The sequence below is a fragment of the Oculatella sp. FACHB-28 genome, from assembly GCF_014696015.1.
In the GTDB taxonomy this organism is placed as follows: Bacteria; Cyanobacteriota; Cyanobacteriia; order Elainellales; family Elainellaceae; genus JAAUTN01.
In genome coordinates this window covers 57,672-115,342 of sequence record NZ_JACJPJ010000088.1, presented here as the reverse complement: position 1 = coordinate 115,342, position 57,671 = coordinate 57,672, and the positions used below count along the sequence as shown (strand labels likewise).

Annotated in this window: 54 protein-coding genes and 2 tRNA genes (2 of these 56 cut by a window edge); 33 read left to right on the top strand and 23 right to left on the bottom strand. The window is 48.7% G+C overall.

The window, feature by feature from the left end; all coding sequences use genetic code 11:
* From H6F88_RS22440 to H6F88_RS22415, 6 genes are all read right to left on the bottom strand, one after another.
* Positions 1-70, bottom strand: partial view of an NAD(P)/FAD-dependent oxidoreductase gene (locus H6F88_RS22440; protein ID WP_190644948.1) — the beginning only. 923 nt of this gene lie to the left of the window's left edge; 70 of the gene's 993 nt are visible here — the first part of the coding sequence; its start codon is at positions 68-70; the stop codon falls past the left edge of the window.
* 55 nt (positions 71-125) lie between these two features.
* The gene (locus tag H6F88_RS22435; protein ID WP_190644947.1) at positions 126-386 is read right to left on the bottom strand and encodes a hypothetical protein; all 261 of its coding nucleotides are present in this window, start codon (positions 384-386) and stop codon (positions 126-128) included.
* Positions 373-1,344: an LLM class oxidoreductase gene (locus H6F88_RS22430; protein WP_190644946.1), complete on the bottom strand. Its 972-nt coding sequence runs from the start codon at positions 1,342-1,344 to the stop codon at positions 373-375. The genes H6F88_RS22435 and H6F88_RS22430 overlap by 14 nt, the downstream gene beginning before the upstream one ends.
* 42 nt (positions 1,345-1,386) lie before the next feature.
* Entirely contained in the window at positions 1,387-2,169 is a 783-nt protein-coding gene (locus H6F88_RS22425; protein ID WP_190644945.1) for an SDR family oxidoreductase, read from the bottom strand.
* Positions 2,170-2,232: 63 nt separating this feature from the next.
* On the bottom strand, positions 2,233-2,811 hold the full coding sequence (locus tag H6F88_RS22420; RefSeq protein ID WP_190644944.1) for a TetR/AcrR family transcriptional regulator: 579 nt from the start codon (positions 2,809-2,811) through the stop codon (positions 2,233-2,235).
* A gap of 278 nt (positions 2,812-3,089) precedes the next feature.
* Positions 3,090-5,060: a pre-peptidase C-terminal domain-containing protein gene (locus H6F88_RS22415; RefSeq protein WP_190644943.1), complete on the bottom strand. Its 1,971-nt coding sequence runs from the start codon at positions 5,058-5,060 to the stop codon at positions 3,090-3,092.
* 482 nt (positions 5,061-5,542) lie between these two features.
* Here H6F88_RS22415 and H6F88_RS22410 point away from each other — a divergent pair, with 482 nt between their 5' ends.
* Together H6F88_RS22410 and H6F88_RS22405 are read left to right on the top strand one after the other, a co-directional pair.
* Positions 5,543-7,072 carry an amidohydrolase family protein gene (locus H6F88_RS22410; protein ID WP_242050660.1) on the top strand — a complete coding sequence of 510 codons (1,530 nt, stop codon included), beginning with the start codon at positions 5,543-5,545 and terminating at the stop codon, positions 7,070-7,072.
* A gap of 506 nt (positions 7,073-7,578) precedes the next feature.
* A complete protein-coding gene (locus tag H6F88_RS22405; protein ID WP_190644942.1) occupies positions 7,579-8,373 on the top strand; it encodes an RNA polymerase sigma factor SigF in 795 nt (264 codons plus the stop codon).
* Between the two features lie 13 nt (positions 8,374-8,386).
* Here the strand turns inward: H6F88_RS22405 and H6F88_RS22400 are convergent, their stop codons facing one another.
* Complete coding sequence (locus H6F88_RS22400) at positions 8,387-8,665, bottom strand: hypothetical protein (protein ID WP_190644941.1); 279 nt, start codon at positions 8,663-8,665, stop codon at positions 8,387-8,389.
* 162 nt (positions 8,666-8,827) lie between these two features.
* Between H6F88_RS22400 and xylB the strand changes: the two genes are divergently transcribed.
* Positions 8,828-10,285 carry a xylulokinase gene (gene xylB, locus H6F88_RS22395; protein WP_190644940.1) on the top strand — a complete coding sequence of 486 codons (1,458 nt, stop codon included), beginning with the start codon at positions 8,828-8,830 and terminating at the stop codon, positions 10,283-10,285.
* A gap of 270 nt (positions 10,286-10,555) precedes the next feature.
* Positions 10,556-13,453 carry a hypothetical protein gene (locus H6F88_RS22390; protein WP_190644939.1) on the top strand — a complete coding sequence of 966 codons (2,898 nt, stop codon included), beginning with the start codon at positions 10,556-10,558 and terminating at the stop codon, positions 13,451-13,453.
* A 35-nt stretch (positions 13,454-13,488) separates the two neighbouring features.
* Here H6F88_RS22390 and H6F88_RS22385 read toward each other — a convergent pair whose 3' ends face one another.
* A complete protein-coding gene (locus H6F88_RS22385) occupies positions 13,489-14,088 on the bottom strand; it encodes a ParA family protein (RefSeq protein ID WP_190644938.1) in 600 nt (199 codons plus the stop codon).
* A gap of 180 nt (positions 14,089-14,268) precedes the next feature.
* On the opposite strand from H6F88_RS22385, the gene H6F88_RS22380 reads away from it, so the two are divergent.
* The 3 genes from H6F88_RS22380 to lepB all read left to right on the top strand — a co-directional run bounded on the left by H6F88_RS22380 (position 14,269) and on the right by lepB (position 17,110).
* Positions 14,269-15,162, top strand: coding sequence for a 4-hydroxybenzoate solanesyltransferase (locus tag H6F88_RS22380; RefSeq protein ID WP_190644937.1), 894 nt, complete (start codon positions 14,269-14,271; stop codon positions 15,160-15,162).
* A gap of 208 nt (positions 15,163-15,370) precedes the next feature.
* Positions 15,371-16,381, top strand: coding sequence for a hypothetical protein (locus H6F88_RS22375; RefSeq protein WP_190644936.1), 1,011 nt, complete (start codon positions 15,371-15,373; stop codon positions 16,379-16,381).
* A gap of 78 nt (positions 16,382-16,459) precedes the next feature.
* Complete coding sequence (gene lepB, locus H6F88_RS22370) at positions 16,460-17,110, top strand: signal peptidase I (protein ID WP_190644964.1); 651 nt, start codon at positions 16,460-16,462, stop codon at positions 17,108-17,110.
* Here the strand turns inward: lepB and H6F88_RS22365 are convergent.
* Positions 17,076-17,624: a ComEA family DNA-binding protein gene (locus H6F88_RS22365; protein WP_190644935.1), complete on the bottom strand. Its 549-nt coding sequence runs from the start codon at positions 17,622-17,624 to the stop codon at positions 17,076-17,078. The two genes, lepB and H6F88_RS22365, sit on opposite strands and share 35 nt — an antisense overlap.
* Positions 17,625-17,669: 45 nt before the next feature.
* A complete protein-coding gene (locus H6F88_RS22360; RefSeq protein WP_190644934.1) occupies positions 17,670-18,059 on the bottom strand; it encodes an NINE protein in 390 nt (129 codons plus the stop codon).
* 721 nt (positions 18,060-18,780) lie between these two features.
* On the opposite strand from H6F88_RS22360, the gene H6F88_RS22355 reads away from it, so the two are divergent.
* The gene (locus tag H6F88_RS22355; RefSeq protein ID WP_190644933.1) at positions 18,781-19,668 is read left to right on the top strand and encodes a J domain-containing protein; all 888 of its coding nucleotides are present in this window, start codon (positions 18,781-18,783) and stop codon (positions 19,666-19,668) included.
* A 146-nt stretch (positions 19,669-19,814) separates the two neighbouring features.
* Positions 19,815-20,138, top strand: a complete 324-nt coding sequence (locus tag H6F88_RS22350) for a DUF1825 family protein (RefSeq protein ID WP_190644932.1) — start codon at positions 19,815-19,817, stop codon at positions 20,136-20,138.
* Here the strand turns inward: H6F88_RS22350 and H6F88_RS22345 are convergent.
* Positions 20,135-22,057, bottom strand: a complete 1,923-nt coding sequence (locus tag H6F88_RS22345; RefSeq protein WP_347277346.1) for a penicillin-binding protein 1A — start codon at positions 22,055-22,057, stop codon at positions 20,135-20,137. The genes H6F88_RS22350 and H6F88_RS22345 overlap by 4 nt on opposite strands.
* Before the next feature lie 409 nt (positions 22,058-22,466).
* On the opposite strand from H6F88_RS22345, the gene tyrS reads away from it, so the two are divergent.
* The 3 genes from tyrS to H6F88_RS22330 are packed head-to-tail and all read left to right on the top strand — an operon-like array spanning position 22,467 to position 25,062.
* On the top strand, positions 22,467-23,714 hold the full coding sequence (tyrS, locus tag H6F88_RS22340) for a tyrosine--tRNA ligase (RefSeq protein WP_190644931.1): 1,248 nt from the start codon (positions 22,467-22,469) through the stop codon (positions 23,712-23,714).
* A 1-nt stretch (position 23,715) separates the two neighbouring features.
* Positions 23,716-24,435, top strand: a complete 720-nt coding sequence (gene pyrF, locus H6F88_RS22335; RefSeq protein WP_190644930.1) for an orotidine-5'-phosphate decarboxylase — start codon at positions 23,716-23,718, stop codon at positions 24,433-24,435.
* Positions 24,436-24,453: 18 nt separating this feature from the next.
* Positions 24,454-25,062 (top strand): hypothetical protein, encoded by a 609-nt coding sequence (locus tag H6F88_RS22330; RefSeq protein WP_199333745.1) that lies wholly within the window; start codon positions 24,454-24,456, stop codon positions 25,060-25,062.
* Between the two features lies 1 nt (position 25,063).
* On the opposite strand, the gene H6F88_RS22325 is transcribed toward H6F88_RS22330, so the two are convergent.
* Positions 25,064-25,765, bottom strand: a complete 702-nt coding sequence (locus H6F88_RS22325) for a uracil-DNA glycosylase (protein ID WP_190644929.1) — start codon at positions 25,763-25,765, stop codon at positions 25,064-25,066.
* Between the two features lie 246 nt (positions 25,766-26,011).
* On the opposite strand from H6F88_RS22325, the gene H6F88_RS22320 reads away from it, so the two are divergent.
* Entirely contained in the window at positions 26,012-26,680 is a 669-nt protein-coding gene (locus tag H6F88_RS22320; RefSeq protein WP_190644928.1) for a phosphoribosyltransferase family protein, read from the top strand.
* A 3-nt stretch (positions 26,681-26,683) separates the two neighbouring features.
* Here H6F88_RS22320 and hpsP read toward each other — a convergent pair whose 3' ends face one another.
* The 4 genes from hpsP to hpsL all read right to left on the bottom strand — a co-directional run bounded on the left by hpsP (position 26,684) and on the right by hpsL (position 32,109).
* A complete protein-coding gene (hpsP, locus tag H6F88_RS22315) occupies positions 26,684-27,880 on the bottom strand; it encodes a hormogonium polysaccharide biosynthesis glycosyltransferase HpsP (protein ID WP_190644961.1) in 1,197 nt (398 codons plus the stop codon).
* A 23-nt stretch (positions 27,881-27,903) separates the two neighbouring features.
* On the bottom strand, positions 27,904-29,082 hold the full coding sequence (gene hpsO / locus H6F88_RS22310; protein WP_190644927.1) for a hormogonium polysaccharide biosynthesis glycosyltransferase HpsO: 1,179 nt from the start codon (positions 29,080-29,082) through the stop codon (positions 27,904-27,906).
* Between the two features lie 145 nt (positions 29,083-29,227).
* Positions 29,228-30,271 carry a hormogonium polysaccharide biosynthesis glycosyltransferase HpsN gene (gene hpsN, locus H6F88_RS22305; RefSeq protein WP_190644926.1) on the bottom strand — a complete coding sequence of 348 codons (1,044 nt, stop codon included), beginning with the start codon at positions 30,269-30,271 and terminating at the stop codon, positions 29,228-29,230.
* Positions 30,272-30,393: 122 nt separating this feature from the next.
* Positions 30,394-32,109 (bottom strand): hormogonium polysaccharide biosynthesis protein HpsL, encoded by a 1,716-nt coding sequence (gene hpsL, locus H6F88_RS22300; RefSeq protein WP_190644925.1) that lies wholly within the window; start codon positions 32,107-32,109, stop codon positions 30,394-30,396.
* 129 nt (positions 32,110-32,238) lie between these two features.
* On the opposite strand from hpsL, the gene H6F88_RS22295 reads away from it, so the two are divergent.
* The 3 genes from H6F88_RS22295 to H6F88_RS33540 all read left to right on the top strand — a co-directional run bounded on the left by H6F88_RS22295 (position 32,239) and on the right by H6F88_RS33540 (position 33,993).
* Positions 32,239-33,069, top strand: a complete 831-nt coding sequence (locus H6F88_RS22295) for a sugar phosphate nucleotidyltransferase (RefSeq protein ID WP_242050658.1) — start codon at positions 32,239-32,241, stop codon at positions 33,067-33,069.
* Positions 33,070-33,205: 136 nt separating this feature from the next.
* Positions 33,206-33,370: a hypothetical protein gene (locus tag H6F88_RS33545; RefSeq protein WP_242050657.1), complete on the top strand. Its 165-nt coding sequence runs from the start codon at positions 33,206-33,208 to the stop codon at positions 33,368-33,370.
* Positions 33,337-33,993, top strand: a complete 657-nt coding sequence (locus H6F88_RS33540) for a sulfite exporter TauE/SafE family protein (protein ID WP_347277728.1) — start codon at positions 33,337-33,339, stop codon at positions 33,991-33,993. Before H6F88_RS33545 ends, H6F88_RS33540 begins: the two co-directional genes overlap by 34 nt.
* 24 nt (positions 33,994-34,017) lie before the next feature.
* On the opposite strand, the gene H6F88_RS22285 is transcribed toward H6F88_RS33540, so the two are convergent.
* Positions 34,018-34,377: a hypothetical protein gene (locus tag H6F88_RS22285; RefSeq protein WP_190644924.1), complete on the bottom strand. Its 360-nt coding sequence runs from the start codon at positions 34,375-34,377 to the stop codon at positions 34,018-34,020.
* 314 nt (positions 34,378-34,691) lie between these two features.
* Between H6F88_RS22285 and H6F88_RS32925 the strand changes: the two genes are divergently transcribed.
* Both H6F88_RS32925 and H6F88_RS22275 read left to right on the top strand, forming a co-directional pair.
* Positions 34,692-36,173, top strand: coding sequence for a diguanylate cyclase (locus H6F88_RS32925; protein ID WP_206756462.1), 1,482 nt, complete (start codon positions 34,692-34,694; stop codon positions 36,171-36,173).
* Positions 36,174-36,269: 96 nt separating this feature from the next.
* The gene (locus H6F88_RS22275; protein WP_190644923.1) at positions 36,270-39,461 is read left to right on the top strand and encodes a PAS domain-containing sensor histidine kinase; all 3,192 of its coding nucleotides are present in this window, start codon (positions 36,270-36,272) and stop codon (positions 39,459-39,461) included.
* A gap of 192 nt (positions 39,462-39,653) precedes the next feature.
* Here H6F88_RS22275 and H6F88_RS22270 read toward each other — a convergent pair whose 3' ends face one another.
* On the bottom strand, positions 39,654-40,829 hold the full coding sequence (locus H6F88_RS22270; protein WP_190644922.1) for a bifunctional sterol desaturase/short chain dehydrogenase: 1,176 nt from the start codon (positions 40,827-40,829) through the stop codon (positions 39,654-39,656).
* A gap of 412 nt (positions 40,830-41,241) precedes the next feature.
* Positions 41,242-41,811: a type 1 glutamine amidotransferase domain-containing protein gene (locus H6F88_RS22265; RefSeq protein ID WP_190644921.1), complete on the bottom strand. Its 570-nt coding sequence runs from the start codon at positions 41,809-41,811 to the stop codon at positions 41,242-41,244.
* Between the two features lie 1,051 nt (positions 41,812-42,862).
* Here H6F88_RS22265 and H6F88_RS22260 point away from each other — a divergent pair.
* The 6 genes from H6F88_RS22260 to H6F88_RS22235 all read left to right on the top strand — a co-directional run bounded on the left by H6F88_RS22260 (position 42,863) and on the right by H6F88_RS22235 (position 47,460).
* On the top strand, positions 42,863-43,210 hold the full coding sequence (locus H6F88_RS22260) for a resolvase (RefSeq protein WP_190644920.1): 348 nt from the start codon (positions 42,863-42,865) through the stop codon (positions 43,208-43,210).
* Between the two features lie 163 nt (positions 43,211-43,373).
* The gene (locus H6F88_RS22255) at positions 43,374-43,730 is read left to right on the top strand and encodes a hypothetical protein (protein WP_190644919.1); all 357 of its coding nucleotides are present in this window, start codon (positions 43,374-43,376) and stop codon (positions 43,728-43,730) included.
* A 66-nt stretch (positions 43,731-43,796) separates the two neighbouring features.
* Positions 43,797-44,819, top strand: a complete 1,023-nt coding sequence (locus H6F88_RS22250; RefSeq protein WP_190644958.1) for a spore photoproduct lyase family protein — start codon at positions 43,797-43,799, stop codon at positions 44,817-44,819.
* A 315-nt stretch (positions 44,820-45,134) separates the two neighbouring features.
* Positions 45,135-45,911 (top strand): hypothetical protein, encoded by a 777-nt coding sequence (locus tag H6F88_RS22245; protein WP_190644918.1) that lies wholly within the window; start codon positions 45,135-45,137, stop codon positions 45,909-45,911.
* A 129-nt stretch (positions 45,912-46,040) separates the two neighbouring features.
* Entirely contained in the window at positions 46,041-46,973 is a 933-nt protein-coding gene (locus H6F88_RS22240; RefSeq protein WP_190644917.1) for a helix-turn-helix domain-containing protein, read from the top strand.
* 226 nt (positions 46,974-47,199) lie between these two features.
* Positions 47,200-47,460 (top strand): hypothetical protein, encoded by a 261-nt coding sequence (locus tag H6F88_RS22235; RefSeq protein WP_190644916.1) that lies wholly within the window; start codon positions 47,200-47,202, stop codon positions 47,458-47,460.
* Positions 47,461-47,489: 29 nt separating this feature from the next.
* On the opposite strand, the gene H6F88_RS22230 is transcribed toward H6F88_RS22235, so the two are convergent.
* Both H6F88_RS22230 and H6F88_RS22225 read right to left on the bottom strand, forming a co-directional pair.
* A complete protein-coding gene (locus H6F88_RS22230) occupies positions 47,490-48,287 on the bottom strand; it encodes an RNA methyltransferase (protein WP_190644915.1) in 798 nt (265 codons plus the stop codon).
* 163 nt (positions 48,288-48,450) lie between these two features.
* A tRNA-Leu gene (locus H6F88_RS22225) sits at positions 48,451-48,534 on the bottom strand.
* A gap of 198 nt (positions 48,535-48,732) precedes the next feature.
* On the opposite strand from H6F88_RS22225, the gene murA reads away from it, so the two are divergent.
* The 6 genes from murA (at position 48,733) to H6F88_RS22195 (ending at position 55,133) form a co-directional block, all read left to right on the top strand.
* On the top strand, positions 48,733-50,139 hold the full coding sequence (gene murA / locus H6F88_RS22220; RefSeq protein WP_190644957.1) for a UDP-N-acetylglucosamine 1-carboxyvinyltransferase: 1,407 nt from the start codon (positions 48,733-48,735) through the stop codon (positions 50,137-50,139).
* A 124-nt stretch (positions 50,140-50,263) separates the two neighbouring features.
* Positions 50,264-51,139, top strand: a complete 876-nt coding sequence (locus H6F88_RS22215) for a M48 family metallopeptidase (protein WP_190644914.1) — start codon at positions 50,264-50,266, stop codon at positions 51,137-51,139.
* Positions 51,118-51,199 (top strand) — tRNA-Leu (locus H6F88_RS22210). The genes H6F88_RS22215 and H6F88_RS22210 overlap by 22 nt, the downstream gene beginning before the upstream one ends.
* A 97-nt stretch (positions 51,200-51,296) precedes the next feature.
* Positions 51,297-51,539: a hypothetical protein gene (locus H6F88_RS22205; protein ID WP_190644913.1), complete on the top strand. Its 243-nt coding sequence runs from the start codon at positions 51,297-51,299 to the stop codon at positions 51,537-51,539.
* 279 nt (positions 51,540-51,818) lie between these two features.
* Complete coding sequence (locus H6F88_RS22200; RefSeq protein WP_206756461.1) at positions 51,819-53,978, top strand: GAF domain-containing protein; 2,160 nt, start codon at positions 51,819-51,821, stop codon at positions 53,976-53,978.
* Positions 53,979-54,158: 180 nt separating this feature from the next.
* The gene (locus H6F88_RS22195) at positions 54,159-55,133 is read left to right on the top strand and encodes a YihY/virulence factor BrkB family protein (RefSeq protein ID WP_190644911.1); all 975 of its coding nucleotides are present in this window, start codon (positions 54,159-54,161) and stop codon (positions 55,131-55,133) included.
* A 21-nt stretch (positions 55,134-55,154) separates the two neighbouring features.
* Here the strand turns inward: H6F88_RS22195 and H6F88_RS22190 are convergent, their stop codons facing one another.
* Entirely contained in the window at positions 55,155-55,337 is a 183-nt protein-coding gene (locus H6F88_RS22190; protein WP_190644910.1) for a hypothetical protein, read from the bottom strand.
* A gap of 42 nt (positions 55,338-55,379) precedes the next feature.
* Positions 55,380-55,571 (bottom strand): hypothetical protein, encoded by a 192-nt coding sequence (locus H6F88_RS22185; RefSeq protein WP_190644909.1) that lies wholly within the window; start codon positions 55,569-55,571, stop codon positions 55,380-55,382.
* Positions 55,572-55,864: 293 nt separating this feature from the next.
* Here H6F88_RS22185 and H6F88_RS22180 point away from each other — a divergent pair, with 293 nt between their 5' ends.
* The 3 genes in view from H6F88_RS22180 to surE are tightly spaced (at most 26 nt apart) and all read left to right on the top strand, a layout consistent with a single transcriptional unit that may run on beyond the window.
* Positions 55,865-56,443: an SRPBCC family protein gene (locus H6F88_RS22180; RefSeq protein ID WP_190644908.1), complete on the top strand. Its 579-nt coding sequence runs from the start codon at positions 55,865-55,867 to the stop codon at positions 56,441-56,443.
* Between the two features lie 26 nt (positions 56,444-56,469).
* Positions 56,470-57,219, top strand: a complete 750-nt coding sequence (locus H6F88_RS22175; RefSeq protein WP_190644907.1) for a hypothetical protein — start codon at positions 56,470-56,472, stop codon at positions 57,217-57,219.
* Between the two features lie 4 nt (positions 57,220-57,223).
* Positions 57,224-57,671, top strand: partial view of a 5'/3'-nucleotidase SurE gene (gene surE, locus H6F88_RS22170; protein WP_190644906.1) — the 5' portion only. The gene runs 230 nt beyond the window's last position; 448 of the gene's 678 nt are visible here — the first part of the coding sequence; the start codon lies at positions 57,224-57,226; its stop codon lies beyond the right edge, outside the window.

The following is a 57,671-nucleotide window of genomic DNA, read 5'->3' as shown; positions in this document are numbered from 1 at the left end:
CACCACCAATGACCAGGACATCGTAAACTTGATCTGCTCGTTGATCGAGCATTTGTTTGGTGAGTTGCATAATTCCCTCCAAGGGTGAGTTTCACCAGCTAAAGCAGTAGGTTGAGCGATTTACTCTAAATCTGACAGGTGCCGTCATCAGCCAATTGCATTGGCTTGCCGTCTACTGAAATCAGGCGATCGAGCCGAATCTCCGTGGCGTCTTTCAACTTCATAAATTCGACTTTGTTGACAGAGTAGAGGTCAATGATTTGTCCTTCTAAGCTGATCTCTTCGTCGGTTTCGGTGCGGTAAAGGATCGTGCAAACCCGACGCAAGGTTGCTAGTGCTTCTAACTCATCGTAAAAACTACAGCTAACTAATTCATACGGATTCATAAGTGGGTACCGAGGAATGAATGTGAGGCAAAACGTTTTGTCCAATCTCGTCTAACACTTCGGCGGCAGGGCGTTCTCCATATTTGAGGTTCAGCCCAACGTGGTTCACGCCGATTGATTGCAAATGTAATAGCAGATCCACTAGGCGATCGCGCCCTAGTCGATAACCCAAATGAATTGGATTAGGAGCGAGAGTTGGATCATCTACCAGGTCCACATAAAGAGATTGAGCGTAGGGTTTAAAAACTCCCGGTGCAAATCGTTCTGTAAGGTCACGCCAATCCTGAATCATCCGAGACTGCATTTGTGGATGGCGTGGGTAATACAGCCACCCATCGGCGTGTTCAGCAATCCATTCAGGCGATTGACGACTGTGCCCAGTTACTAGAAGCGGAATGTGTCCGTTCACTGGCTTTGGCAATACACCGGCTGCTTCTAAGTAAGTCAGGGGCGATCGAATGACTGGAAATTCTGATGCCAACGCTTGCTTGAAGTCGAAAAAGGTTTGGCGGAAGCGATCGCCCCTCGATTCAAAGTCAACACCAAAGGCCGGAAACTCTACGGGGCGATCGCCTGATGCAATGCCCATCACTAATCGTCCATTAGATAATTGATCTACGGATGCTGCCGCTTTTGCCAAATGTAGCGGGTGTCGCTGGGAAAAGATAATGCTACCTGTGGCAAGTGCAACACGTTGCGTGTGCGCGGCAATGTAGCCCAGATACACCCAGGGATCATAAATCTGTCCCACATCGCCAAAGCTTGGATCATAGAGTGGCACATCCCGAAACCACAGTGCAGCGAAGCCCAAAGCCTCTGCCCGTTGAGCCAACACCACCTGATGCTGCATGGTTGGAATGCTGCCCTTGTAAGCTTCAATTGGGAAATACACGCCAACAGTCAGATGGTTCTCTTTGAACAGTTGCTTAAAGCCAGTTGAATCTAGTACAGATACCATTTAACACCTCCTGATTAACACCCCACTCACGCCTTATTCACATTAGCTATACTGATTTCGCCCTGCCATCACGCCACCGTCTACATCCCAAACGGCTCCTGTCACCCAGGCAGCTTGCTCAGATAGCAAGAAGGAAACAACCTCAGCGACATCCTCTACACGACCTACGCGTCCGATTGGATGAAATGAGTTAAATCCTTGTAGCACTGAATGAACTTGGTCTGCTGGAATAAACCCTTCGTAAATGGGAGTTTCCACGACAGCAGGAGAAACTGCATTAACTCGAATTTTGTGACTTGCCAATTCCATCGCCAAATGTTGAGTTAGAGAGTGTAGCCCTGCTTTTGCCATCGAATAGGCGGAGGAAGGAGTTGCCTGGACTGCTTGTTTTGCCCACATGGAGCCTATATTGACGATCGCCCCTCCCTGAGCGCGATCAACCATGTTTTTGGCGATCGCTTGAGTGATAAAGAAAGTTGCTTTATTGAGGTTCAAATACAGGTCATAATCCGCTTCAGTATGCTCTAAAAAGGACTTGGGCAAAAATACCCCAGCCGCATTCACCAAGAGTGTCGCATCCGCGTGATTGGCGTTAATTCGAGCAATTAAGTCATTCCGTTCGCCTGGATTGGTGATGTCGGCTTGCTCTGCAAAAACCTTTCCCAATGGGCTGAGATCATTAGTTGCTGAATGTAGGCGATCGCCCCGTTTGCCAATTAGCACCACTGCCCCACCTCGGCTGAGAATTACCTGAGCAACTGCCTTGCCAATGCCGCTTGTACCGCCAACCACAACTAACTTCTGACCTGCAAGATCCTGGCTCATAGCTCTCTTTCCTCAAAATGAAGCTTGCTTCCTACTAGTTGGATGTTTTAGGAATAAAAAAATTTATCCTTTGACCAACTGAATTAACTGCTCGATCATCTGGTGAAACTTATCTGCTCCTCCATGAACTCGGACGACCAAAATTCCTCCCTCCAACACAGTAAAAACTAGCGAAGCCATAGCTTGAGTTTCCCCAAGAAAGCGAAAACTGCCAGCTTGCCGACCCATATCTAAAAGGTCGGTGAGTCGCTCCTCATTTGCCTGGTAGAAACTGCGAACCCGCTCGGTCAGTTGCTCACTCAAGGTTACGGTTTCTGCCCCAAGCATGGCACAGAGACAAGTTTTGTCCTGATCACCACTTCTAAGTGTTGTCTCAAACAGTCCGCAATAGCGGCGTAGCTTTACTTCTGGCGCATCATTGGAGGCTAAAATCCCGTCTACTATTCTGAAGAAGCGATCGCTATAGCGGTCAAGTAGCGCTATCACCAAATCATCCTTCTTAGGAAAGTGAGTGTGAACACTTGCCTTGCGAATGCCGACACTCTCGCTAATGTCCTGGTAGCTCATGCCATTCACGCCAAAGCGCTGAATCAGGTCTTGAGCGACATCTAGAATTTGAGTTTTGGTATCGGTTTGCTTCATGAGTTTATCCTACTAGTAGGTAGGCAAGTTTGTCAAGCCTTGAACCATTTATGGTTTTACCAGTCATTTTCACTTGAATAAATCACAAACGGTTCTACGAAGAGTAGTCAGATGAAGGGTTGTGTCGCAAAAAATTGCTGAAGCACGATTAGTAGAGTTGTAATGCGTACGATTCAGCTCCACACATAGGTTTCTAAATTTTTTGCGACACAACCGCACAAAGCGTCACACCTCCTCTGATAGTTCTTGGTCGAACTTAATGGGGCTATGCGCCTTGATTAAACAAATACGAAGGAAGGTTCACTGATACTTAGATTGGATGAAACATTCTGGATCACACTGACCAATTCTCCTCTTGCTTCGACTCCTGGATCGTAGATAATAGCCGCATCAATTGTCCCCAAGCTTGAGGTAAAGAAGTCCAGGCTGTAAAAATCAGCTGAGCCAGAAAGCTGAATGACATCTTGGCTTAGTTCAAAATCCGTGATTAAGGCGTAGTCATTGTCGCCCCCAGATGCGGGATCGCCATCATTGTAATAGATACTGCCGCTATCTCCCAGGACGAAAGTATCGCTGCCCAGTCCACCTGTTAAGAAATCGATTTCAAATAAACCTAATCCAAAACCGGGATTGAAGGGATCAACGCCGATCAGCGTGTCATTACCGTCACCTCCGTTTAGAGAGTCACTATCAACACCACCTATGAGAACGTCTGCACCGTCTCCACCATCGAGCAAATCAAACCCAAAGCTGCCAAAAAGCTGGTCATCTCCAATACCTCCAAAGGCTGAGTCATCGTCTCCACCACCATCAACAAAATCATTACCTGCACCACCTTCGAGGAAGTCAAACCCAAAGTTCCCAAACAGGCGATCGCCACCTGCATCGCCAAAGACTGAATCACTTCCCTCTCCAGCGTTGATGATGTCGTCGCCCTGTTCTCCTCTAAGAACATCATCACCAAAATCACCAAAAATTCGGTCTTTACCACGACCGCCTGAAATCACATCGTTGCCATCTCCACCCAAAATCACATCAAATCCGTTGCCACCCGCAATGATGTCATTCCCTAGGTCACCATAGATCTCATCAGCTCCGCTGCCCCCCTCAATGGTGTCATTTCCATCTCCTGCGATGATTACGTCATCGCCATCTCCACCAAAGATTTGATCGCTGCCCGCAAGACCCAGTAAGTTATCGTTACCCTCCAAGCCTGAGATTAGATCAAACCCGTTTGTACCCACAATCAGATCATCATCTGGAGTACCAATGAATTCGATCGGAGCAGCGAGAGAAATCTCAATGTTGTAATCGCCCGTTGTCCCGGAGACAGAACCCGTACCCGCTACAAATGGATCATAGAGATTGTTGGGAAAACTACTGACTCCAACATAGTAAGTATCAGAAAAAGTAGCTGTAAATTCTAAGAATGAATCCAGCGATAGAAGTTCGTCAGGCGCTGCGGCGTCATCGCTGATGCTGATCTCATTTCCCGCAGAATCAAACACTCGCAAAAGCGTATCTACGGAAGAACCAAACTCACTTGCATCAATATCAATGGTGATCTGATCGCCTGCATCAAGCTGAAATTGGAAGAAGTCTACATCTAAATTAGGATCAGCAGAGAGACTGTCACCAATAAAGCCTGCAAAAGTGAAAGTGCCTAGATTCTCAGAGCTAAGTTCCGTAGCAATTGCCTCAAAAATGGTGTCATTCGGCTCGCCAATTCCACCACCGTTAGTTAAATCAACGACTCCAACTTCGGTATTTGGAGCGGCATCTGTTGGCTCCACAACTGTTCCAACCACAGTGCTGTAGTTGAGTGCTCCATCATCTCCTAGCAACTCCAGAGGCACTTGTATTTCAAGAGAGTTGGTTTGATAGACAATAGGTGCTTGTCCAAGGATAGTGAAATCAGCCGTATTAATTAGATCCACAAAGCCAGTGGTCAGTTGCTCACTAAAGAGAGCAATTGAGATCTCGGCTCCTAATGAACCTCCTTGTTGTCCAAGGGGAGCAAAGAAGCTTTGATTAGAGGAGATGCCTGTTAAGGGATCTTGATCAAGGTCTAAATCAATAAAACCAACGACAGCTTCAGCCAAGCCTGTAGATGGAGCTGCAATGGAATTAGCAAAATTCACTGTTAGGAGCAAATTGTCGTTGCTCACTCTGCCATTAACGCTTTCGATGTCAAGCTGAATCGGTTCAAAACCAAAAGTATCACCTAACACATCGTTACTAATAGTCATGTTTTGCTCTCTACATTTTTTGGAGATGACAACTACTAACAGTTGTTGTCTGTTGTTGATGGAAAAGTGCTTTGCTTGCAGTGCTCCAGCCCTTTTATTTCGCCAAACCGTGCTAAGACCTAAGCACAAACTTTTTTAGCTTGAAGGATAATCTGAATAAGGCTCAAGGCTTAGGGTGAAACAGGATACTGAATTTTGGTTTGCCTGATTTGAGAGAACAACTGCTAGCTACTTGCAGCAGAATTGTTAGAAGTAGCTCAAAGTTGAAGATAAGGCGATCGCATTAAGTATCGTAAGCGGAGCTTTTGAGTTGTAAGTAGCCTTTCAACTTAAAAGCTCCGCTTATCATTGTTAGAAATTTAATTCAGAATCGGAAGTACCCACAAGGGTACCCCCAGTATCTGAAAACGCCGCGCGGTCAGCACGGTTGTGTTACAAGAGGTTGCTGAAGCAACTAACAGATTTCCTTGATTGAGGTTCTTATGAAAACATCACCGATGACTGCTGTTCAACTTGTGCGAGGTCGCTGGATTTTTACAGGAGACGAAACTCTATCTGATGGAGCGATCGCATTTCAGGACGACACCATTCTAGAAGTGGGTTCCTGGGAGGCTCTACGTGCCAAATATCCTGACGCAAATGTACATGGCTCCAGTCAGTTTGCTATCCTACCGGGTTTCATTAATGCCCATCACCACAGTAACGGAGTTCCCAACTCTTTACAGGGTGTGGATGATGACTTCCTAGAACCTTGGCTATTTGCTAATACTGCACTGCGATCGCAAGATCCCACGCTGAAAACCTTATTCAGTGCAGCTCTTCTCTTACAAAGTGGTATCACAACCGTACTGGATGTTGCCAGTATTTCAGGAACCCCGGAAGCCAGCACAAACAACCTCAAAGGGCGGCTTCGTGCCTACGAGCAAGCAGGGCTACGAGTGGCTTTGGCTCCCGGTGCAAACTATTCTAGTTTCCTGGTTCATTATGAAGACGATGCATTTTTAGCAAGTTTGCCTGACTCCCTTCGCCAACAGGTAAACACTCTTGTTCCCCTTCAGCAAACCTTGTCTCCAGAAGATTATTTGTCGATCATTAGTGATCTGGTGGTCAGCTATCAGTCACATCCTCACATTGATGTCTGGTTTGGGCCACCGGGACCACAGTGGGTGAGTGATGATTTAATGATCAAAATTGCTGAAACGGCAAGGTCATTGAATACAGGCATTCAAACTCATGTTGTGGAATCATTCTATGAAAAACTCATGGGACCACGTTTCTATGACAAATCTGTGATAGCTCATTTACACGAGTTGGGGGTTCTCAGTCCTCGATTCTCGATCGCCCACGGCGTGTGGCTAACCGAAAGTGATATCGAGATCTTGGCAGAAACAGGAGCCTCGGTCAGCCATAATCCCAGTTCTAATCTGCGACTCCGGGCGGGTATTGCTCCCTTAAATTCGTTGCTTGAGGCAGGTGTCACCGTTGGGCTGGGAATGGACGGAACGACTCTGGGAGATGATGAGGATATGTTCGCCGAGATACGGTTAGCAGCACGTTTGCATCGTACTCCTCAGATTAATATGCCTGCTCCGAGCTTTACAGACGTTTTTCACATGGCAACGACGGGAGGAGCAAAACTGTTGATGCAGCAAAAGATTGGTAAGCTTGCTCCAGGTTACAAGGCAGATCTGGTATTGGTGAAGTGCGATCGCATCACCTATCCCTGGATTGCACCGGAAGCAAGTCCTGTACACGTCGTATTAATGCGTGCCCGTGCAGCAGATGTAGAAACCGTTTTCGTCAACGGCAAGATCGTCCTGCAAAACGGTCAACCTACTGGATTTGACCTGCAAGCCGTGGGGCAAGAAATTGCTAATCAAATGGACGCTGCTGCAAACCAACAGAAGAACGGGGCATTGGTAGCCGAACTGCTCCCCTACCTCAAACAGTGGTACGCCAATTGGACCATGCCAAAACTTAACCCTTATGCAACTTTTAACTCTCGCATTTGAAATAATAACGTTTCTCAAAAAGGGCTACAGATGGAAGGGCACCCTGCTCCACGAGGTGCCCTTCCATCTGTAGCCTTAACTTTTGGAATTGGTATAACGAGGTAAAGCAGGTGAGCAGAGACGATTTACGAGTGTCATCGGCTTGTAAATCGTCTCTGCCCAAAGCAATTCTGGCTGACGTGCAAGACAGTAACCTGCACGCTCTTGCAATATGCAAAAGTTTTGTAAAGCTGCTCAATAGCGCCAAAAGAATCTAGGGCAGTTCTACAGACAAACGGTCATTTTCTTGAAGAAATCAGCGATTCAGTCCAACCACAGCGCGAGTGAATCCGCTTACGCACAGAGGAGAGGATTCATCCCTGGACTGGCTCAAATCATAAGGGCTTACGTATTTATGCTGGCATTTCTCAAGAGCCTTCCCAATAAACCCGTAGAATAACGATCGTCTCAAACGGGCTTCTCTACGGACAATAGGCACAACTTCAAACGCAAGGTGTCCTAAAGAGATGACGACTCAATCTTCCCCCCGCTCCACCGCGATAGAACTACTGGTTGCCTACCACCAAAATCCGACTGTTTCTGTCCGCAATAAATTGGTCCGGTTGAATGCAGGTTTGGTTCGGAAGATTGCTCATCGCATCAGCCGTCAGTGCTGCGAACCGTTTGAAGATCTTGAGCAAATTGGCTATCTCGGTTTAATTCGAGCAATCGAGCGGTTTGATCCTGGTCATGGCTATGCTTTTAGCTCGTTTGCAGTGCCTTACATTCGGGGCGAAATGCTGCACTTCTTGCGCGATCGCAGCAGTGCTGTAAAAATCCCTCGCCGCTGGCAAGAGATGCAAAAGGAAGGACAAAGAGTCAGAGAAGCGCTCACCAAAGAACTAGGTCGTAATCCCAAAGATAGCGAAATCGCCGAACGCCTCAATGTCAGCATCAACGAATGGCAAGAAATTAAGCTATCCGGCAAGAACCGCTTGCTGCTCAGCCTGGATGCCACTGTGAGTCAGCAGGTTGACTCTGCTGTTACCCTGGGCGACACCCTTACCGATGCCCATGCCCAAACGCTGCAAATTTGGGAAGAAGACCGTCAACAGATTCAAAGAGCAATGGCACAGCTTGAGGAAAAAACTCGCACTGCAATTGAGCTCGTTTACTACAGTGACCTATCTCGCAAAGAGGTCGCTGAAAAAATTGGGGTTAGCCCCATGACCGTTACCCGTCGGATTCAACGCGGTGTAGAGCAGATGATCGCAATCCTCCAGCCCCAACCTCAGTCTGAGTCTGTCCCTTCGGAGCTATAAAGAGAATGCTAGCTTAAGCAAAATCAGTGAGATTCCAGTATTCGTCCTCGCTGATCTTGCCAGTTCGCATCCAGGTTTCAACCACTTCTAACAAAGCCTGGATTGCAACTTCTCGATCAATGAAATGACGCGCCGCTGCAAATGCTGTCTCAGCGGTGGAATGGGCAGAGCCATCGTTGCAGAAGTCGGGTAGGTCAGGATGATAGCACTGAAAGAAAAACTCCTCTGCTTCGCGCACCACCTCAATTTTCCAACCGTGATGCGAAATTGTCTGGGATTCAATTCTCAACATGCTACTGCTCCTATACAAAACTCAACAGGTTAAAGCTCGTGGAGGAAGAAATCCTGCCTGCTTTATGTTTTGATTGTGCCCATGAGATTGTCGCGTAGCTCACTCGGTTTCAAATTTTGAACATCAGGTGAACTACACGGCAGAACACTTAGGGCTACCGCTATGCTGTTGGGGATCGATCTAGGTACGGGTTCGGTAAAAGTGCTGCTGCTATCGACAGATGGCGCAGTCATTCGGGAAGCTTCCAGCCCTTATTCTGTAAAATCACCACATCCGGGCTGGGCGGAGACTGATCCGAATGAGTGGTGGGCAGCGGTGGCGATCGGCACCCGCGCTACGGTTCAAGACCAGGCAAACCAGATTCAAGCCATTGGACTATCCGGGCAAATGCATGGTATTGTCCTGACCGACCTGGCAGGAACGGCATTACGTCCTGCTATTCTCTGGGCAGATACTCGTTCCAGTGCGGTGCTGGATGCTTACCGGGCGCTAGATTCCACGCTGCTCAATCAGCTTGCTAACCCAATTACAGCGGGAATGGCAGGAGCGAGTTTGCTATGGCTGCGGCAATTTGAGCCAGAAATTTACGCCACAGCCCGATGGATGCTTCAGCCTAAAGACTGGTTGCGATTTCGCTTAACGAACGAAGTGGCGACGGAACCTTCGGACGCGTCAGCAACGTTACTTTATAACGTGCTGAAGGATAGCTGGGCAAACGATGTGCTGGAGGTGCTAAAGCTGCGCTCGGACGGGTTAGCTCGGCTAATTCCTTCTAGCAGCATTGCGGGCTATTTGACGGATGATGCCGCAGCCCATTTAGGTTTACCAGCCGGGTTGCCCGTGGTTGCAGGGGCGGGGGATACGGCAGCCGCAGCGCTAGGTAGTGGACTGCTTGAGCCAGGTTTGGTGCAGCTTACGGTCGGTTCAGGCGCTCAAATTGTGACGCTGCGATCGCATCCCACTCCTGATCCTCACCGGCAAACTCACCTTTACCGATCGGCACTTCCTCACCAGTGGTACACGCTTGCTGCTATGCAAAATGCGGGACTGGCGTTGGAATGGGTGCGTGGCATTCTAGGCTTAAGCTGGGCAGAGGTTTATCAAGCAGCGTTTGCCGTTGCTTCAGGTTGCGAAGGGCTAACATTCTTGCCTTACCTGACGGGAGAAAGAACGCCTTTGCTTGATCCGCAGGCACGAGGGGCTTGGGTTGGGCTGGGGCTACACCACACTCAGACTCATTTAATGCGGGCGGCATTGGAAGGGGTAGCATTTTCGCTGCGTCAGGGCTTGGAGGCGATCGCCGCTACGGGTATCGAGGTGAGGGAGTTACGGCTGGCTGGCGGCGGCACCCTTGAACCCCAGTGGCAGCAGCTATTAGCGGATGTCCTACAAGTACCGCTGCGTCCTGTTACAGTTGCGTCAGCTTCAGCACGAGGTGCGGCAATTTTGGCAGGGATAGGAATTGAAGTGGTGAATGAGGCGATCGCCCTTCCCAAAAACTCAACCCCGCCGGATGCCGTAATCCGTCCAAATTCTCCAGAACATGCTTTAGAAGAAGCATGGCAGCGATATTGTTCACTCTATCCAGCATTACGGCAGGCAGTCGTAGGTAGAGAATAAAAATTATTTTTTGACTTCAATTCTCAACCCTTAATCCCCTAGGTTAAATCCATAGGCTTTCTGCACAAATGCTGTTTTAGGAGCGTGAATTGTTGCACGGTGGAATCGCGCAACAATTCACACAGGAAATCCAATGCAATGTGCTTAAATAGCGAAGATAAAGCCATTCCCAGAAGTCATTTATGATAAGTAACGAGTGTCAGATGTAGAGCACTACACACTGCCTCTATTGTCTGGTTTAGACTGGGAAGCTCCTTGCGGAGGTTCGAGATGGAGTATTGGGAATTTCTGCTACAGAAAGAGGGCGATCGCTCTTGGTTGCCATTGGAATCTCCAAGCGTTGAGATTCTGGAAGGGCGATATCGAGTTGTGGCGCGATCGAGTCGAGTCAGAACTCCAGTAGAGATTCGGGTGATCCACGATGCGACGGTTGAGATGCCGCCTAAGCTTCGAGTGCAGAAGCGATCGGGGCAGACCAATCGAGAGGGGCTGCTCGTGGTCATTCCCTTTACGCGGCTACAGCCGGGGCGGTGGGAGTTGCGCTGCACCAGCGACCTAATGGCTGACATGATCGGGGAAAGCTGGGAATATGCGGTTCAGCTTCAGGTTCTCTATAACGATCCTGAAGTAGATGATTGGGAGCCAGACTGGGAAGGCTCCGGATCAGAATCGCTGGCTGAAGCGACTGGAGCAAGTGCAGCTCAGGCATTCCACTCGCAGGTGCAACCAGCCCAACCAGCGCAAAATGGGGCGATCGCTCCTTCTACTCCTTTACCCCAAGCTGAACCGACCCAGCCATCAGCACCCGCTCTGGAACCCGTTGTTGCGACCTCAGATACAGCTTCTCAGGTTGCCCCTGATGAGATTGTGGCTGAAACTGCCGAGTCAGGAATAGCTGCATCGGAGCCAACCTTCATTCAAGCTGAAACTCAAGCCGACGAACCTCTTTCATTTGAACCGGAACAATCTGTGGAAGAGGTGACAGAGGCGACCGAGATTACCGCAGTCCAACTGGAGCAAGTAGAACAAGTTCCACTAGAAGTAGAAACACAGATTTCGGAAACGCTGTCCGATGAATCTGCTGATGGATTGCTATCTGACGACGCAACAAGTGAGTCAGAGGAAACCGAAATGGCGATCGCTCAAGAGGGAGCGATCGCTGCCATCAACGCCGCAGCAGCAGAACTCGCAGATTCGTTGGCAGAGTCAATGGATGTGGCTAATGCGGCTCCTGATGTAGAGGTGACTCAGCCCACCGAGGCACTGCCCGAATCGCTCGATGCTTCTTCTCTGCGGCAAGCGGCTGAACAAATGTCAGAGAAAGTGGTTGAGGCGATATTTGAAGAATATGACCCAGAAAAATTTGACCAAACCCTTAACCAGACTATTGACGAGGCAGTGGAATCCATTCTCAAGGAATTTGAGGCTGGGTCAGCACCCGTTTATCCAGCCATTGAGCAGGCTGGTGAAAGTGTGGATGAGACTACTAACTTGTCTACATTCACCGCACCTTTGTTAGAAAATGCCACAGCGGTTGCGTCTCCTCAACTTCAGATAACTTTGGAGCGAGAATCCTATGTGGTGCGGCGCGGGCGGTCTTTTAACCTGGTGGGACAGGTTGAACTGCTGTCAGAAAGTAAGGTTAATCCAACGGTGCGCGTCAGCAAGATGCAAATTCGCCTGCATGATCCGAAAACCAGTCACGTTGTGGCAGAAGTGCATCAGCCGTTAGCAGATAAGGCAGTTCCTTTCTCATTTAGCTGTCCGATCGCAACACCTGCTCAGGGTCAAACTCATTTGTTTTTGGGCGAGGTTCTGCTCTATGCCGTGCCGAAGGTGGGCGTTCCGACTAAGGTGCTGGCAACTCAGTCGTTTACTGTGGCGGCTGACATGGAGGAGTTGTTGGAGGCGATCGCCACTGAGCCAACTCCACTAGACCTTCAAACACCGCTGGCATTTGCGAACGACACAGACATTCTCAACCTGGAATTTTTGGATCTCCTAAACTCTCCCGGTTCAGTGGTGCAGTTTCAGCCCTCCAATGCTTCTTCTTTGCCCCCTCAACTGTATCCTGCTAAACCAGGAGAAGTGCCCGCCAAGCCGCTAGAGCTACCACTAGCCAACGATCCAAACTTTACGCTGTCCGGCAATGCGGAAGCGGTTAAGCAATTTTTGCTTACCAAAACGCAAACCCCTGAAGCTTCTGAAACTCCGTTTGAACTACCGGAAGAGTTGATCGATGAATCGCCAGAAGAATTGGCACAGACAATTGCGAATTTGGAATTAGTAGAAGTGTTTGAAGCTGATTCAGAAGTTTCTCCTGAATCAGCTTCAATGAATGAATCACCCGCTGAGGAAGTTGATTCATTCACAGAAACCATTGCAGAAAATATCTCAAATGCTGTAGAAACTCCAGAAATAGATGCTCCAGAAATTTTGAGTGAGGGGGAAGAGGGCGATCGCCCAGAAATCCCAGTAACAAATCATTCCTCTATCCCAGAGCGGCAACCTGAACCTGCAACAGAGCCTTTGAAAACACAGGACAGAGCTTTTCCAACTGCGAAGCTGAAAAATCGCTTTTGGTCGCGGCTCAACTCTCTAGCAACGGACGCTGACCCAGCAGATTCCCTCAATGCGCCCTCAGATCAGTCACCCTTTGTGGACGGCATCACCTTGGGAGTCGATGCGGATCTGGTGGCTCAAGAAGTGGTTGTAGACGATGACCTTCCTCCTGCCAGATTTCGTAACGGCAGATGGGAGAGACAAAGCGATACAACGCTTGCTTTACCTGATGAGGAACCCGTCCCCACGCCGCAAATTGAGCTACCTACAGGCGAATTGACTGCTGGCAAGTCAGTCTGTGTCATCGTCAAGTTGCCCGCCTTAACTCCTCGCATCTACGTCAAGCTATGGCTTCACGATCGCCAAACTCGCTCTTTGTTAGACGGTCCACACTGGCTAATGAATTTCTTGCCCAACGGCTCAGGTGAGATGGAAGTGAGAACCCAACTGACTGTCCCCTTTGGCTGTTTTGAGATACAGTTTGAGGCGATCGCCATAGAAATGGCGACCCAACGAGAAAGCCACAAGATCATTGTCGATCGCATGGTCATGCCCCCCGACCTACCCACTCTCTCACTCGACGAACTCGACGTTTATAAAGATTAAGGGTAAATAGTGGCGCGGCTGAGCCGCGCCACTATTTACCCTTTTCCTAAAAGTTCTTCTCCAACTCGCTGGTAATCTTGCCAGGCATCGGCTGCTTTAGGATCTTTCACGGCATAGACGGGAATTCCTGTCTGTGCTGCCTTTTGGTATGCTGCATAGCGACGAATCCAGGATTTGAAGACAGGCAAACCGGCATCAACCAGCATTCCTCTCACCATCTCCCCATCTTTGCTGGGCTTAGGTGGAACAATGGTCAGGAGAATGCGATAGCGGTTTGCGCCAATCGACTGAAGGTATTCCAGGGTCAACACCAGTGCATCCAGAGACAGCACATCGGGCGTGGTGGGAAGGACAATCAGATCGCAGCTATCTGCCAAAATTGCTAAATCTTCCTTGATCGGTCGAGCTTGAGTATCAATCACCACATGGCTAAAGGTGCGGGTTTGGCTGGGCGAATTCCATTCATCGACAACTTCAAACGGCAACTCTCCCCGCTCAGCCCAACTGGTGGCAGAGCGGTTTGGGTCAGCGTCAATCAACAGAGTATCCGCCTGGGTCTGCAAATAAGCCGCCAGGTGAATTGCTGTGGTTGTTTTACCCACGCCTCCTTTGTAGCTAGCAACCGTAATGATCATGTTTAACGAAATTCTGATCCCTTAGCGTAAGGGAGAATTGTAAGTTTAGGGGAGTTTTGAGTTTTGAATTGCTCATGGGTCTCGACCCCGTGTCAAAGCGATATCCTAGAGAGCGAAACTGCTGATCGAGTCTAAATCTTCAGCTTCAGTTGTTTTTCTCATCGCTTTGCTGATATCAATATGCTGACGCAGCCTCAACGAAAACCTGAACCCACCTGGCTCACTGTCGTGCGCCTGCTGCGCTGGGACAAACCCTCTGGACGGCTGATCTTGATGCTTCCGGCACTCTGGGCGGTGTTTCTGGCAGCAAATGGGACTCCGCCGATTCCACTTGTGAGCGTGATCGTGTTGGGAAGTTTGGCAACCAGCGCTGCCGGATGCGTGATCAATGATCTCTGGGATCGGGACATTGACCCAAGGGTAGCGCGAACTCGCGATCGCCCCCTTGCCGCTCGTGCCCTCTCTATCAAGACAGGAATCGTCGTTGCACTGGTTGCACTCATTTGTGCCCTGGGGTTAGCAATTTACCTGAACCCCGTGACCAATCCGTTGAGCTTCGGGCTGTGTGTGGCGGCGGTTCCTTTCATTGTCTTCTATCCATTGTCAAAACGGGTGTTTCCCGTGCCGCAATTAGTCATGGCTCTGGCGTGGGGTTTTGCTGTGCTGATCAGCTGGACGGCCGTAACCGAAACCCTGGAACTATCGACCTGGCTACTCTGGGGAGCAACAGTATTGTGGTCCTTAGGATTTGATACGGTCTATGCGATGGCTGATCGGGAAGACGATCGCCGCATTGGGGTTCGCTCCAGCGCTTTATTTTTTGGCTCAGCGGCGGCTCATGTGGTCGGGCTTTGTTTTGCGGGCACAGCGTTGCTATTAGCAGTTTTGGGAATCGGCATGGGGCTAGGAATTGCTTTCTGGCTAGTGCTAGGAATTGCGGGTCTAGCCTGGGTCTGGCATTACATTCAGTTACGCCCCAAAAAGCCGCATCCTTCGCTCTACGGTCAAATCTTTCGCCAAAATGTCTGGATTGGTTTTGTACTGCTGTTTGGTATGGTGCTAGGGACACTGTAGGGTGGGCGAGCGCCCCTACACGGGAAATTCTTAGGGGAAATCCTTCTTTAAAATCTTCTTGGAGATCTTTAAGAAAAACTAGGAATTTCTCACCCACCCCAAACAGAACCGATAAAACCCTATTACAATTCAGTATCCCTGTTACAACTAAATAGCCATTTCAGATTGATCGCTGCCTGCTGCCTCCTCACGCATCTCCACACTGCTCATGTATCTTTCTGTTAACTGCCCTCGTTGCGACCGGGCATTGGGGCAGATTAGTCCCGATGGGCTTTTACAAATTCAGTGCTCCTCCTGTCGGCAAAACTATGGGGCAGTCTACGGTAAGCTTTCAGGCTGGTCTTCTCAGCCGGAAGCAATGCTGTATTTGTCTGATCAGTTGCCTAGCTTTTACAAGCGTCGCTACCAGTTTCGGATTACGACTCCGGGGCGCAGCTTAAGGCTGCTGAAGTTTTCTACACCCGGTTTGCAGGATCAGATTCCGGTGCGTCCTGGCGACAAGATTTTGATTTTGTATTCGACCTGCGGCAGCGGTATCAAGAAACTGCTAACCATCAATAATCATTCGACCGGGCAAAAGTACCATCTGCCCTCTCCGATTCCTGGCTTGGGTTACCTACTGGCTACGCGTGGGAGCGCTTCTTTAGCGATCGCCCTGGGCGTGGCAACAGGTGCCGGAGTCGTGGCAACAACCGGACTGGGGGCGATCGCCCTCTTGATGTACAGTCGTCTGGTTGACACCGCAGAACTCACCAGCCCTGACCTTAAGCCTGACGTTCCAGGGGATGCGCGGTTAATGAGCGAACTTGAGCTTGCCGATCAAAAAGTGATTTTGACCCGTCGCATTGAGCAGTTGCGGCATGAAGGCTATGCCCACCGTGATTTTATCAAACGGCTAACCGCACTCAAAGAAAAAATGCTGAGCGTTGGCGCAGCTCTCTACACGACCCGCATTGCTAGAATCGACCGAGCGATTAAGCTGCTAAAACAGCGAATTAATCAAGATCGCCATCTGATCAACCAGTACGCTCAAACAATTCGGATGATTGAGATTGAGCTAGAAGCCTCGTACCTGGCAGAGCAGCTACCCGAAGCAGATGACTTTACTAGTACCATCATGGGCAAGCTCGATGAACTAAAGGCGATCGAAGCTCGCAACCGCAACCTGTGGCTGGAGCTAGAAGCGAATGAAGAAGTCCGGCGGCTGAGCTTTGGTTAAGGGGTGTAGGCTCAGCGTTGTAAAATTTGCTAGCACTTCACAACCAGTGACGAATAACGAATGACCGATGAAAAGCCGATGACTGCTGAAGCAAAACCTGCTGAAGCGAAAACCGAATCTCAGCCGCAAAATTTACAGAATTCTGCAAAACCTGGGTTTTGGCAATCTCAGCGTGAAAACTTACAAATTTTAGCGATCGCTCTCTTTCTGGCACTTCTAATCCGAGTGTTTATTGCGGAGCCGCGCTATATTCCCTCAGACTCGATGGTGCCGACTTTAGATGTGGGCGATCGCCTGGTGGTGGAAAAAGTCGCCTACCGCTTTCATCCACCCCACCGAGGCGACATCATTGTCTTTGACCCACCTGTGCAGCTGCAATTTCAGGGGTATACCGCCGATCAGGCATTCATCAAGCGCATCATTGGCGAACCAGGGCAAGTTGTGGAGGTGCAGGGAGGCACAGTTTACGTTGATGGAGAGCCTTTGGCAGAAGATTACATTGCTGAACCGCCTGAATATGAAATGCCTCCAGTTTTGGTACCAGCGGGACAATTTTTTGTCATGGGAGACAATCGCAATAACAGCAACGACTCCCATGTTTGGGGCTTCTTGCCTGAAGAAAATATTATTGGCCGGGCAGTATTCCGCTTTTTTCCATTAGAGCGAGTCGGCAAAATTTCTGACAAGTCAAACGCTAGAAGCGCAAGTAGTGGAGCAGTTCAGCAGTAAGCTGACCAGGAAGTGACAGCCGCTTTTGCAGGTCTGCCAGGTTGCGATAAGCGCCATAGGTTTGGCGGTTTTGTACGATCGCCCGAGCCAAAAACAAATCTACAGCGGGGATTTGACTCAGTGTCTCAACTGAATCCGTATTGGGATTGATCTGCCGAATCGTGCAGATGCTTTCAGCATCGTAGTAGCAAAACTTCAGTACAGGCTCTAGCGGGCGCAAACGCTGTACGGGCAGTCCTAGCGCGGCGGCTAAATCTTCTAGGCAGTGAAGCTGAACTCCAGACTGAGTCAGAGCAGTAAGCGATCGCGCCTGATGAATCGACAGTCCTGGCAGCCGCAACCAATCATCTACCCCTGCCTGATTCACGTCAATGTAGATGCCTAGCTCCGCCGCAAGCCGTACTTCTTCGTTAGACTGCAAGCGGTAGTAGGGATCATTCAGCAGCTTCACTCGCAAGGGAGCTTTTGCAACAGCACTCAGTCGCCCAGGTGAAAACCAGTCAGAAATGCCCATTCCTTTGACTCCTCCGGACTGCTTGCCCCCATCAAAATACCTGCCCTAAGCAATCCGATCAAGCAACTGGCGGCGCTTTTGCTCAAACTCGTACTCAGAGATCAGTCCGTCCTGGCGCAGCGTGTCAAGCTGACGGAGAGCATCGGCGATCGCGCCCACCTGGGCCGGATCTACCCCAGGCGACTGAACTGCAACTGTTCCCAATGCTAAAGCAGAATTAAAGTTTTGGTCAAAGTCGTCCTGGTTTTGGGCTAAATACCAGACCCCTTCAATCACACTGGCAACTTTGGGAATGGGTGTCCACGACAGTAACAAATACAACACACCCCAAATTGGCTGCCCCAGATAGAACTTATGCAACCCCGACACGGGCATTACCATTCCAGCAAATGCTAGAGCGACGGCGACTTTACGGTTTTTGAACTTGCTCAACATGCTAGGGACGCTAAGGTCTTTTAAGTTTACGAATATGGGGGTTAGCAGCGCCATTATGCTACAGAACCTACTTCCACATCATATCGATTCTGCTGCCAAGCTGGAATGAAGAAAGGAATTCGAAGGAATTCGACCCAGCTTCAGCCTTCTCAAGGCGTTTTGTCTCAACTGAACAGCCTATTTCAGGCATTAACCGCACGACCCCTCCATTGGCCGACCAAAGATTAGGTACTCAAAGAACAGGGATGCACCCGCGTCGTGAGAATGCATCCCTATTCTTTTAGCGGAAAAAGAGTAAACAGGTATTGAAATCTACCCCTTCGTTCTCCAAGCTCAGTCGCACAACATCTACCTTAAGAGATACATTAGAGTGGAGTTGCTCAGTTATCAAACAGAGTTTGTTGGTAAGAGCGCAGCTCTGCCATGCTGACAACAACCTATATCGGTAGGTTAACTTACCTGATAGATTAAGGCAGTATCATTTTGAGACAGGGTCATAAGCTGCATTCTAAAGGTGCTGAAGGGTGTGAGCCATGAAAACAAGGCGCTACCTTACCTAGCTAAATTTGTCTTGCTGGGAAAAAAGCAAAGCGTTTCTACACATCGGCACCTTTTTAATCGGGCATACCAAAATTTGCTCAAGCAAGGGTCATCTTCATCAATGCTAAAGACCAGTTCGTATTTGATTAACACTGACCCACTTTTAAGAGCAGCCTAATCAATGTCACAGATCCCTTTTTCCACAGATTGGCTGAAAAAATTTTCAGATCCCTATGCTGTGTTGGGACTGTCTGTCTCGGCTGACGATCGCCGAGTATTGAAGCGCTATCGTGCTGTGGCTAAGCTTTTACATCCTGATGGATACACCACCGCAGACCCAGCAGACCGGAATCTCGCCAGTCAGCTCTTTGCTCATTTGATCAGTCCTGCTTACCAAAAACTCAAGCAAGACAAAGGTCGAGCTGAAAGCTTGGCTCTGCTTAGAATTCATGTGCGGCGAATGAATCATGAAGCGCCTTTATTGCCCCAAAGCGACCCTGCTCGGCAGTTGATTAAAACACCCATGCACTCCGTGGATGTGTTTTATGAGCAGGCGATCGCCCAGTTAGCTGACTCTCAATATCAACCGCTTCGTCAGTTTGAGCCGATCACCCAGCAACTTACCGAACTCAACTTGGTTTACCTCCAGTTGAAAATGGGTGAGCCTGTTCGCCCAAAGCCGACTGGATTGGTTCCGGCTGAGCAGATCAAACGGGAAACCGCTGCTTCAGCCGATCCAAAACAACAGTCCAATGGCAATTACGCCCAGCGCCACTATGTTCGTGCGCAAGAGTACATGAAAAAAGAAAGCTGGTCAATGGCAGTACAAGAGTTGCGAGACGCAATTCGGTTGGAGCCAACCAAAAGTGAGTTTCATTCTTTGTTGGCAAAAGCCTATTTCATGCAAAATCTGACTGGCATGGCAACAGTCCACTTTCGGCAAGCGCTTAAACTAAATCCCCAAGACTCACTGGCTCTGGAGTATGCCAAGAAACTAAAAATCAAGCTAGATCCACCCAGTACTGCTAAAAAAGGAGGGCTTTTTGGTTTGTTCGCCAAAAAGCAATAGTAGCTCTGTTGGAAAACTTCAACTGTAGGGATTACCGACCCTCTAGCCTACTCGAGGTTGGATTAAGATAGGTTTAAATAAAAAGCATAGTTAACTCTCTATCACCTAGAGAGCATAGGCAAGAGCATCAGTGGATGTGAATAGAAATGGGATTCTTTGACTCTGAAATTGTTCAGCAAGAGGCTAGACAGTTGTTTGAGGACTACCAGAACCTCATGCAGCTAGGCGGTGACTACGGCAAGTTTGACCGTGAGGGCAAGAAGCTTTTCATCGAAAAAATGGAAGAAATGATGGAACGCTACCGCATCTTCATGAAGCGGTTTGAGCTATCCGAAGACTTCATGGCGCAAATGACTGTTGAGCAGCTAAAAACCCAGCTAGGTCAATTTGGTGTAACGCCTCAGCAGATGTTTGACCAGATGCATTACACCCTCGAACGCATGAAGTCTGAATTAGAGAAACAGGTCTAGTCGGGGCGCGGAAAGTTTGAGGCAGGCGGGAAGTTTTCTACAGGTACGCCCTGTAATGCCTGTTGCATAAAGTCACGCCAAATTGGAGCGACATAACCGCCGCCAGTCGCTCCAATACCGATGGGGCGATAGTCGTCGTTGCCAATCCAAACGGCAACCGAAAGCTGTGGCACATAGCCGACGAACCAGATATCTCGCTCAGATGAAGTAGTTCCAGTTTTTCCTGCGGCTGGGCGATCTAAACGCGCGGATGTGGCTGTACCGCGAGTCACCACTCCTTGCAATACATCGTTGAGAGAGGCAACTGCCCAAGGATCTAGGACTAATTGAGGCTGGGGGGTATTGTCTAGCAGTGTTTTACCTGTGCTATCAGTCACCTGAACGATAAAAGTTGTTTGGGATTGCCAACCACCACTTGCAAAGGTCGCATAAGCAGCCGCCATCTCCAGGGGAGTCAGGTCAACAGAGCCGAGTGGTAGTGATGTGACTGGTTCAATTGGGCTAGTAATGCCTAAGGTTCGCACCACTTCAATAACGCGATTGAGTCCGACTGATTGTCCTAAACGTACAGCAGGAACGTTTCGGGATTGCTCCAGGGCAGATCTTAAGGTAATTGGGCCGCTAAAGCCACCACCGTAATTTTGCGGACTGTAGGTTTCGTAACCGTCGGGATAACTGACGGGAGTGTCATTAATGATTGAGTCGGGGCGATATTTGCCAGAGGCAAACGCAACGTAGTAAACAAATGGCTTAAAGGCTGAACCAGGCTGACGAATTGCCTGAATTGCTCGGTTGTACTGGCTGTTGTTGTAGTCTACTCCGCCAACCATTGCTTTCACGAAATGCGTCCGAGGATCAACGGCGACTAGCGCCATCTGGTCTGCATTCAAGCCTCGCCGTCGGATAGTTTGATAGCCGCGTGTGACCGTTTCCTCGGCGATTCGCTGGAGCTTCAGATCGATTGTAGTCTGGACCCGCATTCCGCCTTTAATGACAGAATCTTGACCAAAGCGCTCGTTTAGCTCTTGCAGTACGGCTTCAGTTACGTAGGGAGCTTGACTTGCCCGAAAAGAGGTCACTTGCCCCAAACGTAAGGGCTGCTGTCTGGCAGTGGCTTCTTCTTCAGCGGTGATCCAGTTTAACCGGCGCATTCTGCTCAAAATGACAGACTGCCGCTGCCTGGCAAGCTGATAATCGAGGAAGGGGCTGTAGCTCTCTGGTGCTTGAATCAAGCCTGCCATCATGGCGGACTCTGCCAGAGTTAATTCGGAGGCTGATTTGTTGAAGTAACTTTGGGCTGCAGTTTCTACACCATAGGTGTTGTGTCCCCAGTAGACCTGATTCAGGTACATTTCCAAAATCTGGTCTTTGGTGAAAACCTGCTCTAGTCGGAGGGCTAATACGGCTTCTGCGACTTTGCGGCTAAGCGATCGCTCCGGCGTAAGGAACAGGTTTTTCACCAACTGCATGGTCAAGGTGGAGCCACCTTCAACCGTTCGTCCTTCCTCCAAATTAGCCAGGAAGGCACGGGCGATACTGCCAGGGTTAATGCCGTGATGGAAAAAGAACTGGCTGTCTTCGATCGCAATCACGGCCCGTTTCAGATCTGGAGAAATGCTGTTGAGGTCAACGACATCCCGATTGACTTCATCATGAATGCTGTCTAGCAGAGTGCCGTTGATGTCGTAGACGTAGCTCGTTTCTGAAGGAATATAGTTTCGTAACATCCGCACGTCCGGCAAATTACGAAAGCTGATTGCCAAACCGACAAGCCCACCTGCAATCACAGAACTGGTCAGCATCGTGATGCCCAGCAACGTGCCGGCTGTCACCTTGCCCACTGTCTGGACAAATTGAAAGACTGGAGCGAGGTCTTCTGATTGTTTTTGCTTATTTTTGACAGTAGGGTTAGACGACACAGCAGTTTAATTCCTTAGTCGAAAATCAGAGAAGGTTGTGAAAACGTAGATTAGAGGCAGAAGTCAAGGATAAAAGGAAACAAAATAAGCGGTTATTTTTGGATATTACGCTTACAGAGGAGAGTTGGCTTGCTTCTGCAGAGAGTTGACAAAAAATTTATTAAGTACCTGGTTTGCGTCTTGAGCCTTGAATTGAGAGTCCGGAGATTTGCAGAAGTTGCCTGAATGGCTTTCTAGTTTAGGCTGCGTTAGCGTTAGCGTAACGTATTGTTTCTCTTGTTCGTGGAGGGCATGATAGCGATCGCCTCTACCCAGAAAGTAAGAATTAGACTAGGGCTTTTCTATGTCCTATAAGTTTTGCAATTATAGTAGTTTGCTCGTCAAATGCTTGAATATAAAGCAGTGCTAAATGGATTTATCTGTGCCAAGTATGGCTTCTGAATCGGCAAATGCAACCTCCCTTTCATGGCTGAATCGCGGTTTGAGTGAAATTTTCCCCAATCAGCCTGATTCTGACCAGCCTGACGAAAATTTGGTGCAGCGCATCGCTCAAGCGGATAAACCCCTGCGAGTCAAACTTGGAATTGACGCGACGGGGGCAGACATTCACCTGGGTCACAGCATTGCATTCCGTAAGCTGAGAGCATTTCAGGATGCAGGGCATACGGCAATTTTGCTGATCGGTGATTTTACTGCCCGGATTGGCGACCCAACTGGAAAGTCAGAAGTGCGTCGCCAGCTTACCGCAGAGGAAGTCAAGCAAAATGCCCAAACGTACATCGAACAGCTTCGACCCATTTTAGACTTTGAGACTCCAGGGCGGTTGGAAATCCGCTATAACTCGGAATGGCTATCGCAGCTTGATCTGTCTAAGATTTTGGAACTGTTGGCGACGATGACCGTTGGGCAAATGCTGGCTAAAGAAGGGTTTGCGGAGCGATACAAGCAAAGTAACCCAATTTATCTGCATGAATTTCTCTATCCGCTGATGCAGGGCTATGATTCCGTGGCATTGGATGCAGATGTGGAATTAGGCGGAACGGATCAAAAATTTAACATTGCAGTGGGACGAGATTTGCAGCGGCATTTTGGGCGATCGCCCCAGTTCGGTTTGCTCATGCCGATTTTGCCTGGAACGGACGGTGTGCAGAAAATGTCAAAGTCTTTGGGCAACTACGTTGGGTTATCGGAAGATGCGCTGAGTATGTATTCCAAGCTGGAAAAGACCCCGGACAGCGTAATTGAGCAGTACTTCGAGCTTTTAACTAACCTTCCACTTGACCAGTTGCCAGAGGCTCCGCGCGATCGCCAAAAAATGCTGGCTCTAGACATCGTGACTCAATATCACGGTAAAGATGCAGCCCTAGCAGCCCAACAAGCAGCCCAATCCCTGGTGCAAGGTGGTACGGCTAGCGCTGAGGCGGTGCCAGAATTTTCTCTGGAATCGGTGCAGTTTCCTGCCAAGTTTTTCTATATTGTTAGCGTGAGTGGCTTGTGTAGCAGCAGTTCTGAGGCGCGACGACAGATTCAAAATGGGGGGGTGCGGCTGGATGGCGATCGCATTCAAGATGTCAATCTCATCTTTGAAACGGCGGCTGACCTCAACGGCAAGGTGCTACAAGTCGGCAAAAATAGGTTTGTTCGCTTAGTGGTTTAGTATGTCTCCAGCCGATCGCATCATTGTTCCGTTAGACGTTTCTAGTGAAAGGGAGGCGATCGCTCTGATCGATCGCCTGCCGCAGGTCAGCTTTTGGAAAGTGGGGCTGGAACTGTTTGTCAGCAGCGGCTCTGGAATTTTGACGGTGTTGAAAGAACGCCAGAAGCAAATCTTTTTAGATTTGAAGTTTCACGACATTCCTAATACGGTTGCGGGAGCGTGTCGGGCAGCAGCGAGTTATGGTGTAGACCTAGTGACGATTCATGCAACGGCAGGCAGTGAGGCGCTCAAGGCTGCACAGGCTGTAGCACAGGAGGGTGCAATCGCCGCCAGCCATACCCCACCTAAGCTGATTGCGATTACGGTGTTGACTAGTCTGAATTTGCGATCGCTGGCGTTTGAGCTAAAAATTCCGCTGGAGCTAACAGACTATGCGCTGCAAATGGCTTTATTAGCTCAGGAGAGCGGTCTAGCTGGGGCAGTTTGTTCACCCCAGGAAGTGGAACAGTTGCGCCAAACCTGTGGCGATCGCTTTTTGCTCGTCTGTCCGGGAGTGCGTCCGACCTGGGCAGAAGCAGGGGATCAGAGGCGATCGCTTACCCCTGCGGCTGCATTGAAAGCAGGAGCCAATTATTTGGTGATTGGTCGTCCGATCACGGCGGCAGAAGATCCTGTTATTGCCTTTGAGCGAATTTGTGATGAATTAGCCACCGTCCTGTAATCGTAGGAGTCAACTTTAATGCAGTGGCAAGCCACACAGAAATGGCTTTGTTGGATAGCAGGTGGGCTGGTAGCAGGCGGATTTGCGCCATCTCTTGCAGCAACAACCCATTCAGACCATCCCACCGCACTACCAGGACACGCTGATGCCGCTGACTACATTCGCCCTGAGGTTACTTGCCCAGACAATTTAGAAAGCTTGACTGCAATACTGCTACGAGATCTGCCGAGTTATGCAAACCGGGTAAGCCAGCGGGCCCGAAATCGGGAGCGATCGCTCGACGTTTTCGGCTACGTCTTACTAGCAGGACGACCCGAATTTGAGCCGCTGAGCCTTGGACCCGGTGAGTACACGCCAACGGCACCGGAAGACGATCCTGACCAAGTTTTCTTCACAACTCTAGAAAGACAGTACGTAACTGGTGAAGTTGTGCAGTTTCAGCACTATCACTGGCTGTTTCTCACCCAGGCAGAGAGTGGTTGGCGCTTTGTGCTAATGCTCTCCCAAATCGGCAGTCCTTCCGACGAACCCCCTTCCCCTCCAACAGACACCAGTAATGGAGTAATTGGTCGGGCGATTCAGACTTGGTTAAGGGACTGCCGGGCTGGAGACATACAGCCTTTGTAAGTTAGGCTCCTGATCCCCGAATTTCATCGAGCTTAGCCCGTACTGCCTGAATATCCTGCCACATCAGCCATTTGGGTCCGCCTTTTTCCCGTGACTGATTTCGCAGCAGGTAGGCAGGGTGAAAAATTGGCATACAGAGCCGGTTATCCCATTCCAACCACTCCCCTCGGATTTTAGTAATGCCTCGTTTGTCACCCGTTATGCCTTTTACTGCCGTTGCTCCGGTTAACAGAATAATTTTGGGATCAACTAAGCGGATCTGCTCCATCAGGTAGGGTTTACAGGCTTCCATCTCGTCCGTCGTCGGAGTGCGATTGTTGGGCGGACGGCACTTCACAACGTTGGAGATGTAAACGTCATCCTGACTGCTGAGCTTAACGGACTCTAGAATTTTTTCTAAAAGCTGTCCCGCTTTGCCGATAAAGGGTATCCCGGTTTCATCCTCGTTTTGCCCTGGACCTTCTCCCACGATCATGATGTCTGCTTTTGGATTGCCCCGCCCAACTACCGCATGAGTACGCGTCGCCCCTAAGTCACAGCGGTGGCAGCGATTGCAGTGATCGGGGATTGGATCAAGCGTCGGGTAAGTGCCAGACGGAATTGGCACCTTTACATCAGTGGGGATCAGGTCTGGATTAAAGTCGGCAGGGGGCGCGGTGTCTTTGACCTCCGACAGGTTAAACAAGTCAATTTGATCAGGCATGTAGTTCTTAAAAGTGTCGGCGTATTGACCGCAAGCGAGAGCAGGAAAGAATTCCTAAACTTGTCGTCTTTCTAGACAGGGCTTCTCTAAACAGTTTGGTTGTTGCTTGCAGTTAGGGCAATCTTTTAAATTTTAGAGCCAATTTTTTCTAGCCAGGACTTATTTAGCTTGGGAATTCAAGATTTTCCTGATTAGACGACAAAATCAGGCATGATAGGCTTGATCCCACCGGACCTGGAGGGAGCGATGCCGCCTATTCCTTTGTTTCGCGATCGCCAGGAAGCTGGAGAAAAGTTGGCACAAGCCGTTCTTCAGGAAGTTGAACAGTTGGACTTGCTGCTGCCTATGAGGGCTATTGTCTATGCGTTGCCGAGGGGTGGGTTGCCCGTAGCGGCTCCTGTGGCGCGATCGCTAAACTGTCCACTTGATGTAGTGATTGCCAAAAAGGTAACTCGTCCCGAAAACCCAGAGCTAGCAATTGGTGCAGTCACGGCAGATGGGCATATCATTCGCTCTCGTCAGGGTGCTTTTATTCAACCGCTTGGTGGCTCCTGGCGATTGGCGCTGCAAGAGGCACAGGCTAAAGCACAGGAGCAATTGGAACAGTTTACTGCTAGCCGTCCACAGATCGATCCCAAAGGGGCGATCGCCGTTCTAGTAGATGATGGCATTGCGACGGGAATGACAATGGCAGTCGCAGCCAGGGCACTACGGGCAAAACGACCTGCAAAAATCTTGATTTGCGCTCCGGTTGCTCCTCTAGAGTTGGTCAGTTTGTTAAAGCATTGGGGCGATCGCGTGATTGTGTTAGCCGCTCCCGAAACCTTCCTCAGTGTTAGTCGCTTTTATGCAGAGTTTCCTCAAGTCGAGATGGAAGAGGCGCTGGCTTGTTTAGTTCAGCAAAACGAAGGGTAAGGATTATTTCGCCAAAATTTGCTGGTATGCCTGGATTGTTTGTTGGGCGATCGCCTTCCAGCTATAGTGTTTGAGCGCATGAGCCTGAGCGTTTGCGCCACGCCGTTGCCGCTCCGGCACAGATTGAATTGCGGCTCTCAGCTGGTCTGTCAGGGCATTCACTTCGCAAGCGCTGACCCAGCCTGCCTCTGACTGTTTCACATCTTCCCAGATGTGTACCTGATCTGAAATAACGACGGGCACGCCCGCCGCCATTGCTTCTGCGACAGCGATACCAAAGTTTTCGTAGTAGGACGGCAGCACAAATAGGTCAGCCGTTTGCAGCAAGGCCGTTTTTGAGTCACCCGTAACAAATCCGACAATTGTAGAATGTGGCGCTAGAGATGAACTTTGCACCTGGGTGCGAATGCGATTCTCATAATCTGGGTCTTGTGGATTACCACCAGCCAGCACGAAATGGAATTTTAATCCCTCTGCCAGCAGTCTTTCTAATGCCGGGAACAGCAAATCCAATCCCTTTTTGGGATCAATCCGCGACATAAATAATACCAGGGGAACACCCTGTTGCTGCGGAATTTTTAGGTTGTGCAACGCAGCATCATGGACTGTTTGAGAATCTGCTGGGTTAGGTTTTTGCCAGTTAACTCCCAAAGGAATTACCAAATCCTGTGTGACGGCTCCAAAGCGTTCTGAGACTTTAGCTTCTTGAGGACTAGTGAAATGGACAGCGGCGGCTCCAGCCAGATTTGGACGTTCTAACAGCGCCGCGTAAATTTGCTTGAGTGCCTTCTTTTTCTGTAAGTCAGCAGGATCAAGGGTTCCTAACGGACGCAATAAGTAGGGAAGATTTTTAGAACGAGCAACGCTAGCCGAAAAACTACTGATGGGAGAAAACAGGGCATGGATGTGAGCCAAGTCAAATTCATCGGCATGGTCAGCTAGCCAGCGCAACAACCCCAACGAAAACTTGTAGCGGCGGAAAGGGGAGCAGCGAAAGTAACGAACTTGATAACCTTCTTGAGCAACGGGGCGATCGAGCGGTACATCTAGGGGTGGCTGACCTACGTCGCCATTTGAGTCAGTCGTTAGTACTGTCACCTCAACGCCTTCAGCCGCTAACGCCTTAGAAAGACCCAGCACCATCTGACTCGGACCGCCATAAACCAAGGAAATCGAGGGAACAATTTGGAGAATCCGCAGCGGGTGATGCATAGTGGCTGGACTTAGTGGCGGTTGCCAAGAATTTGCTTATAGAATTCAAGCTGTTGCTTTGCTAGAGCCAGATTAGTGTAGTGGGTCATGGCTCTGCTGTAGCCTCGCTGGGCAAGATCACGAGCTAGCTCTGGCTGATCAATCAGCTTGGCTAAACAGTCTGACAAAGCAACCACGTTCCCTTCTGGGAAAATCAAACCTGCATCTTTGATCACGTAGGGAATTTCGCCCGAATCTGACCCGACAACCGGAATCTGACACGCCATTGCCTCAATTAAGACGTGTCCAAACTGTTCTTTCCAGCCAGCAGAAGTTAATGTTTTAAACTGCTTATCAGTTTCGGAGGGCAAGACCAAGCAGTTCATTAAGTTGATATAGCGAGGCACGTCATCGTGGGGAACACTCTCGACCCAAATGATGCGATCGCCAATTCCCATTGCTGCTGCTTCATCCATTAGCGTTTGTTTTAATGGACCGCGACCAAGCAGCAGCAGTTTCCAGGGGCGATCGCCCAATTTCTCAACGGCTTTAAGCAGCGTTAGGAGTCCCTTTTCTGGGACAAACCGACCGACAAAACCCACCACAAATTCATGCGGCTTAACGCCAACTTTAGCCGTTAGTTCAGGTTGAAGCCGAGGGCAAAACAATTTTTCATCTACCCCAAGCTGAGGCATCACTTTTGTGGCTCCCCGATAGCCTCGCTGCTGCAAAATCTCGGCTCCATCCTGATTTCCTACAATTAGTCCTTGCGTGTGGCGCAGGTTGTAGCTCTCTAGCCAGGAGATCGGAAACTTCAGGTCGTAGGGTAAATTCCACCAGGTAAAAAACACGTTTTTAGCGTTGAGCCGTAGGATGCGATTCAGGGTAATTAACTCAAAGTAAGCCAGTGCTTTAGAACCTTGCTCAACTTGAATAATTTCAGGACGAAATTTTCGCAGCAACGAAACTAGGTCAGCCCCAAATAGTAAAAGCCCCTGGTTGTTTTCGCTGAAGTTAGAGACAGGTACAACCTGAAACGAACCTTCCTGTCGAAATCGCGTTTCAATCAGCTTATTTTGTACGCCTCCGGGTCGCCAGCGTCGAGGCACTACAATCGTAACTTCAATACCTGGCTCCAACGCAGCCATGAGTCTGAGTTTTTCGCAGTTCAGGTCAACGATGTAGGTGTGACTCGCTACCAGAATTCTCACTTTACAACTCCACGGCTGATTAACTTTGCGGCTGATGGTTAGTCTTTAAGGTATGGATTAAGGCGGACTGCAAGTCTGTGAGTTTCAATCGTTTCAAGCAGATGCGGGCGATGCGAAGCAGTTCCCCCTGTAGGGTAATCGCCCCTTACCCACTGACTCCTGATTCTTGACTTTTAACCTCCGACTTCTGGCTATTCAGGCTGATTTTGGGACTACTATCTTCCTGATCTAGACGGCTATAGGACTGTCCATCATTCCAAAGCGATTGGATCACTGTCCATAAAGCACTTAAAAAGCCAGCCGTGTAGAATCCGGCTCGACTTAAAATCTTAAGGGGAGAACCGCTTTTATGGCAGGGTGGACGACCCAGCACATGGCAGTCAAACAGTCGGGCGAATAGTCGCAGCGCCTGAGAAAAGGTGAGGTTTTTTAGCCCCAGAAGGAAGTGGTTGTGGTAGAAGGTAATTTGGTATTTGAGCGATCGCGTACTGATGTCATGACAGCCGCCCGTTTCCTCACCTAGATGCACCAGGTGCGCCTCCGGGTCATACCAAATTTGCAGCCCCGTTTGGCGAATGTGCAGGCAAAAATCTGACTCCTCCCGCACTGCGCTACCCCGGAACCGTTCGTCAAACCATAGCCCATACTTCTCAAACAGGTCACGGCGGAAGGACATATTGCAGCCTCTTGCCGTCAAAACACGCTGAGGCTTAATCGTATGCACCAAATCAATGTGATACCAGGCAATTCCAGGGTCCATCGCTTCAGCAGGCAAATATTCGATCGTCAAACCTGGATCAGCATCTGCCAGCTTCATCCGGTCAAATACTCGCCCCGCGACTGCACCAATTTCTGATCGGGAAAAATTTTGAGCGTGGGCAGCTATAAATCCGGGCGGTAACTGCACGTCATCATCAATAAAGAGAATAATTTCTCCTAAAGCACGACGGACTGCGTAATTTCTAGCACCCGGCAAACTGGCCCAGCCTACCCGAAACAGGCGAATCTTCTCGGTAGCCGCCAGTTCGTTTAAGTAAGCCTCAGTTTCAGGCTCATGGTTCTGCGTTTGGTCTACCACCAGCACTTCATAGTTTGGGTAGTCCTGCTGGATGACATTGGTTAAGGTGTCCCGTAGAACTTCCTCGCGGCCATAGGTTGGAATGACGACAGAGATCAGAGGCAAAGTCAAGGGAGACGCTCCTAATAAACCTTGATAAGCGTATACACCAACAAAAAACGATTAACAAAAAGCGATCGCAACTCATTTGACTGGATTAGGCTAGGCTAACCCACACCCTTCTTAACACAAAACTAACTGAATCCTGCTCGTTTCAAGCGCTTCCTCTTCCTACCCACCGGCTCTTCTATGCCTTGTGCAGCTAGCTTTTCCTGACGGTCTAACTCAGGTAGTTTTAACACGACCCCAGCAAAAAACCAGTAGTAAACGGCAACCGGATCAACATCTAGCGGATAGTAATAGGTGTTGTAGCTGATCAGTAGGACAAAGACCCAGAAAGAGGCCCCATAACTTCGCAGGTTGCGCTCCTTGACAGAACGATAGGCCCTAAACGTTTCAATGGTTAAAACTGTGACTACTGCCAAAAATGCCAGTACACCCAGAGGTCCAATCTCATAGATTAGCTTGGGGTAATAAGTTTCAAAGAATGCCGTATCGCCAAATACCCTTGCCGAGTTTGTTGCTCTGCCTAACCCTTTGCCTAGTATGCCTTCTTGAACTCCTAGCGCCCACTCAAACTGACTCATAATAAATTCTTGAGGAGGAGAAGCTTCCCATCTGCTCTGAAAGCTCTCAACCCGCTCCTGTAGAATCGCTGGGTTGTTGACTGTAGCAATACCTAGGATGATTGCCAAGATAAAGGCAGCGGGAACGAACCGCTTCAAGTTGACAACCTGACCTGTCAGGATGAGAAGGACTCCTATTGAGACTGGAACAAGTGCCAGCGCAATCCTCTGACCCGAGAGAACAGACATGACAAAGACAGCTGCCATGGACAATAGTCCCATTGTTCTCCAGCGAGCAAAGGGATCGCTAAAGGCAGAAGCGAAACCAAAGAAACCTGCTGAGATGAGAAACCAACCCCACTGCCAGGGTGCAACGAATGTTCCCGGTAAACGAATTTGCCCCTGCTCTGGACTGTAAAGTAAGGAACCACCCACAAAGCACTTGGCGTCTAGAGAAGCTCTAAACAAACTGGACCCTTCTGCAAACCGGGTACCCTGGCACCGTCCTGTTTTAAGGAATAGGTATTGGATGAAGGCAAGACCGCAGCAGACCAAGATTACAACGAGGGTCGTTCGAGTCAGAAACAACAAATCATTCTTGTCTCGAATCAGATAGTAGGCACAAACAATCAGGGGAATGTAACCCATTAAGACCTTAAACCCAAGAATCCCCATCAGGATGGGGCTACCACCTGCCGAAACGTCAGCATCTTCATACATCCCTCCTTCTGCCACTGCATACAGGGTTCCGTCTAGAGGGGCATGAGCTGAGAGCTGCTGCATTCCGTTGACGAATACTAGAGTAAACAAACAGAGGACAAACAGAATTGCCAGGGGGGTAACGAGCCGTTTAGGAATCAGGATGGGCAGGTTTTCACGACGGCAATACTGAATCACACCGAACAAAGCCGGAATGTAGAAGCCGTCCTTGGCAAGCTGAAGTAGCGGACTATTGCCGATGTAGTAGGTGATAGTGCCGCCAAAGGGCAAGTAAATTAGGAAGGCCCATAGTGCATGGCGGGGATATTTGAAGGACAAGGAGGTGTAGAGAATGCCGACTGCTGAGCCGACTCCTGCCTTCCAGCCACCTGCTAAGCCTACAATCAAGCCGATGATGGCAGAGAAGAAAGCTGCAAAGGTGGTGAAGCGAATTAAGTCTTGACGAATTCGTGCAGCTTTTTTCTTTTGGGCGATCCGCTCTTTGAGCGACAAAGCTGGGGCTTCAGGGGTGTCTTGCTGTTTCGATTTCCGCTTAGATTTCCGGGTCGGTTTCGTTTTCAGCATAGGAATTCAGTAAAAGCGTTCGCAAAATAGGTAGCAAGCGGATTGGTCGGATGCAGCTTGAGGTCGGTTATATATTAATCAATACGCAGACACGTCAGTACCGGTTGGGTCAGATCTTCATTTACTTCTTTGAAAATTAAAGATTTGGTAAGTCATTATCCGCAACGAGTTATTGGACTGTTGCCCGCAGGGGGTCAGGCGACAAGGATTGCTCCTTTACCGATGAGTAAGGAGCTTTATCCGATTGGGTTTCGCCGTGGTGCGAATGGCAGTTTGCGCCCTAAGGTAGTCTGCCATTATCTGCTGGAGAAGATGCGGCAGGCGGGCGTTACAACAGCGTATTTGGTGCTGCGTCCGGGAAAGTGGGATATTCCAAACTATTTTGGCGATGGTACGATGCTGGACATGCATCTTGCCTATCTGACGGTGCACGTGCCGTTTGGAGTTCCCTATACACTGGATCAGGCTTACCCATTTGTGCAGGATGCGGTGATTGCGCTGGGATTTCCCGATATTTTGTTTCAACCACAGGATGCGTTTGCCAAAATTCTCGCACGTCAGGCAAACGGGAGTGCTGATGTCGTGCTGGGATTGTTTCCAACTGAGCAGCCGAGCAAGGCAGGAATGGTAGATTTTGATTTGTCGGGGCGGGTTCGTTATGTGATTGAGAAGCCGCTTCAAACTGATTTGCGCTATATGTGGGCGATCGCCACCTGGACTCCGAAGTTCACCCACTTCATGCATGAGTACTTGAAGGCGATCGCTTCCCAGTATTCCTCAGACTCAGAATCTTTGACCGAGCCACGACCAGAGCTGCCTATTGGAGATGTGATTCAAGCGGCGATCGATCAGGGTTTTCGAGTGGAAGCTGAGGTTTTTGAGCAAGGTCGCTACCTGGACATTGGCACTCCCGAAAATTTGGCTCAAGCTGTTCGAGATGCGTATGAAGCTAATTGGTGATCGAGCATTATGACCTGGTGCGTTGCTACCAAGCAACGCACCCTACCCGGATTAGAATTAAGTGCTGCTAAGTTGATTAGCTCAACCTCAAAGCACGCCGCTCACAATCTTGTTGTCGCTAGATGTGGAGATTTGAATGCGAAACTTCTGGGCGTTTGCTTGGGGTGCTTTAGTCGGGGTTCTGGGTGGATTGATTGGGTTGGGCGGTGCAGAGTTCCGCTTACCCGTTTTAGTCAGCGTTTTTCACTATCGAACTTTACAGCAGTTATCATCAACCTCATTGTCAGCCTTGTCACAGTAACATTTTCATTCATTTTTCGAAGTAGCGTTGTGGGGCTAGAGAATGTTGCTGCAAGTTGGGCAGTGATCGTAAATATTTTGGCAGGCTCTCTAATCGGCTCTTCTGTTGGAGTGCATTATGCAACTCAAATTAACGAGCGGGTATTAAACCGAGTTGTCGTCGTTTTTCTAATTTTTCTTAGCGTTGTGTTGATAGGGCATCATCTCATCTTTAGTCTGGAGAGTTTGCAACTGCCGAGCCTTTTAAAAATCAGATTGGGATTTTTAAAAGGAATCGTAATTGGCGTGTTCAGCAGTATGTTGGGTGTGGCAGGTGGAGAGTTAATTATCCCGACGATTATTTTGTTGTTTTCGGTTGATATTAAGCTGGCAGGAAGCTTGAGTCTTGCGATCAGCATTCCAACTATTGTGATGGGTTTGTTTAAGTATAGAAGTCAGAAAAGGCTCAGGGAAGCTAAATTAGAACAGAAATTTATCGTTTCAATGGCATCTGGTTCAATTTTGGGTGCATTTGTTGGCAGCAATCTTTTAAGGTACGTATCAAGCTCTCTGTTGTACTTAAGCTTGGGTACAGTTTTGTTGCTATCAGCGTTGAAGCTGGCTAAGCATAAGTCAACTGCCTAATAACCCTATTTGGTTGTGTTTCTTTTACACTTGCCGCTGTGCCCTTTCTAAGCGATTTAGCACCACTACATCTTCAATTGTGGAAATTAGCATTACGATCGCAAAACCAATCAGAAAGTAGCTCAGCCCTAGTTCTCCTGAGATCAAGCCGTAAATCTGAATTGCTAAGGGCACCAAAATTCCGATCGCATCGACAATGTAGTTCCCCTTTTTACCCATATCACCAATTGTGCGTTGCCACCAGGGAAATAGGCTGCACACCATAAGTGTCAGGGCAAATCCAGCTGCGAGTGCTGCTCCAGTGCTGCTGAGCGAAAACCAAATGATGGCAAATACTGTCGCTGCAGCTAAATAGATCAGGGTAAAAAGATTGAAGCGCCTCATTGCTGGACTTTCTCTTTTGCGATGTTGTCAATGATTAGACAGGTTTCTAGCTTTTGACTCATCTAGCTGAAGGTTGAATTGCATTCTGGTTACGTCATAGCAATTTCCAAGAATCAGGCTAATTATTGCTAGATCTTTACATGATGTCAAAACCCTACTAGTAAAAACCCATAGAGCCGAAAGAATTTTTAATGAAATCTTAAGGGGGTTCGGTTTAGAACGGGGAAATTACGGTTTAAATCTTCTGCTCACAGGGATAAATCTATAAGTCTGAAAAGGTTGGGAGCTTAATTTGCAAGGATGGGGGTAAGTGAGTGGTCGGAGATGCTATTGGAAATCTACTGATTGTTGACGACCAGCCAGATAACCTACGGGTTCTGTCTTCGATTTTAGATCAGCAGGGATATAAGGTCAGGAAGGCGTTGAATGGGGCGATCGCCCTGCAATCTGCACAAATTCACCCCCCTGACCTAATTTTGTTAGACATTATGATGCCGGGAATGAATGGTTATGAGGTTTGTACGGCATTGAAAGCTTCTGCTGAAACTCGTGAAGTTCCGGTAGTTTTTCTGAGTGGAGTGGATAGTGCTGCCGATAAGGTAAGGGCATTTGCAGTTGGCGGATCTGACTATATTACAAAGCCGTTCCAGGCAGAGGAGGTGCTGGCGCGAGTTCACCAGCAGTTGATGCTTCAGTGGCAAACTCAGCGGCTTCAGCGAGAGATTCAGGAGCGTAAACAAGCCCAGTCAGAAACTCAGCTTTTGCTCACGATTATTCAGGCAGTGGATGAGGCAACTAATTTTGAGGCAGCGCTGGATGCGGTGCTGTGTGAGGTGAGACGGGCGATCGCCTGGGACTACAGTGAAGCTTGGACTTCTGACCTGGATGATACAGCGTTTCACCTCAGTCGAGTTGATTATGATGCTGAGGATGTTCGGCTTCAGCAATTTCATGAGATGAGCCGAGATCTGTCTTTTGATCAGAATGTCAGCTTGCTTAAAACAATTTGGACTGCTCGCCAACCGGAGTGGATTGCAGATATTTCTCAGAGCACATCTATGTTTTTGCGCTCGCCTGTTGCTCAATTGGCTGGTCTAAAGTCTGCGTTTGCGGTGCCGATTGTGTTGGAAGAGCAGGTTTTAGCGGTTCTGTTATTTTTTAAGCGTAGCCACAGTGAGTTTGAGATTAATTTAGTTAACTTGGTGAGTGCGATCGCCCTACAGCTCGGTGGGTTTATGCAACGTAAACAAGCTGAGGAAGCGCTGAGACGCACAAATTTAGAGTTAAAGCGGCTCGTTAATAGTGATGGGTTAACCCAAATTGCTAATCGACGATGTTTTGATCAGGTGCTTCAACAGGAGTGGCAGCGACTCAGGCGGGAACAATTGCCCCTATCGTTAATTTTGTGTGATGTTGACTTTTTTAAGCGATACAACGATCACTACGGTCACTTGAATGGAGATGATTGCTTAAAACGGGTGGCGCAGGCGATCGGACAAAGTATTAAGCGCCCTGCGGATTTAGCTGCTCGTTATGGCGGCGAAGAGTTTGCTGTAATTTTGCCGAACACTGATTCCAAAGGCGCTATCCATGTTGCTCAGTGCATTCAGAATGCTATGGCAGATTTACAAATTCCGCACAAGTCTTCTCAAGTAAGTGAGTTTGTCACGGTGAGCATTGGCATTGCTAGTGCCATTCCTCATTCACATCACGATGGACTGGAATCTTTGATTACTATGGCTGACAAAGCACTGTATGCCGCTAAGGAAAAGGGACGCAACACATACTGCTACTAGATGCTTCTGATGTATATCCTGAAACCGTCTAATCAAAGTAATTCAGCTTGGATATTGAGACTGAAATCTTTCTCTAGACAAGTCGCATCTATAGTGATGGCGATCGGGTTTTTGGTCATTTTGGGATGGATGTTTGATATCCCATTGCTTAAGACCTGCTTTTCCCACTCGACCAGCATGAAGGTCAATATTGCTCTAGGATTTATTTTGGGCGGAGCAACGCTGCATCTTCTTTGGTATCAGCAACATGGTGTTCGGTCGGCACTGTGGAGATGGGCTATTCAATTTTTAATTCTTAATTTCTCACTTTTAATCACTCTGCTGGCTACTCTCACTCTGATTGAGTATTGCTTTGGCAAAGATTTGGGAATTGATCAGTTGTTCATGCAGCAACCAGAGCCCTTTGGAAGTACGGTTGCTCCAGGGCGAATGGCAATCAACTCTGCAACCGCACTTTTGCTGCTGGGATTGGCTTTGTTGTTGCAGCTTTGGCAGATTGATCTCGTTTCACAGGGGGTGTCGCTAGCAATCTGGTTTCTCGGTTTAGTTGGGCTGTTGGGACATATTTATGGTGGAGTCTATTCTTATACGACAACTTCTTACGTGGGAATGGCTCCGCATACGGCGATCGCCTTCCTGCTCCTGAGTAGCGGCATTCTCTGTAGCCGTCCTGATCGAGGAATTATGCTGCTGCTGCTAGGCAAGCAAGCCGGAAACCAAATGATTCGCCGTCTATCGCCGCTGGCGATCGCAGTGCCGATTCTCTCAGAAGGGTTGAGTGAAGTAGGACTGCGGCTAAACTTCTACAGTTCCACAGCCGAATCTGCTCTGTCTAGTACTACGAATGTGTTTGTTCTTTCGGCATTAATTGGCTGGAATGGCTATATCTTTAACCGGCTAGACTATGGTCGTCAACGGGCAGAACGGGCACTGCAAAATTTAAACGTGAGCCTGGAACAGCAGGTGGCAGAGCGCACTCAGGAATTGCAGAGGAACAAGGTAGAACTAGAACGGCATGTCGCCGAACGCACCATTGAACTGCAAGTCGCAAATAACCGACTGCAACGAGAATTGTTTCACCGAGAGCGCACAGAACGGGCACTGCGAGAGAGTGAGCAGCGCTTTCAGACTTTTATGGATCAAAGTCCAGCAGCAGCCTGGATTACGGATGAGTCAGGACGACTGCTCTACACCAGCCAGCGTTATGCTCAAATGTTTCGCTTGCCTACCTGTTCCAGCGCCGATCAAACCGATACTCTTGATGCGGTTGGGTTTGGGCAGGAATTTTTGGAAAGCATTCACAAAGTCGCTCAGACGGGACAGGCGAGCGAGACGGTCGAGTCTATCTGTCGGCTTGATGGAATGACCGGCGAGTTTTTGGTTTACCAGTTTCCTTTTCCAGGATCACTCAATGAAATGTTAGTGGGTGGCGTGGCGATCGATGTAACGGAACGCAGACGAGCAGAACTGGCTTTGCAGGAGCGAGAACAGTTTTTAGGCAGTATTTACGATTCAGCGACAGAAGCAATTTGGGTGGTTGAGCAGCTTGAGGATGGGGAATTTCAAGTTGTCAGCATGAATCGGGCAATTGAAACGACTGGCAGATCGGCTGATAGCTTTGTCGGCAAACGGGTGGGTGAATTGTGGGATGCTAAAATGGCTGCCCGAATGCGTAGGAACTATTATCAGTGTTTGTGGCGGGGTGAAGCGATCGCCTATGAAGAGTCGTTGCCGTTTGGGGATCAAGTCCACAGTTTTCTGACGACTTTAACTCCGCTGCCCGATCCTCATAGGCGGGTTCGGTTACTGGGCATCAGCATGGATATTAGCGATCGCAAGGCTGCTGAGCTAGCAACCCAACAGGCCAAAGAAGCTGCTGAAGCTGCGAGTCAGTCAAAGAGCATTTTTCTAGCCAATATGAGTCACGAGTTGCGAACGCCGCTCAACGTAATCTTGGGATTCACTCAAGTGATGCGCCGTGATGCCTCTCTTTCTGACAAACAACTTGAAACCATTCAAATCATTCATCGCAGCGGCGAACAGTTGTTCAATTTAATTAGCGATATTCTTGACCTGTCTAAACTGGAAGCAGAACGCACAACCTTAGATGAAAGCAGCTTTGATCTAAGGGCTCTGCTGAAATTTTTGCGGGAAATGCTGCAACAAAAAGCTGAGTCCAAGGGCTTGCAATTTCAAATTGAACTGGCTTCAGATGTGCCGCAATATCTCATTGCTGATGCAGGCAAGCTGCGTCAGATTTTACTCAATCTGCTTAGCAATGCCATTAAGTTTACGGAACAGGGAAGTGTAACGCTGCGCGTCAAGCAGTCGAACCCTGCTAAAAACGAATCAAATACAACTCACTTACTTTCATTTGAAGTGCAAGATACGGGTATGGGGATTGCCGCGAATGAAATCGAGCACATTTTTGATGCTTTCATGCAAAGTCATTCTGGAAAAGTAACTCCCGGTGGAACAGGGTTGGGGTTAACGATTAGTCGTCGGTTCATCAGGTTGATGAGCGGCGAAATTTCAGTTAACAGTACCTTGGGACAGGGTAGTATCTTCTACGTTCACATTCCGGTTCAGATTGCCCAAGCATCTGATGTGACAAGTACTTCCTCCCCTCAACAGGTGATTGGGCTGGTTCCAGGTCAGCCGAACTATCGGATCTTAGTAGTGGACGATCAGTCTGAGAATCGCCTGCTTTTGACTCGTTTGATGACGCAGTTAGGGTTTGATGTGCAGCAAGCAGCCAATGGGCAAGAAGCGATCGCCCTCTGGCGACAGTGGCAGCCCCACTTGATCTGGATGGATGTCAGAATGCCTGTGATGGATGGCTATGAGGCAGCCCAATCAATTCGCGCTGATTCAGAGGAGCAGCCTGTAATTATTGCGCTGACAGCTCAAGCTTCAAGGAGCGATCGCACTCAGGCACTCGCATCAGGCTGCGATGATTTTGTCACCAAACCATTTCGGGAGAATGTACTTTGCGACAAAATGACCGAGCATTTGGGAGTGCAGTTTATTCATGAGGCGCTGCCACCTCTAGCACTTGAGACTGGTGAGGAGGGCGATCGCCAGTCCCTAACCCGCGAGAGCTTAAGGGTCATGCCAACTGACTGGATCGCAGCACTGTGCGGTGCATCCCAACTTTGTGACGAGGAAGAAATCAACCAGCTCATTCAACGAATTCCAGCGGTCCACACCTTCTTGGCAAAACGTCTGAGCCGCCTTGCTCATAATTATGAGTTTGAGCAGATTAGTCAGCTATCCACTCCTGAGTAGTTGCGTATCCCGCAACTACTCAGATCAACAAGAATTTTGATTGGCAGAGCTTTTAGAGAATTCAAAAATAAGCTGGACTAAATTTGGACTAAATTCAACCGCTCTTTTTGCGATCGCCTTTGCACAAGATACGATGAATTTCTGTCCTCATAAACCTTGAGGTTGATAATCCAAGAAGTGGATGCTTGATCCCTATTGCCTGGAAAACAACCGAAAATAAACAGACTGCAATAACTCCTTCACCGGAAACGCCACATAAGTGATTGGGTTAACCGTGACGATGATGTTTCTCAAGTCGCGCTTGGCAAGCGCCACGATCGCCCAAGCGACCCAAGTTGGACTCATCACCCCAACCGGATTCAAATTGCTCTTGAATGGTCCCAGGATCAGTTTGCGAATGATGCAAGGGGCATCCAGTCGCCGCAAAGTAATCAAATCTCCAAGGGTGCGCTTTGACAATTCATACAGAGGGCTGAGCGCCGGACTAACCTCCGCTTCAGACGTGTTAATCCAAAGCTCCTTGATTGCCTTATGCTCTGACTTCTGTACCGTACTCAAAAATAGCTCCGCCAACGCCCAGGCAGAGAAAGTATTGATCTCAAACGACTTTTGAATTGCTTCAGGGGTGCGATCGCCATGCACATTAATACCGTGGTTGATGATCAGAATGTCAACCGTTTTGAGGCGATCGCCCAACTCATTCTCCTGTCCCGGATGCCACTTAATCACCTCAATTGGAGTGTCAAACTCCGCTCCATCCGAAGTCGTCAATGCAACCACTCTTGCCCCTTGCTGAGCCAACTGTTGAATCAGCGCCCGTCCCATAGAGCCAGAAGCACCCGTTACCGCAACCACCTTCCCCTTCAGCGACAAGCTGGTTCCTAACAGCTTATCGAAAACAGTAAAGTGACCAGAATAATAGGAATTTCCCTGATCAAAATGGTGTCGCCAGTGATAGGTTCGATTCACCGTCCATCGAGTCGGAATTTCAACCAAATCTCCTGGCTTATGGGTTAAATCAGTTTGCAGCAGTAAGCCTTGAGAACGAGCTAAAGCTGAGACTAAAAAACCCAACGAATAAACGCAGCCAATTGCAAATCCATAACTTTGAGCAAGACCTGCGATCGCGCCCGTAATAAGGGTCATGGCGATCGCTTCTGGCACATCATTATAAAGCTGCGCCTTGCAATAAGCCTCAAGACTGACCATCGTTAAATCTCGACGATAAGCCTTGTGGTGCAACGTATGAAAAGCTTGAATAGGCTGCCAGTAATGCCCTGCCAAATGATAAAAATCTCGAATTAATTCTGCTAAAACGATCGAGAAACACCCAAGCAGAAATTGACTTATAAGCAAATTAAAATCCATTTTTAGTCTTTTGAAATTGCCGTTCCTTCAACACCTAAAACTAATTAGCAAATTGAAACTAGCAGAACCAGAACAACTTACCCGCAAAGTAATTTAACATCCATACCTTGGTTTTTCATCCGCACGGCCATTTACTCCTGCATTCAAATTGAGCGTCTTATGTTAAGACCAACTAATTTTACGGCAAGACTTAATTTGAGACGCTTTAACCTCGAAGTAAGACGCTAACTGGCTACTCAGCCCTTTCTACTTAAAATCTCGCCAGTACTTCTCTTAGCAAAAAGCTTTAAGACTCGTATGACCGTGATTCACAACAGCTTGTTACTCAGCAAAAATTCAGGCGAGAAACACAGCAGAACTATGCTTCTCGCCTGAATAATATTAGATCTCTAGACTTTAGTTCAGCTAATTCTTAAGCAGAACGCCGCTGTTCCTGATGTTGTCCTTTTGCAAACTCCTCGACCATCTTGTCTATAAAGGCAGGAATGTCGCTAGGATTCCGACTCGTTACCAATCCCTGATCAACTACGACCTCCTGATCGACCCAGTTTGCACCTGCATTCTTTAAGTCAGTTTTAAGAGAGGGCCAGGAAGTTACCGTGCGCCCCTTCACAACATCTGCCTCAATCAACGTCCATGGCCCATGACAAATTGCGGCAACGGGCTTGCCCGCTTCAAAAAACGACTTAATGAATTTCACTGCTTTTTCATTAGTGCGTAATTGGTCGGGGTTCGCTACGCCGCCCGGCAACAAAAGAGCATCATAATCACCAGGATTTGCATCATCTAGGATCAGGTTAACCGGAAAATTGTCACCTTTGTCAAAGTGATTCCAACCTTGAACAGTGCCACTTTTGGGTGAAATGATATGGGACTGAGCCCCTGCTTGCTCAAGAGCCTGCTTAGGCTCAGTCATTTCCACCTGCTCAAAACCATCCGTAACTAGAATGGCAACTTTTTTCTGATTGAGCTGCTGTGTCATCTTCAATTCCTCTATTCCGTCTCATCCACCGTGAATTTCCAGCCCAGAAAAAATACATAAATTTTCTGTTGAGACTGTTTCACACAGCGCACAAACACCAACCTATTGCAATTCTTCTCGCTGATCCTCTGTTTTCAGGGTGACCTTATTGAATGTCTCATTCTTCCTTTAGAGACATAAGTAAATTCTGCTCAGAAAGATACTTGGCACATAATCGGCTTCAGCCGAAACAGGATCAACCGCGTTTGTACAAGCTCTGAAATGACTTAAACAGAATTATTACTCTAGTCAACAATCTCAGAATTCACACTCTAATTTAGACTCAGCTGTATCAAGACTGGACTCATAGAAACGAGCTTAAGTCTTATTGTGAGACTAAAAAGGCTGTGCTAGAGCGGCAAAGCTAGTTGAAAAGTAATACATGTCAAGCAAGCATCTTGTAGAACTTGTAGAGGTCACACTCCATTGCATCTCTGTAAAGCTATTGGGGGCTAGCTACCTGTATCTAGAAGTAGATATGGCTTCATCAACTCGACAAATTCAAAATCTCAAGATTGCAGTGAGACTAAGTAGTATCAAATTTAGACCAACAACAATACAAGCAAGTCTCATTCTAAGACAAAGCTTAAGGAAGTGTGGTGACAAAGAGGATCATCGAAGCAGGCGATCGCTTTGTACAAATTCTTACTTAAAACAAAACCTAAATTTCAAGGGGCATTTTCTTCAAAAGAATGAATTTCAGAGGTGTCCTTGAAATGAACTCGCGATTCTTGCTTGAATGCTACGCCTCTAAGTAGGGAAAACAAATCAGACCTTAAAACCTTTTCTCAATTCTAGACTAAGCAAACTCAGATATAGACTCATACCGATATAATTGAGTCTATATCCGAGACAAAAACTCTATCTCAATAGAGACTCAGCAGTATCATCTATGGACTCAAATTGAGACAAGCAAGTCTCAATATAAATCAGCTTTTGCAAGAATTAAGACTAATCGTTCTAGAAATAAGACTAGTATTGATACTAGTGAGTCTCAAGATGGAAAGAAGTCATGGATGTTGAAACTTCAAGCAACCCTCAGGGATTGATGTCAGTCGAAGCCGTGCAAAAAGCTTTGAACCGCTCTCGCGCTTCGGTATATCGCTACGCCAACACCGATCCAGAGAACTCTAACCTGCCCTATGACCCTCAGAAGCTAAATCCTGAACTGCGACTCGACAAAGATGACCCACTGCTGTTTCATCCCAATGAGGTAGCCCGATTTGCAAAAGATGTATTAGGAATTAAGCAAGTCACCATCGAAATTCAACAACCTGCTGAGACGGTTACTCATGAATTGCTGCGAGCAATTTTGGCAGAGCTTCAGAGCATCCATGAACTGCTCAAAAACCCCTCCTAAATCGTTAAAACGTGAGTTCAAACGCAAGTCAAAATAGCTCCCTAATTTGCCAGAGGAAACCCCTACCAAAACAAGGTAAAAGCCGCTCTGCTTAAGCAATCCAAGCTTCTGTTGTAGAAGCGATAATAGGAATAGAGGTAAGCAGGAAGAAGCACAACATTACATGAAAATTCAGTCATCTGTATTGGTTCATTTAGGATTTGGTAAGTATGTGCGTTCAGATCAAGTGACTGCCGTAATACCAATTGAGGAAGACCGCGGACCCGGTCGTAGAACCTTTATTCAGCTTCAGGGGCAGTCTGACCCGTTGATTGCATCACGTGCAGAAGATTCCATTGTGCGTGACCTGGTGCAAGAGCCGCGTGAAGTGACTCAGTCTCGGCAGCAGCAGGAGATTCTGAGAGATTTGGTGAATGACTTGAGTAACGTCAATGCTACGGTTCGTCGGATTGCTCGTGACGAAGGTGGACTTGACTTGGAGCGTCTAGAGCGACGCATTCGTGAAGTACTAGAGGATTAGATTTTGCAGAATACTGACACAACCACTCTTATCCCAACTCAGCCTGTACGGTCTGCCCGGCTCTGGATGCCCGAGCGGGTCATGTTTACCCCAGCTGCTTTGGAAGAGCCTTGGGGACAGCAAATTCTTTCACGAGTACAGTCCCTCAACTTGCCTGTTGATGAGTTGCCTCGCAATCGTCTGACAGGGCTGAGAGGAGAGAGCGATCGCGACACCTATGACATTTCTAAACGTACTCTTGCCGTCGTCACCGCCCCACCCAGTGCCCTCAAACTTAGCCCGATTCCTCCCTCTGCCGACTGGCAATTTCACTTAGCAGAGGGCTGTCCGGCTCACTGTCAGTACTGTTATCTGGCTGGTAGTCTGTCTGGACCTCCTGTGATTCGCGCCTTTGCCAACCTACCGCAGATTTTAGACAACCTGACTCACTATAAGCAGCCTGGACAGATAACTTCCTTTGAAGTGAGTTGTTACACCGACCCGCTGGGTATTGAGCATTTGACAGGTAGCCTCGCCGAGTGCATTCGTCACTTTGGTCGGCAAGAGGGAATGCATCTTCGTTGGGTGTCCAAATTTGACGCAGTAGATGGACTGTTAGATTTACCACACAATGGGCACACTCGCTGTCGTGCCAGTGTCAATGCCACACCCATCTCCGGTCGGTTTGAAGGAGGCACTGCATCCGTTGCAGCCCGGCTCCAGGCATTACGCAAATTGGCACTGCCGCGATCGCAATCTGGAGGAGGTTATCCCATTGGTCTGGTGATTGCCCCAATCATGGTCATGGAGGATTGGGTTGAGCATTATACTCAGCTTCTAGACTCCATTAGCGAAGCTCTAGATTTTGACTGTGATCTGACTTTTGAACTCATTTCTCATCGTTTTACACCCAAATCCAAAGAAGTGTTGACCACCTGGTATCCACAGACCAAGCTGGACATGGACGAAACAACCCGTAGCGTTAAGCGCAACAAGTTTGGTGGGACCAAGTATGTTTATGACACTGACATCATGAAAGAGCTACGGCAGTTCTTTGAGCGTGAGATTGCTCAACGTTTTCCCAAAGCTCGAATCCTTTACTGGACATAGATCATCAAGGGTTGGGGGTTCGCCTCCCAACCCTCTTTTTTTCGGCTCACGTTTAGAGTAGGCAGAGCGAGCAAATTATAATCCTCGGCAATTGTACTCACTAAAGGTAGAGAAAAAGCTACTTATTTTTACTTATCATCTACGTCATAATCGACGGGAGACTTATGCAGTTAGAATTGTCTGCCCTAAAGGCTTTGACAAAATTCAAAACCTGCATGACAGCCTTATCCTCATGCTGTCAAACGTTGTGCTAACAGGGATTGCCTTTAGCAACTTCTTTTGGGCTGGAGGAATTCGGTCAGCAGTTGAGCGCTTATGAATTCAGAACTGCAATTTGGCTCTGGTTTGGCTCTTTTGACCGGGGTTTTGGCGATCGCCCTCTCCCTGGTGCATTTATTTGCGCGTAACATCCGATCCTTCAACACCATTCCACGTAGCCGCTGGCTCTCCTTCAGTAGCGGAGTTTCTGTAGCTTATGTATTTGTTCACATCCTGCCTGACCTGAGCGAAGCTCAAGAAACTATCCGTGAAACCTTAGACGAAACCTCGGTAAACCAGTCTCTATTATTTTTAGAACATCACATCTACCTGATGGCTCTCCTGGGCATCTCAGTCTTTTACGGACTAGAGCGGGCTGTTACCGTATCACGACAGCGCAACCAGGACTCCGGCAAAGGCGATATTCCCGAAATTGGCATATTCTGGCTACACATTGGCTCCTTTGCACTCTATAACGCCCTAATCGGCTACTTGTTGTTCCATCGTGAAGAACCGGGACTTTGGAGCCTACTCTTGTTTGCGATCGCCCTAGGGTTTCACTTCATCGTCAACGATTACGGGTTGCGCGACAACCATAAACACATTTACGACAAAACAGGACGCTGGATACTGGCAGCTGCAGTCCTTGTAGGAGTAGCAATTGGCTATGGCACTCACATTCACGAAGCAGCGATCGCCCTCCTCTTTGCCTTTTTAGCAGGAGGAATTATCCTCAACGTCCTTAAGGAGGAACTACCCGAAGATCGCGAAAGCCATTTTGGATCGTTTGCTCTGGGAGCAGGGATCTACGCAGTACTGCTGCTCACCGTTTAAAAAAGCTGATTAAAAAAGCTGACAAATTTTTATGAGACCAGCACCATCCGAATTATTTCTGGTACTAGTAGATGGAGTAGCTTAACTCCCTTGAGTAAGCATCAACGTCCGAGGAGTAAGGAGTAGTCGGTGAGCAAGTTAAATCCCATTCAGCTAGAGCAACTCAAAGAAATTGGCGTGCAGCTGCACCAAACGCGAGAGCAGCAGTCTAAATCCCTTGAAGAAGTTGCAGCCAAAACTTTTATCCCCCTGCGCCTGCTACAAGCCATAGAAGTCGGTCAAGCAGCAGTCCTACCTGAACCTGTCTTTATTCAGGGCTTTATTCGTCGCTATGGAGACCTTGTAGGACTGGATGGAATGGCTTTATCCAAACGGTTTTCACTGGATAGCACCACTGCTACATCCGCTAAAATTGAGCAACCCAAAGTTGCTTCTCCACAACCAATACAACCACAACCGCTACAACCACAACCCGTAAAATCTCAACCAGTCCTCCCTGAGCGGGAATTTCCTGCGGCAAAAGCCGTTTACACACCAACACTTAGCCCAAATACAACCAGCTCAGATGTTGAGCCAGAATTGACTCACTCAGGGTCTTCTAGAACGTCAACTCGCTTCAATCCGCTCTATGCACTCTATGGAATTGCCGGAATTCTCATCATTGGTGGAGGCATCTTCCTAATCAGCCAGATCAAGCCTCAGTCAAGCGAATCTTCGCAAGAAACGGCTGAATCCAATGTATCTAGTTCTTCCACTCCTACTGTTCCTCAGACCGAAGCAAGCCCTGTTGCCTCACCTCAGCCCTCAGCCGTCCCCACTGACGACATCGAAGTCAGTATTAACCTAACTGAAGCATCCTGGCTACGAGTTACCGTTGATGGCGAGATTCAGTATGAAGGAATCCTGCCCCAAGGAGAACAGCAAACTTGGAGTGCCAAAGAACAGGTAGTCATTAGAGCCGGAAATGCTGGAGCCGTTTTAGCCAGTCTCAATGGAGCATCCCCCCAACCCTTGGGAACTAGAGGAGCCGTTGCAACAGTCACTTTCCCCGAAGCCGAGTAGTTTTCCACCTGTGTAGGCTCGATTTCAAAAGCCAGAGTAACGGATGCTAAGTGGCAAACAGCACTCTCTAACTGTTGAACCCCAGTTACACGATTCCGAAACGGATGTTAGAATCCGCTCAAAAATCAGCCTATCCATCCCTGATAGATCTGCTTAATGAGCGGTGCATTCTGTTCTTATACGAAGTGCGTTCAATGATCTCGTTTTGGAATGAGGAGCTAGCACCATGGATCAAGGTTCACAAGAACTCCGTCGCGCTGCCGCTAAAGCATTTGAGCAGGCGATCGCCCAGCTAGAAACCACTCTGCAATTGCCCAATGAGGTCACTGATCTCACAACTTCTCCACCCGAAAACGCCAAACAGCAAGCCGATAGCGCTAATTCCGCCTTTGACCTGGATGCGCTGGCAGATGCCGCTGCCGACATTGAGCAATTCATTCAAGCAAAAACTCAGCTTCCAAACGAGCCTCCTGAGTCAAAGGAGTAGGGAATAAAGCAAAACTTCCTCCTCACTCCCTAGCTCCCAGCCCCTAAGCCCTCCCTCTGCCGCTGTGCCTCATATAAAATCAAAGCAGCTGCGATCGCCACATTCAGAGACTCTACACCCACTGCTAGAGGAATTTTGACCTGTACATCAGATATTGCTGTCAGTTCTTCTGATAGCCCAGCACCTTCGTTTCCCAGCAAAAGTAGCGTCGGTGGCTTAAAGTCTGCTTGCCAATAGGTCAACTCAGCCGTAGGCAACGTTGCCACCACCTGCACTCCCTGGGTCTGAAGCTGCAAGATCTCTGCCCGCAGATTTCTACTAGTTGCCATCGGCAACCGAAACCATTGTCCAGCCGATGCTCGCAGCACTTTAGGGTGGTCCAAATCAACACTATCTGCACTCACCCACAAACCGTCAGCACCAGCCGCCGCTGCCGTACGAATCACCGTACCCAAATTGCCCGGATCTTGCAGCGTTTCTAACGCGACAGCCAAACTGATCCTCGAATCAAGAGCATGATCATGCGATCGCCGTTCTGCCGCAGCAACTACGCCATCAGGTTGAACCGTGGTGGCGATCGCCCCCAACACCTCAGCACTCACCAGCTCTATCCGACTCGCCTGCCGACTCGCCCGCTCCCAGAGCTGAGCATGACGGTCTTGCCAGTCAGGAGTACAGCACACTACTGCCAAAGGACAGTTCACTGCACAAGCTTCCTCTAGCAAATGTGTCCCTTCCAGCAAAAATAATCCTTGTTCCCGCCGTTCCTTCGCGCGATGCAGCTTTCGCATCTGTTTGACCAGCGGATTTTGCAAACTAGTCAGCATCGCAACAAGCAAAATTTTGTCGAAGAATAGATTGAAATTTTGTTACAAAGGACGACAAACGTATAAGTAGTTTTGACGAATTACAGAACTTAGCTTGTTTCATAAAATCATTAAGCCCCGATCTAGCTCAAGCTAAATCGGGACTTAATTTCGCATTCAAAAATGCGGAACCCGGGACTTGAACCCGGAAGTCTTTGCAGACACTAGAACCTGAATCTAGCGCGTCTACCAATTCCGCCAGTTCCGCACTAGCGCTTTTTAGGGCTGCGATTCGCTATCATCCCCTAATCTTGAGCAACAGTCAAGCAAATCCCTAAATTAATTCTAGCCCGTAGGGAATTCTAGCTTCAGTTCAGCAAAATTGCTGTAAGTCAGAATTCTCGACATCTCAACACTTTCCGGTAGAATCAGAACCAAATTTGAAGTCACAGATAACCAACCGATTCTGGAGGACAGACCCATTACTCCTTCTTTTAGTTCATCAAGTAGTTCATCAAGCCCTCGCTCTCTGCCCGAGGAAGGCGACTCCGTACTCAAAATCTGGGGCAAAGCGCCTTTGCAGGGACAAGTAAAAATCAGCGGAGCCAAAAATTCAGCCTTAGTCGTTATGGCAGGCTCATTGCTTTGCCCTCAAGATTGCCGTATTCGCAACGTCCCGTCTCTGGTGGATGTACAGCGGATGGGCGAGATTTTGTCGTCTTTGGGCGTGAAGTTAGAACGGCATGGTGACGCTCTAGAAATCGATGCACGGCACATTGGACAATCTAAAGCCCCTTACGAGTTGGTTAGCCAACTCCGAGCTAGCTTTTTTGTGATTGGCCCACTGCTAGCGCGGTTAGGAGTTGCCAGAGTCCCACTACCGGGAGGATGTGCGATTGGTGCTAGACCTGTAGACCTGCACGTTAGAGGGCTACAGCAAATGGGAGCTGACGTGCAAATTGAGCATGGCACGGTTCATGCCTACACCACAGGAGCAAACAAGCGGCTCAAAGGAGCCAAAATATATCTAGACTACCCCAGCGTAGGTGCGACCGAAACGTTGATGATGGCAGCGACTCTAGCCGATGGAGAAACGGTGATTGAGAATGCTGCTCAGGAGCCAGAGGTTGTTGATCTGGCAAATTTCTGTCGAGCAATGGGGGCAAAAATTCGCGGAGCAGGAACCAACACCATCCTGATTTCAGGTGTACCGAGTTTGCACTCCACCGACTACTCCGTCATTCCTGACCGGATTGAAGCGGGGACTTTTTTGGTTGCTGGAGCAATTACCCATTCTGAAATTACCCTCGCTCCTGTTGTGCCAGACCACCTCGCGGCAGTCATTGCCAAACTTCAGGCGATCGGTGCAGAAGTGGTAGCTGACGCTCCTAATCGCCTGCGGATCATTCCCGCTCAAACTCACTTCGCTACAGACATCGAAACCTTGCCCTATCCTGGTTTCCCAACAGACATGCAGGCACAGTTTATGGCGCTGCTGACCCTCAGCGAAGGCGATAGCGTCATTACAGAAACCGTGTTTGAGAATCGTCTGCGCCACGTGGCAGAGCTAAACCGTATGGGCGCAGATATCCGCGTCAAAGGAACTCATGCCATTGTCCGGGGCGTCCCTCTATTGTCGGGCGCTCCAGTCGTAGCAACCGATCTGCGGGCTTCTGCTGCCCTAGTGCTAGCAGCCCTGGCAGCAGAGGGAATGACCACAATTCAAGGGCTACAGCACCTTGATCGGGGGTACGACAATCTGGAGGTCAAGCTGCAAAAACTAGGAGCTAAACTGCAACGAGTTCCAGCAGACCCATCAGAGATAATTCAACCCGTCTCAACTGACTCATCAGAAACAGGTGTCACAGCTTAATCAGTCCAACTGATGCGATCGCCTCTTAGCCCCGGCGATCGCTCCCCCGACAAGCTAAACTTCTCGCTATACTAAACTCGAAGCCGGGTGTAACCTGCTTTACAAAGTTTCCCTCCAGTTCGCCATGTCCTTCTCCAAAACTTTTCTGGTTGGTCTTAAATCTGACCAATTTCGTCACCCTTTAGATTTGAAAGCAACCCAAGCGCTAAAACAGCTTCCTGGCTTGGATTTGCTCATTCGCAATCTACTTGGGCCAATCGCTGAACAATTTTTCTATTTAGAGAATATTGCGTCCAGCATTTTAGTCAGTGAGCAGCAGTTGCCCGATTTGCACAAGCTGCTGGTCGAAGCCTGCCAGGTTCTAGATTTGGAGACTCCGCAACTCTACATCCGTCAACATCCAGTACCCAACGCCTACACGTTTGCGGTGCGAGGCAAGCAACCCTTTATCGTGGTTCACACCTCACTGATTGAGCTACTCACTCCTGAAGAAATTCAGGCAGTGATCGCTCACGAACTGGGTCATCTCAAGTGCGATCATGGAGTTTACCTGACCCTAGCCAACTTAGTCGTGTTGGCAGCAGGAAACCTGATCCCGTTAGGAGGAGTGATCGCTCAAAACCTTCAGGCACAGATTTTGGAGTGGGTTCGCTGCGCTGAATTTACCTGCGATCGCGCTGCCTTGCTCGTTGCCCAAGATCCCCGTATCGTCGCATCCGTACTGATGAAGTTGACCGGTGGCTCACCCACCTTGTCCTCTCAGCTAAACCTGGATGCATTTCTGGCACAGGCTCGTTCCTACGATGACATCAGCGACAGTGAACTAGGCGAATTGCTGAAGCAAGCTCAAACTGCTCAACTGACTCACCCCGTTCCAGTATTGCGAGCAAGAGAAATTGATCGCTGGGCAGGCAGCCAAACTTACCAATCACTACTCCAAAACCGCACAATCGGCTATAATGGTGAAGCTAAACCAGAGGGCGGATGGCGAAATTGGTAGACGCACCACACTCAAAATGTGGCGGCTTCGGTCATGCGAGTTCGAGTCTCGCTCTGCCCATTAATTTGAATCAAGTTTCTCCAGAATAGGTTTCTTAAAAAACTTATCTGGGGAACAACGGTCAGCCAATAACCTGATAGGTGATAGGAGAAAATCAATGTCTCAACAGCTCAAGCGGTGGGAATCTCCCCGCCGGGAAGGTAGAAACGACAAAGGCAAAGGGGGCAGTGCCCGACAGCGACAAAAACTGAAGCAGCTAAAGGGTCTGCGGCAAAAGTTAAAGCGGCAAGCAGATCAGCCAGAAACTAAGAGGGGAGAGAGCGCAAGTTCTTTCCCCTCTTTTGCTTTCCCCAACCCTTCAGATTCGGATAGACTCTTGCAAGATTCGATTAAGTCATAAAAATCTAAAACATTCCGTACATAGGAGATGTTTAAGCGATCGCGGGAATAATGCTAGGAGAGACATCTTTTAGTCGCCGATTTTGGGCAACTGGACTCAAGAAATAGAGCAGTCCCACTCATAGAGTTGAGACCAAAGCTAAAATCGCCGAAGAATGCCTCTCTAAGTCCAGTCGTGTTAGCCCCAACAACCGCTATTGCAACGGCAAGAGGCGAGAATGTGAACATAGAAAACTTGAATCAGCAGCCGAAAATAGCTCAAATTCATTCATGCCAAGAATTGTTTGATCAAGCCCCAGCAGGTTACTTAATCACTGACCGAGCAGGGCTTGTGCAGGAGGCAAATCAAGTAGCCGCACATCTATTTGGAGTTGCTAACGGTCAACTGCTAGGCAAGTCTCTAGCTGCTTTTGTAGCTGCTGAAAGTTTAGAGCAATTTTTGTTGATGTTAGCTCAGTCACAGCAAGACTCAGCAGGGCAGTCAGCAGAAATTTGCTTCGTTACGCCTCAGGGAAATTCGCTTCATACAATTCTCAGCATCAACGCAGTTTTTGACTTGACAGGTCAAGTAGCGGGGTTACGGTGGCTAATTCAAGACATTAGCGATCGCAAACAAACCGAAACACAGCTTCAACAGCAGGTAGAACAGGGAAAGTGGCTGGGGGCGATCGCTCGCCGCATTCGTCAATCGCTCAACCCTCAAGAAATTCTAGACGCTACGGCAACTGCTACCAAGTCATTTTTTCAAGCAGATCGAGTGCTGATTTCTCGCGCCAGACCAAATGGTGACTGGGTCAATGTAACCGAAGCACTTGAATCAGGTTGGATCTCCGTTTTAGGTTTTGCAGTAGAAAAAGAGTGGGTAACAGAGCGTCTTGATGTCTACCAACAAAAAGGCGCATACACCATTCACAACATTGAGCAGGCTAGTCTTTCACCGAGAAGTCTGGAACTGCTCCATCACTACCAAATTCAAGCGCTCCTGTCCATTCCAATTATTCAAGACGAGCAGGTTCTGGCATTTCTATCGGTGCATCAGTGCCGTAGCCCCCGTAACTGGCAAATGTCAGAAATTGATGCACTCCAACAGCTAGCAGACCATCTAGCAACCGCTCTCCACCAGTCAGAGCTTTATCAACAGATTCAGCGACTCAACGCCGACTTAGAAAAAGAAGTGCAGCGGCGCACGATTGAAGTACAGAGAGCAGTGGCATTTGAATCAATGCTGAAGCGAATTACTGATAAAGTGCGAGATTCGCTTGACGAAAGTCAGATTCTAGAAACTGCTGTACGTGAGCTGACCCTGGTGCTGGGCTTGAGCGGCTGTAACGCAGCGCTGTACGACCTCGACCAGGGCACGTCCACCATTCACTACGAATACATTGACTCGATTCCTGCGTATCAGGGAAGAGTTGCTCAGATGAACCATTTCCCAGAGATTTACAGCCAGCTACGGCAGGGCTATTACTTTCAATTTTGCTCCCTATCGCCCAACCCGGTCCGGGGACAGGTTGCAATGCTGGCCTGCCCAATTTTCGTTGATTCAGAGTCTTCTCAGGGTGTTGAGCAAGTCGTTTTAGGCGACCTGTGGTTAATCAACCACAAAGATTATGTGTTCAGCGAGTTTGAAATTCGCCTGGTCAGGCAGGTTGCGAACCAGTGTGCGATCGCCATTCGTCAAGCTCGACTGTATCAAGCAGCTCAGGTTCAGGTGCGTGAGTTAGAAAGACTCAATCGCCTCAAGGACGAATTCCTCAGCACCGTTTCCCATGAATTGCGGACTCCCATCTCCAACGTCAAGATGGCAATTCACATGCTCAGAACTGCCACAACGGAAGAGAAGCGGCAGCGGTATCTAGAAATTTTGGACGCAGAATCGACCCGTGAAGCGGAACTGATCAACGACCTGCTCGATTTGCAGCGGCTAGAAGATGCTTGCTACCCCATCACCTTCGAGGTCATTCGTCTACAAGATTGGCTACCGGGGATCACAGAACCCTTCCATGCTCGAACTACAGTTCACGATCAAATCCTAGATGTTTCCTACCCTTCTAATCTGCTGCCGATGGTGGCAGACCCAGTTGTCTTGCGACGAATCCTCGCAGAACTGTTGAACAATGCCTGCAAATATACTGTTCCTGCGGGTGAGATTTATCTCAAGGTGTCTCAGGAATCAAACCTCGGCTTGAACTTAAATTCAATAACGGTCTTTACCCTTCGCAATCGGGCAAATATTCCTCATTCTGAACTGCCCCATATTTTTGAGAAATTTTACCGGGTTCCCAATGCTGATCCCTGGAAACGGGGCGGGACGGGATTAGGGCTGGCGCTCGTACAAAAGCTGGTAGAACAGTCTGGCGGAACAATCAAGGCGGAAAGCACAGATGGCTGGACATCTTTCACGGTGCGGCTACCCACTCAGATCCAGACGGAGATTTAGACGTTAGGCATTGCTAATTTGAAGTTACGAATCCGGTAGAGGCGTTTCGCGAAATGTCCTTGTAGGTAACGAACAGCCCCGCGTTAAAATGAGAAGTCTCATCTGGGCTATTTTTTGTTGAGTGGCGATCGCGCTCTAAATCTGGCAGAGTGATTCAGAAGGTATTGCTGCCATTTACCTATGATATCTGCTCGTTTTATTCGATTTTTTCAGCACCTTAATCTAGCAACCATCAGGAAAACGATTGATTGCGTAGGCAAGCAGCGTCTACCGGGTCTAGCTTCTGAGATGGCGTATAACGCGATGCTGGCCCTGTTTCCCGCAATTTTGGCTGTACTTACTGCAATTGGCTTGTTTCAACGCTTGCAGACTGCTTTTCAGCGTTTGGCAGATGAGGTGAGTGAACTAGCGCCTTTAGAGGCACTGGGGCTAATTCAGGGGGTCGCTAAAGAATTGAGTGAGAGCAGCAACGGTGGGCTGTTTTCCTTGAGCTTTGCGATCGCACTCTGGGCATCTTCTGGAGCGCTGAGTGCAGCCATGACCGCGCTTGACCAGATTCATCGAATTCCTCCAGAAAAAGTTCGCCCCTTTTGGAAGAAAAAGCTGATTTCCATTGGCTTGACGATCGGGACGATTTTGCTGCTGATGCTTGCCTCGACCCTCATTTTTGTAGGCGACCTGGTTGTTCGTCGGCTAGCGGATGTCAGCCTTCTAGAAACGTTGTGGCGACTGTTGACCTTTCCTCTAGCACTCGGCATTGTGTCGATTGCCTTTGCCTTTGTTTATCGCTTTGGCCCAAGTCAGTGGGTTCCAGGAAAACCCATTCTCCCAGGTGCAGTCCTGGCAGCGATATCCTGGGCTATCCTGTCCAACTTATTTCGTTTTTATGTTGCTCAGTTTGGCAACTACAACAAAGCTTATGGAGCTGTTGGAGCCGTAATTGTGCTGCTCTTGTGGCTCTACATGAGTTCTCTAGTGATGTTGATTGGAGATCAGTTGAATGTAACCGTTGGCGAATCGATGCAAAGACGGGCGAAGCTAGTTCGGCATCACCATGATGAAACTGAGGATGTAGCGATCGTTAAACCTGACACAGCTCAGCCCCAATCACGCCGTCTAAAATTGGTGCGAGGGTTTCGCATTGGGCGTAAGTAAAATCCGATAGAGCCACAGCTCTCAGCGTTTTATGCGCTGGATGAAGTCAAAAACCCCGGCTCCAATCGACAGGAAAATTAAGAGCCAGATCACCAAACCTGGCAAAAACGTCAAAATCCCAATGCCTCTCAGCACCCAAACTACCAGTGTAATCCCCACAAATGATAGAAAAATCGCGGTTTCTGTCCTGACCGATCTGCTCATCTTTCTTCCTCAGACAGCGACCTACAGCTTATACACACCGAGTTACGTCCACCTGCGGCTTTGAATGCCCGTCAGAATTCCAACCCCGATGGACAACAGCACGATTGCCCCGACTGCGGGTCTAGGAATCGCTACACCGTAAGCCTGTAGCAATAGGATGATCGCTACTGCTACCAGCAGAAAACCAAAAACGTATAGAACAATCGTAATGGCAAGATTGGGGGTTCTACCCACAAACTCTTCTCCTCACACCTTTAGAAATTGCAACCCCCATTGTGACATGGCAAGGGTCAGCCCGTTCTAACCGAATTAAGCTGTAGGCGAAACAGCATATTCGCAAAGAAAATTTAACAAATTCACGAATATCTTTATAATTGGTTGAAATTAGTTTGGTGATTTCCTCAGTGGACGTGGTTATGGTAGTGGATGGAGTTCCTGCAAAATCGAAAACCAACTACTTGAATTATTGAGTTTGAGCCCCTTAGTTTGAACCACTTAATTGTTTCACCAGGAGTTGCTGAACTGAGATGACCGGATTTGCTGTGTTGGGCTATGCTGACTCCGAGTCAGGTCAAAGCTTTGATGTCGCCAGAGAGAAAGCGCTCTTAAACGGAGAAATTTTGCTAGAGACGCGATCGCACTCTGCCTGGGGGGGAGCAGTCACCGCCTGGATGTACCTGCCTCTAGAGCGATCGCAGGTCTGGCAGCAGGTAACGGACTACCCTAGCTGGGTGCAATACTTCCCTGATCTGGTATGCAGTGAGGTGTTATCTCACGGGGAAAGCTTGCAGGGATGCAAACGGCTCTACCAAGTCGCTAAAAAGACATTTTTCATGCTTTCAGCTCAGGTTGAGATTTATCTGAAAGTGATTGAAACCGTTCACACTAGCGCCCGTCAGCAGATCCAGTTTCGGATGGAAAGAGGCAGCTTTACAGACTTTGCGGCTGATCTAAAGCTTCAGGATCACCAGGCGGGCACATTATTAACCTATTCTGTGCAAGCAACTCCAACGATTCCGGTGCCTTCTGTGTTTATTCAGGAAGCAATGCGGCTTGATTTGCCTGCTAATATGCGAAAAATGCGGCAAGTGATTTGCGGCCGCTAGTTACTCCTCACTTCACTTCCTGAATCATGTCAACGCAAAAGTTTGTGCAGCGGTTAGGTTCTGCTGGTAGCTGTTTAGGACTAAGTTCCCTAGCTTGGCTGGGGTTTAGTGCACTGCCTGCGATCGCCCAACTTAGCCCTCCTAACAATCTCAGCACGCTGCAAAACTCTCCAGCTAGCCAGCGCTTGCTAGAAATGTTTTCCATAGACATCCAGAACACTATCTCAGCCTGTGCCGACCAGGGAAAAGTTGACCTGGCAGCAGGGGCAGGGAGCAATGGTGCAGTTATTTGTGGAGACGGCTCAAGCCAGCCAGAAGTCTCCTATACGAGCTACCTGGACACCATTTCAGATATCTTGGCGGCAAGTGGGCTAGTTGGCTTTAGAACGGTGGTGGAAGCTGATCCCAGAGTTACGCCAGAGATGTTGGTGACGGTTTTCTCAAACCCCCAAGGTACAGCAACTTTCTACAATGCAATTCAGTCTGTCATCGTCCAAAGTCAGCTTTTGCCTGCTGACGCGGAAGACTCTACAGCACTTTTGGCAAACGAAGTAGTCGGAAAGTTGCGAAATAGCCTACAGAGTCCAGCAAACCTTGAGGGACTGCTGGGTACGGCAGAACAGTACGCTCAGGTTGTTGATAATTTCTGCACGGCACCTGGCATGTCAGTTGACCAGGCGCGACAACAAACACCCGGATTAACCTCCATTCAGCTTTACGCAATTTGCGTCCAGGAATCGGGTATGGCAGACGAAATGCTCCAGTTGGTCAATTAACACTGTGACCCTAATTCTGACTAACGATGACGGCATTGACGCCCCCGGAATTCGAGCGCTCTGGCAGGCTGTTGGGGGACGGGGCATCGTTGTCGCACCTCAGCAGCCTCATTCAGGCTGTAGCCATCAGGTGACGAGCGATCGCCTCATTCACATCCAACGCCGTTCTGATCAGGAGTTTGCGATCGCGGGTACTCCAGCTGACTGCACTCGCATTGCGCTGCATCACCTTAATTTCAAACCCGAGTTTGTCCTCTCTGGGATTAATGCGGGCGGCAATTTAGGAGCAGATGTATATCTATCTGGCACCGTAGCGGCAGTGCGAGAAGCCGTTTTACATCGGATACCCGGAATTGCAGTTTCCCACTTTATTCGACGCGGTATGGCGATCGACTGGCAGCTTGCAGCCCGTTGGACGGCACAGGTGTTAGACAAACTGATGCAACAACCTG

Bases quoted from the DNA above. Each gene is read 5' to 3' on its own strand.
- H6F88_RS22230 (WP_190644915.1), bottom strand. From the start codon at position 48,287: ATGCTGACTAGTTTGCAAAATCCGCTGGTCAAACAGATGCGAAAGCTG.
- H6F88_RS22285 (WP_190644924.1), bottom strand. From the start codon at position 34,377: ATGAGGCGCTTCAATCTTTTTACCCTGATCTATTTAGCTGCAGCGACA.
- H6F88_RS22325 (WP_190644929.1), bottom strand. From the start codon at position 25,765: ATGCCTGATCAAATTGACTTGTTTAACCTGTCGGAGGTCAAAGACACC.
- hpsL (WP_190644925.1), bottom strand. From the start codon at position 32,109: ATGCTGAAAACGAAACCGACCCGGAAATCTAAGCGGAAATCGAAACAG.
- H6F88_RS22205 (WP_190644913.1), top strand. From the start codon at position 51,297: ATGTCTCAACAGCTCAAGCGGTGGGAATCTCCCCGCCGGGAAGGTAGA.
- H6F88_RS22330 (WP_199333745.1), top strand. From the start codon at position 24,454: ATGCAGTGGCAAGCCACACAGAAATGGCTTTGTTGGATAGCAGGTGGG.
- H6F88_RS22250 (WP_190644958.1), top strand. From the start codon at position 43,797: ATGCCCGAGCGGGTCATGTTTACCCCAGCTGCTTTGGAAGAGCCTTGG.
- H6F88_RS22400 (WP_190644941.1), bottom strand. From the start codon at position 8,665: ATGTTGAGAATTGAATCCCAGACAATTTCGCATCACGGTTGGAAAATT.
- H6F88_RS22410 (WP_242050660.1), top strand. From the start codon at position 5,543: ATGAAAACATCACCGATGACTGCTGTTCAACTTGTGCGAGGTCGCTGG.
- H6F88_RS22180 (WP_190644908.1), top strand. From the start codon at position 55,865: ATGACCGGATTTGCTGTGTTGGGCTATGCTGACTCCGAGTCAGGTCAA.
- lepB (WP_190644964.1), top strand. From the start codon at position 16,460: ATGACTGCTGAAGCAAAACCTGCTGAAGCGAAAACCGAATCTCAGCCG.
- H6F88_RS22195 (WP_190644911.1), top strand. From the start codon at position 54,159: ATGATATCTGCTCGTTTTATTCGATTTTTTCAGCACCTTAATCTAGCA.
- H6F88_RS22375 (WP_190644936.1), top strand. From the start codon at position 15,371: ATGTATCTTTCTGTTAACTGCCCTCGTTGCGACCGGGCATTGGGGCAG.
- H6F88_RS22385 (WP_190644938.1), bottom strand. From the start codon at position 14,088: ATGATCATTACGGTTGCTAGCTACAAAGGAGGCGTGGGTAAAACAACC.
- tyrS (WP_190644931.1), top strand. From the start codon at position 22,467: ATGGATTTATCTGTGCCAAGTATGGCTTCTGAATCGGCAAATGCAACC.
- H6F88_RS22320 (WP_190644928.1), top strand. From the start codon at position 26,012: ATGCCGCCTATTCCTTTGTTTCGCGATCGCCAGGAAGCTGGAGAAAAG.
- H6F88_RS22190 (WP_190644910.1), bottom strand. From the start codon at position 55,337: ATGAGCAGATCGGTCAGGACAGAAACCGCGATTTTTCTATCATTTGTG.
- H6F88_RS22355 (WP_190644933.1), top strand. From the start codon at position 18,781: ATGTCACAGATCCCTTTTTCCACAGATTGGCTGAAAAAATTTTCAGAT.
- H6F88_RS22350 (WP_190644932.1), top strand. From the start codon at position 19,815: ATGGGATTCTTTGACTCTGAAATTGTTCAGCAAGAGGCTAGACAGTTG.
- pyrF (WP_190644930.1), top strand. From the start codon at position 23,716: ATGTCTCCAGCCGATCGCATCATTGTTCCGTTAGACGTTTCTAGTGAA.
- H6F88_RS22380 (WP_190644937.1), top strand. From the start codon at position 14,269: ATGCTGACGCAGCCTCAACGAAAACCTGAACCCACCTGGCTCACTGTC.
- H6F88_RS22390 (WP_190644939.1), top strand. From the start codon at position 10,556: ATGGAGTATTGGGAATTTCTGCTACAGAAAGAGGGCGATCGCTCTTGG.
- H6F88_RS22360 (WP_190644934.1), bottom strand. From the start codon at position 18,059: ATGTTGAGCAAGTTCAAAAACCGTAAAGTCGCCGTCGCTCTAGCATTT.
- H6F88_RS22425 (WP_190644945.1), bottom strand. From the start codon at position 2,169: ATGAGCCAGGATCTTGCAGGTCAGAAGTTAGTTGTGGTTGGCGGTACA.
- H6F88_RS22215 (WP_190644914.1), top strand. From the start codon at position 50,264: ATGTCCTTCTCCAAAACTTTTCTGGTTGGTCTTAAATCTGACCAATTT.
- H6F88_RS22405 (WP_190644942.1), top strand. From the start codon at position 7,579: ATGACGACTCAATCTTCCCCCCGCTCCACCGCGATAGAACTACTGGTT.
- xylB (WP_190644940.1), top strand. From the start codon at position 8,828: ATGCTGTTGGGGATCGATCTAGGTACGGGTTCGGTAAAAGTGCTGCTG.
- H6F88_RS22235 (WP_190644916.1), top strand. From the start codon at position 47,200: ATGGATCAAGGTTCACAAGAACTCCGTCGCGCTGCCGCTAAAGCATTT.
- H6F88_RS22245 (WP_190644918.1), top strand. From the start codon at position 45,135: ATGAATTCAGAACTGCAATTTGGCTCTGGTTTGGCTCTTTTGACCGGG.
- H6F88_RS22275 (WP_190644923.1), top strand. From the start codon at position 36,270: ATGGCGATCGGGTTTTTGGTCATTTTGGGATGGATGTTTGATATCCCA.
- H6F88_RS22420 (WP_190644944.1), bottom strand. From the start codon at position 2,811: ATGAAGCAAACCGATACCAAAACTCAAATTCTAGATGTCGCTCAAGAC.
- H6F88_RS22260 (WP_190644920.1), top strand. From the start codon at position 42,863: ATGGATGTTGAAACTTCAAGCAACCCTCAGGGATTGATGTCAGTCGAA.
- H6F88_RS22175 (WP_190644907.1), top strand. From the start codon at position 56,470: ATGTCAACGCAAAAGTTTGTGCAGCGGTTAGGTTCTGCTGGTAGCTGT.
- H6F88_RS22365 (WP_190644935.1), bottom strand. From the start codon at position 17,624: ATGGGCATTTCTGACTGGTTTTCACCTGGGCGACTGAGTGCTGTTGCA.
- H6F88_RS22435 (WP_190644947.1), bottom strand. From the start codon at position 386: ATGAATCCGTATGAATTAGTTAGCTGTAGTTTTTACGATGAGTTAGAA.
- H6F88_RS22255 (WP_190644919.1), top strand. From the start codon at position 43,374: ATGAAAATTCAGTCATCTGTATTGGTTCATTTAGGATTTGGTAAGTAT.
- H6F88_RS22415 (WP_190644943.1), bottom strand. From the start codon at position 5,060: ATGACTATTAGTAACGATGTGTTAGGTGATACTTTTGGTTTTGAACCG.
- H6F88_RS33545 (WP_242050657.1), top strand. From the start codon at position 33,206: ATGCGAAACTTCTGGGCGTTTGCTTGGGGTGCTTTAGTCGGGGTTCTG.
- H6F88_RS22265 (WP_190644921.1), bottom strand. From the start codon at position 41,811: ATGACACAGCAGCTCAATCAGAAAAAAGTTGCCATTCTAGTTACGGAT.
- H6F88_RS22270 (WP_190644922.1), bottom strand. From the start codon at position 40,829: ATGGATTTTAATTTGCTTATAAGTCAATTTCTGCTTGGGTGTTTCTCG.
- H6F88_RS22430 (WP_190644946.1), bottom strand. From the start codon at position 1,344: ATGGTATCTGTACTAGATTCAACTGGCTTTAAGCAACTGTTCAAAGAG.